This window comes from Patescibacteria group bacterium (assembly GCA_041664365.1).
Taxonomy (GTDB): domain Bacteria; phylum Patescibacteriota; class Patescibacteriia; order UM-FILTER-42-10; family UM-FILTER-42-10; genus JAHJEX01.
This window is the reverse complement of the sequence record JBAYKW010000005.1, coordinates 1-55,172: the sequence shown is the minus strand read 5'-3', so window position 1 is coordinate 55,172 and position 55,172 is coordinate 1. Positions and strand designations below refer to the sequence as shown.

The window sequence follows — 55,172 nt, the reverse complement described above, 5'->3', positions numbered from 1 at the left end:
ATGAGGTAAAACCAAGCCACACGATAGAGAATTCCGCACCTATAAAATTCCTGCCGGGGAATGTAACATTAATGAGTGGTAAAATAATGTCCGCAGTAATTCCAAGTGTTGCGGATATGGCAATTCCCACCAGGAGATATTTTAATAACCATCGATGATAGCCATCCGCTTTTCTATAGGAATCAATAATATTCCACATTCCCCAGGACCAGAAAATTAAAAAATATGCCGAAAATATGTAGATCATAAAATCAAAATCTTCTCGTATACTGCCATTTATAATTTCGATTCCTTTAACATAAGTATGCGTCAATAAAATAATAAAAATATTAATTATTGCGGGTAAGAAAAGTAAAAATGTTTTAATTGGTGAAATAATCTTTTTTACTGACGGGAAATTGTAAGTGAAAAGCAAAAAGGTTATAGCAATAAAACCGCCGCTAATGTAAGTCATTTCGATAAAAAAATGCTGGATAACATAACTGTCATTCAGTGCGGCAACAGCATTAGTCAATACCCACAAAGACACACTAAATATGAGAAGGGTGTACCAACGCACAGCTTCGCCAATTCTTTTCTTTGTTAGAAAACTGATGCCAAGTATTAGTTCTAATATCCCAATTACCATTAATATTATGCCGTGATATTTCATAATTTTAGCGTAATTATTAGAGACGGCTATACATATTGCGACGGCTTCAGTATAGCTTTTGGCTAAGGTAAAGTCAATAATAATATGTTGTGATACCAAAACTTGCAGGAATCTGGTATAATAAATTTATTGCAATTTGACCACGACAGATGAAGACAAAGAAAATATTATGGAGGGTAATAAAATTCCTAATAAGTCCATTATTCAGGAAGTGGATTGGATCAGTTAATGGCGCTGAAAATATTCCAAAATATGGTGGTCTAGTGTTGGCATCAAATCATGAAAGTTTTTTTGATTTTTTACTACTTTCGTCGGCGCTCAAAAGAGATATTAGCTTTTTAGCAGCCGAAAAGTTTTTTAAAAGTAAGGCTTGGCGTCCATTAATGATTCTATCGGGACAAATTCCAATTGATCGGTATACAAGTGTCTATCAGGGGGAAGCTATTTCGAGGGCAATAGGTTTGTTAAGAAATGGTAAAATTGTCGGAATATTCCCTGAAGGGAGCAGATCAGATAATGGAGAGCTTAGAAAAGCTTATACGGGAGTTGCTCGCTTGGCATTAACTGCAAAAGTTCCAATCATTCCAGTCGGTTTAGTTGGTACATTTGAAATATTACCAAAGGCAGGAAAATTTCCAAAGCTAAGAAAATGTCATATTAATGTTGGGGAGCCAATTTTTCTTGATCCATATTTTGGTAGAGAATATGAAAATCATATATTAAGAAAATTAACAGATCATGTGATGCATAAAATATCAGATTTATCAAAGGAAAGATATATACATGCCAGAAGAAATGTTCCTAAGTTATTAAATGAAGATCGTCCCGAAATGAAAGTAGTTTTTTTTGACGTTGATAGAACAATTGTGGATGATCAGACTCAAAAATTGTTTATAAAATATTTGAATTCTAAACATTACATTTCAAAATGGATTGTAACAAAATTATCTCTTTATTTTCTTTTGTATAAATTTCATCTTTTACCAAACGTTGATGATGTTAGAAAGAAAGCATATAAGGTTATTAGTGGGTGGAGAGTGGAAGATTTAAAAAGAATTAGCAATGAATTTTTTAATGAGGTTATTATTAAACACATTCACAAAGAAGCTTTTGAAAAAATCATTGAACATAAAAAAACTGGCGATATAATTGTTTTGTTTTCTGCATCCTGGGATTTTCTTATTGAGCCACTACGAAATTATTTAGATGTTCCATATATAATAGCGACTCGAATTAAATCAGAAGAAGGGAAATTCAGTGGTGAGCTTCTAAGTGGTGCTGTCTATGGTAAGAATAAAACAATTCTTGCACAGAGATTTCTTGAAAAATGTAATGTTAATAGGATGAATTCAATCGCATACGGTGATCATCATTCTGATTTACCTTTGCTCGAATATGTAAATTATCCTATAGTTGTTAATCCCGATATAAGATTAAAAAAAATTGCTCAAAAAAGGTCGTGGGTAATATATGATTGGAGTGAATTAAATGGTTATTAGTGCTTTTGGCATATCGAGTTTTATTACGGCATTATTAAGTCTTACTCAAGCTTTGTTTATATTTGTTAAGAATCGAGATTTATTAATAAATCGTTCATGGATTAAAGCAAATATTGCAGTTAGTGTATGGAGCTTTGGTTTATTCTTTGTTGTTTCATCGAATTCAAGGCAAGTTGCTGAATTAGCTCAAAATATTCTGGATATTTCTGCAATAGCGATCCCAGTATTCTTTTTAGAGTTTGTTGTAAGATTATCGAATAAAGAGAAAAAGAATAGACTATTAGTTCGGTTTGCATATGTAATAACAATTCTTTTATCTGTATTTAGTTTTTCGCCACTATTCAAACAGGGAGTGGAACCATTGGGGAGTTTTCAGTTTTGGATAAATCCCGGAAGTTTATATATATTATTTCCAATATATTTTGTGGTATTGAATTCAGTATCGTTATTATTTCTGTTAATCCACTACAAAAAATCATCAGGTGTAACAAGGCAACAAATCAAATATGTTATGATTGCAAGTGCTATTGGCTTTGTTGGTGGATCGACAAATTTCCTTCCGCAAATTTCTCATCTTTACCCATTTGGTAATTTTCTTGTAACACTTTATATAGTTATAATTACGTATGCAATAACTAAATATCGCCTGATGGATATCCGATTGGTAATCAGGAAAGCGGTGTTTTATATTGGTATGGGAATATTTGTTGTTAGTGCATATTACTTGGTGGCATGGTCAGATTACACCAGTTTCGGTGGTCCGTTTACCCTTGGCGCATTACTGACTGCTATTGTTTTTGCACCTTTGTTTTTAGCTGGATTCGTCTTTATGAGCAAAAAACTGAAGCAACTGAGCAATAAATACTTTTTTGCCAGCCTTTATGACTATCAGGAAACGCTGGACAAATTTTCAAAAGATGTATCTTCCACAATCAACTTGCCGGAAGTCGCAAATGTTGTGGTTGATACTGTCCAGCAAACCATGAGGATGGATAATGTCGGTCTTTTTGTAAAGAATAAGCATTATGAACCGATGAAGATAATTGGTTTCAATGAATCAAACCTAACCAGGATGGTTACAAATTCCCGTTGCAGTGATTTTATATCCGCAATCAAAAAACCGCTGGTCTATGACGAACTGGTTCGGAATGCACAGAATTATAATTATTCGGAGGAAGATATTGAATATGCTAAAGAACAGATGAAAAGCCAGGACGTTGCTGTTGTACTGCCGCTAGTTTCTAAAGGTGAATTAATCTCTTGTATTATTCTAGGCAAAAAAATATCACGTGACGCATATACCCAGGAAGATATGAGACTGCTTGAATCGCTCGCTAACCACGCGGCAATCTCAATTGAAAACGCGCGGTTGTATAATGAGATACAGGGTTTCAATGAAACACTCAAATACAAAGTTGATGACGCGACGAAACGCTTGAGGGAACTTTTGAAAATCAAGTCAGACTTTCTTACCGTTGCATCACATCAATTAAGGACGCCAACCAGCATTGTACGCGGAATGCTTTCACTTGTTATTGAAGAAAAAGATCTACCGAATGACGAGAGGGAAAGATTTATCTCGCAGGCTTATGAGGGGATCAACCGTTTGGAAAGAATTATTCATGAATTACTGAATGCCACGGAGCTGGAAGGCAAAAAAATGCGGATGGATTTCAAGAAAGTCAGAATTGAACATATTATAGAAGAAATTGTGCGCGGTTTGTTGCCGCTGGCGGACCAATTAAAAGTGAAACTAGTTTTTGATAAGCCGGTTCGGCCAATTCCGAAAACGCTTGCGGATCCAATCAAACTTAAAGAGGCGATTACAAATATTATTGACAATGCGGTTCATTACACTGCGGGAGGGAATGTAAACATATCGGCGCGCAGAAAAGAAAATCAGATCGTGATTGAAGTTACAGATAACGGAATCGGAATGAGCAAGAATGACTTAAGATCGATATTCACAAAATTCACCCGCGGAGAGGGGATATTACAAGTCCATCCAAACGGCACGGGTTTGGGATTATTTATTGCCAAGAAGATGCTGGAGGCAATGGGTGGAACAATTACCGCTGAAAGCAAGGGTAAGAACAAAGGCAGTAAATTTACTTTAACAATACCTATTAAATAGGGCTATTTGAAATCATCATCAAATTTTGGTACTATAAATACATAACTAAATTATTATGGCATCAAAGGCGGGTAAAAAAATATTATTAGTGGAAGATGAGCCAAGCTTAGTTTCGATGTATCAGGCTGCTTTTCGTAATTCCACATATGAGCTTTTAGTTGCTACTAATGCATCCGGCGGATTAAAACTTGCTCAGGAAAACGGTGTCTCGTTAGTTCTATTGGATGTTATTATCCCTGAAGCGGAGGGAAAAGTAATAGAATTCAGCAAAAGAGTAGGATTTAATTTATTGGGACGATTAAAAAAAGATCCAAAGACAAAGAATATCCCGGTCATTACCCTGACCAATCTGGACAGTCCGGAAGACAGAAAAAAAGCCAGCAGTTTAGGAGCGGTGGATTATTTGATTAAAGCAAACTTTCTGCCGAAAGAAGTGGTAGAAACAGCAAAAAAGGTTTTAAACAAAAAATAAGCCTAAGTCTTGGCCTATTTGGGGGGTAGTAAGAATCTCCGCCAGAGGCGGGTGCGCCTCCGGCGCAGAACCCATCTAATACAGCTCATAGTTTATACACTCGTTTGGTTGTTTGGAGCGGGTAGTGGGAATCGAACCCGCACTTTATCCTTGGGAAGGACATGTTCTACCACTAAACTATACCCGCTTGTCTAAACAGTAACATTATACTAGAATAGTATTTGACATGACAAGAGCCAAAAACAAGATCATATTCGGGATCGCGTTAGCAAGCCTTTTTTTTATTTCCAATGAAACGCTGGCTGCTGACACAAGTTTATACCTGGATGCTGATACAGTAGCGAAAGGATATACCGTTAATTTTGCTGATTCCCAGTTCAGTGTCGGAGTTGTTGCGGGTTTGTATGAAGGTGCCCTGACTGCCAATTTGAATGAATTGGAAAGTTTCCCGGCTTTGCCGAAGGATACAACTGCGGTAAGTAATGTTTATCAGTATTCATTCTCCGGTGTTCAAACCTCAGATCTTCAATATCCGGTCAATGTTGCTGTTAATTATGAATCGGAAAATTTAACACCAAAGCATTTATATTATTATAATGAGGAAAAAAATTCTTGGCAGAAAATAGATTCAAAATCTTCTGATACCAAAATCAAAGGACAAATCACTGCCGTGTCGGCAAAACTGATTGTTCTAGAAAAAAGAGCTTACAGAGTTCGATTGGACAGGGCAACTTTAGAAAAGGGTTATACAGTCGCAAATGATGAGGACTCAAATTTCAAAGTTGGAGTTAATTCAAATACGATTGACCAGCCGGCTACCATTGTGTTTAAAATAGACTCTCAAGAAAATGCTCAGTTTCCTGACGGTCTCGAGCAGGCAAGTGATATCTATTCTTTTGAATTAAAAACAGCCAAACCCATTGTGTTTGCCAAGCCGGTTATTTTAAACATGCGATTAACAGAACCTGATGACCATAAAAAGGAAATGTATTACTATGACGGTAATAAAGGAGCCTGGATTCCCTTACCTTCAAAAACATCCCCGGGTGGTGATGAGGTAAGAGCCTTTATCCATCTCAAATACGCAAAAGTAGTGGTGTTGAGAAATAGTAACTATATGGAAACGGGATACGCCAGCTGGTATCAAAGCAGTAAATATCCAAACGGGGCAGCGTCTAATGATTATCCATATGATACTATTTTAAGAGTTACCAATTTAGCCAATGGTAAATGGGTGGATGTTACAGTGGTATCCACAGGACCGTTTGTAGCCGGTAGAATTATTGATTTAACTAGCAAGGCTTTTGGTACAATTGCCAGTTTATATATGGATGGAGTTATTCGTGTGCGTGTTGAAGAATTATAAATAATATTATGATTAAACTCCGAGGAGTAACAAAAACATATCCGGGAACCCACGTTGCAATCAGAAACGTTAATTTGCATATCAAACCGGGCGAATTTGTCTCAATCGTCGGTCAGAGCGGAACCGGTAAAACAACACTGGCAAAACTGATTATTGCTGAGGAGAAAGCGGAAAAAGGCAAGATCATCATCGGTGGCTGGGATATTACCAATATAAAAAATTCGGAGATACCGGTTTTGAGACGGCAGATCGGGGTTGTTTTTCAGGATTTTAAACTATTGCCGAAAAAAACTGTATTTGAAAATATTGCTTTTGCGCTGGAAGTCAGCGGAGCTCCGACAAAAAAAATCAAAACAATTGTCCCGCAGGTTTTGAAAGTTGTAGGTCTGGAAGATAAAGCATTTCGATTTCCCGATCAGCTTTCGGGCGGGGAAAAGCAACGCGTGGTCATCGCCAGATCATTAGTGCATCGTCCGAAGATTTTGCTGGCGGATGAGCCGACCGGAAATCTGGATGCGATCAATGTCCGCGAAATTATTGATTTGCTTTTGAAGATTAATAAATTTGGCACGACAATAATTTTAGTCACGCATAATCCGGATATTGTAAACAGTCTTAGAAAAAGGGTGATTACACTTGATCAAGGTCAGATTATTTCTGATCAGAAATCAGGAAGATATATATTATAAATATGATATTTACAACACTTGGAAGAATATTAAAATTCGGCTTTCAAAATTTTAAACGAAATTTCTGGCTATCTTTAGTTACGGTATTTATTCTTGTTCTGACGCTTTTTTCTATCAGTTTAGTTTTTACTTTAAATGTTGTAGCAGATAATGCAATTAAATCCGTTAAAGATCAGGTGGATATGGATGTATTCTTTGATCCTACTGTTCCGGAAGATAAAGTTCTTGCTGTCCAGGCATATTTGGAATCAATTTCTGAAGTAAAAAGTGTTGAGTATGTTTCGAAGGATGAGGCTCTAGAGAATTTTAAAGAGGCACATAAGGACGATATAAAAATCCAGGAGTCATTATCGGAGATTGAGGAGAATCCACTACCTTCCGCTCTGATTGTGAAAGCTGTGCGCCTGGAGGATTATTCAACTATCGTTGTGAATTTAGATAATTCGGATTACAGCAGTTTGATTGCCAGTAGGAATTTTGAGGATAATCAGGTTGTCATTGAACGGCTTACGAAAATTACCGGTCGGATTTATCAATTCGGACTTGGCGTAAGTGCAATATTTATCCTTGTCGCTATCCTGGTTGTATTTAATACATTACGGATGAATATGTATACTCAGAGAGAAGAACTGGGGATTATGCGACTTGTCGGCGCGCAGAATATGTTTATCCGGTTGCCGTTTGTTTTGGAAAGCGTTTTGTATGGAATTCTGGCAAGTGTAATTACCATCTTGATTCTATTTCCTTTACTTTCAGCTGTCTCCCCATATATTGATACCTTGTTTGAAGGATATGATTTCAATATGTTTGCGTATTTCACAGCAAATTTTTGGGCAATGCTCGGTCTGCAAATTCTGATTTCTATTGTAATCAGTGTAATCAGCGGTATGATTGCGATCAGTAGGTATTTGAGGGTGTAGATTAGGGTGTAGGGATTAGGGAATAGATAATAAAACCGTATTGGTAGTTGTGGTTGGATATAAATAAAAACAACGTCTTAAGTAACGTTGATTCTTTTTAATAACCCTTTGGCTGGGGAGGAGGGACTCGAACCCCCGCATCACGGGACCAAAACCCGTTGCCTTACCACTTGGCTACTCCCCAATAGCAAATTTTAAGAGATCAGAATCATAATAAACAATTAAATGTATTTAGTCAATTACGCACACTAAAGCAGTCTTTATGTATCTAGAAACTACCCCGGTTTTTTTACAGAAAGTGATATAATTATGATATGAAAATATTCAATAAAAAGTACTATATTATACTGGAAATAGCAGTAGCTCTTGGAATCGGTTTTTTTATTCTCCGCGGAAGCATTATTGAGCCGACAAGAAACATTTCAAATGCACATGACAATTCAAATATTACGATAAATAGTAATCAACCAGTTGTTGACATTGAAAAGAACGAGCCGGTTGTAACGATAATGGCAGTAGGGGATATTATGCTTTCCAGAGACGTAGATACGAAGATGCAGAAATATAGTGATTTTAATTATCCTTTTCTCAAAACAGCAGAATTATTAAAAAGTGCTGATATTACTTTTGGTAATCTGGAATCTCCAATTACACTAGGGAGGAAAATCAATACGAACGAAATGGTTTTTCGCTCCGATCCGGAATCTGTCGAAGGATTACAATTTGCCGGCATTGATCTTGTTACACTCGCCAATAATCATTCTCTGAATTTTGGTAAAGAAGGATTATCCGATACCTTTAAATATTTAGATGAATCCGGAATAGGTTATATGGGGGCGGGGAAAAGTGTTAAGGATGCATTTCAGACTTATACGAAGGAGATTAATGGAATATCGTTTGCATTTCTGGCATATAGTTACGCAAGCAGTCCTGTAATGGATTATGATTCTGAAGAGCAGGAACCAACAATTGCCTTTATGGATTTTGATAAAATGAAACAGGATGTTTCTGGTGCATCCGAAACTGCCGATTTTGTAATTGTATCTATGCATGATGGTAATGAGTATGAGTTTACGCCCGATCAGCACCAAAAAGATTTTGCACATGCCGCTATTGAATCCGGAGCCGATCTGGTGATTGGTCACCATCCGCACGTCGTGCAGACAATGGAAAAATATCAGAAAGGATATATTATTTACAGCCTGGGAAATTTTGTTTTTGACCAGATGTGGTCTCAAGAAACCAGGGAAGGAATGATAGCGGAAATTACTTTTTCTAAAGAGGGAATCAGCGGGCTTGAATTCTTTCCGGTAATTATTGAAGACTATGCTCAGCCAAGATTTGCCAGTAGTGAGGAGGGGAGTGTTATTTTGGATCGGTTGAATTTTGATTATCATGCTGTCGGTATTGACAAGCAGTAAAGAACATGCTAATATCCCCGGAAGAAATCGAATAGTGATTTCATGTGAGACTATGAAAGGTGATCCCAATCTGGACGTCAAGGGAAGCCCGGAGTCAGTGACGTAACCGACACAATAGGGGGTGTTTTGGTTGCGTCGTCTCATATAGAGACGATTTTTTGTATGCACATTAAGTATGTCCCATAGTGTTCTGTGAGGACACAGTAGTGTGTCCAGCCCGAGGATTGGAAACCGTTATTGGTCGCTTAGCTCTTTAACCTAAGAGCGCGGTTTGCCATGAGGGTAATAGCGAAACCGGCACAGGAGGTAAGGTTCGATGAGCAAAGTCTTCGTTTTCGACCACAATGGCGAGACTCAGGCATTCATCGTGGAAGTCCTGGAGTGTGAAGGGCACGATGTCCGTAGCAGTTCGGATGCTACGCTTGCACTGAAGAGCGTCACGGCTTGGATCGAAGAGGACGGAAAAGGTCCCGACATCATTCTCGCGGAGTATTTTGCTCCGGAAGACAACCCGCAGTTTCGGGGTGGGGGGTGGCTTGCACACGAGCTGAAGCGTTGCGGACTCACCGTTCACACACCACTCGTGATCATGTGTCAGAATGGCAGTCAGAAGTCAGCCGCCGCGCTGAGCAAGGCTTTCCAAGAACGCTTCGGTGCGGTAGCATATCTGCCCAAGCCCTTCACTCTGATCACGGTCCGTGACGCGATCAACGGGATTTTGTGGGCACACACTTCGTCCAGTTCTTAGCGCTAAGTTGCGCAACATAGGGGTTTTTTGGAAGCTATTCCGCCCCTATTTTTTTATTCCATTTGCAGAGACTTGACATTTTTTATACAATATACTAAGCTACCAAACCAAAATAAAAACAAAAAATCACAACTGAATAAAGGAGGAATGTGGCGATGAAGAGTTGTCTGTAATTGGACGCTTGGTCCCAAACATTAATATGTGCGGTTGACAGGACAGCTTTGAGCCAGTAGCGTAACCGACATTCTAGCAAAAATAAGTTCAATTTTTTGTATTTATTTGCCGGCTACCTATTTTAGGGTAGTTTTTTTATAGGTTCGATTCTGCGGTCAGTTAGTTTGGATAATTGACCGGAGCATCGAAAGCATTCGGTGTATCCACGCATATTGACAACTTAGAAGAAGCATAAGTAACGGCGTAGTGAGCATTCTGCTTGCTACATGTTTCCACAAGGCGTTTCACGCCGGAAGGGAGAGTACCATGCGGTACTTCGTTCTCACTCTGCTGGTCGTGCTTGCGAGCATGGTCAGCGCCAGCGCACAGGATCAGCCGGTCGCCGAGGCTTACGCCTATGGCAACTACCTGGGTGTGGTCACTCTCAACGATCTGTCCACGGACGGCCAGATCATCACTCTGAAAGGAGTGCAGGTGTGGCCCGAAATCTCGGACAAGCCGAAGGACGTGGTCACTGCTACCTCTGGTCAGATCCACAAAATGGAACTGATCAATCGTGTCGTTGACAAGCAGATCGAACTGCAGGGTCTCGGAACTTCGAATGCCGAGATTACGCCTCAGCTCGTAGCGATGATGAACGCTGATCAACAGATCGCCAAAGCGTTCCAGATGTCGGACAACAACTTCGGGTACCTCTGGACTGACGAGCCGGATACCCAGGTCTACCTCGTTGTTGACACGGCGCATCGCGCGACCAAGCGCGAGATTCTGGAGTCGCAACTCAGCATCCTGAAGATGTACATCGAGAAGGGTTGTATCATCATTGTGACGTCGTCAGTCCGGCAGGCAATTCCGCCCAGTCCGATTGATCCGCAGCAGCAGAACAAGGCTCGTCTCGAGATTTCCGCTGCCCAGCAATTCAGTTGGAACGGCGGGATGTTGCACGAGGATGCTGTTCGTAGTCTCGAACGACCGATGGCCATCCCCAATCCGCGGGAGGAGTAAGTCATGAAGCGATTCTTGCTCACCATGATCTTGCTCCTCGCTGCAAGCGTGGGGTACGGATCTCCGGATACTCCGGGTACAAACACCGGGGTTCTCGCTCAATTCTACGAGGACACCTGGGGTACGGATGATGGCGTGGCCTATGTAACGGCATTGACCAGCAAGGGTTATGTTGTTACTGAAGCGGCCCATCTTAGCCCGGGAACCACGGCGCCTTCCTTCGGCATGGACGACTTCTACTACCTGCTTGACAACAGCTATGGAGTCTGGTGGATCCAGACGCACGGCCATGGTAGTGGAGTCGACGGCTGGACCTATGGTGCGATCAGCGTTGAACCGTACGACCGGAACAGCATGGCGGTTCGTGACAACAACTGGGATTTCTATCTTGCTCATGGCTGGACAAGTGCCAGTATTGAGAGAGTCACGACCGCCGAAAGCTATTGTATTGCCTTGAAAAGCACAGCAATCAGTAGCAAGTTCACTTCGAACAACACCTTCGTCTTCAACTGGGCATGTGGTTCCAGTACCTGGGAAAGCTCCTGGGGAAGCCGGAGGGTATTCTGCGGATTCGCCGCATCTAACGCCAACTACGCACAGACTTTTTGGGAATCGATGGGCAGTGGTTCAACTGTCACAAGTTCCCGAGACGGCTCAATTGTGGTAGCTGGTGAAGGTGCGACGATTTTGGCACCGGAAGTCGTAGAATCTCCTGAGTTCGGACTGATCGTGCCTGCAGAAGGACTTGATGTTGAATGGACCTTCACGGGCGCCATGACAGGAACTCCCACGGGTGATGGGCTCGTGCAAGTTTGCTCAGGTTCCTGGGCAGATGATCACACCTACCGTGCGAGACTCTGTGCTACTGGTAATGGCACCGGTTGGGTTACCGGGAACTTCACAAGTGGCAACGGAATTCCCATTGTCCATTTGACTGATATGTGGGGATTCTTCGTCGGCACCAACGGCGCTGCGGACGTCCATTTTTCGGTTGAAGGCCAGACCGCCAAGTGGCTGGTTGGATCCGAATATAGGACTGAAGCATACTACGTCGAGTCGGCGGCTACCACGGATGGTCCGTGGGAAATCGTCGGTATCGAGCAGGGGCCCGGTTTCACGGAGTACCAGCTGGATATCAGCGATGCGCTTGCCAGTGGTCACGAATGGTTCCGTCTCTGCGAACGGGAGGAGAATAACAACGGAGACGCCATTCCGCCGAACATCATCGTCCACGGCTACGCGCAACCGACAGTTCCACTGGCTCGTCCCGCAATGCAGGCACTGCCTCGCACACTCGATTACTTCGAGCAGGCGATCGCAGACCAGCAGGCGGCGCGTGACCGTGGGGAGATCGTACCGGTACTTCCGATGAACATCGGTGACGGGGAAACGCTGGTTTGCTACACAGTAGCGCCATTCGCGGCCGCTGTGGAACAATACGCAGCTTACCGTCGCCTGTTCGGCTACACTGTTCTGGTGGATGTTGTTCCCGGGTATCCGCAGACGCCGGAGGAGGAAGACGCGCAGATTGCGTACTTGCAGTCGCGCATCGCACTCCATACGGCAGAGGGAGCCCGGTACCACTTCATTTGTGCAGATGACAACGACTACCACTACTTCCTTGGTACGCGGTGGTCTGAGTACTGGACTGGGCCTTGGGCTTCGATCCGGCTGCAGATGCTGTACCGCTACCAGCCACAACTGGATCATGTGGTAATTCCTGGCTTTACCGTGCGGGATGACCTCCCTCGGGGGCGGAATCTTGCATGGTGGTGGCCTTACTACCGCACTGATCAGCCATACGAGCTGCCTGGAACGGTGGTAACGCGCCTTGCGGTTACCGAGCTGTTGCAGATTGCTGCGGCTTCGCTGGTGGCACAGGAGTCGACTGATTACTGGACTCCTTGGACTTCGTCCGGAGTCGGGTTGTTTGTCGGCGATATGGATCACATAGCTCCTGGAGACGGTGCGGTTGCCGCAGCTTCTGCGGACACTGTCCGTACCCTGCTCCAATCGCATGGGAACTGGACTTCCGAAGTGAAGGAATCCGTGTACCGGAACCCCGAACTGCGCAACTCGATCTGTGCAGATCAATGGAACGGGAACATGGGCGGACACACCAACCTCAACATCATGTTCGCAAGCCAGTCCGGCCCGCACTATCCCGGCAACATGTACTCCAAGCGCGAGCTTGGCGACTACGTGTGGAGCATGGACCTGGTTTGGCCGTTCATGAATCATCATCCGTTTTTCATCGGCGCGACCTGTGGTACTGCTGCTATCGCTCCGACGGATGACGCAGCCTACTACCACACACCAGTGGTGGAAGACATGATGTTCCATGAAGCCGGTGCGGTGGGATTCTACGGGCCGAGCTGTGGTTCGCTGCTTTCCTCGAACAAGGTTATCGGCTACCACGTCACGGCCAAGATTCTTGAGGATCCGATGCGGCCAATCTTCGAGAGCATTGCGCTCGCCGAAGAAGAGATGGCGGTACTGTACGCCAACCGGCCGTGGGTGATCAGGCAACTGAACACCATGATGAAGATCGGGGATCCGCTGACCAGACTTGGTCCGGTCATGGTTCCGGTCGGAGTTGGGGACGAAGTTCCGAACCAGACTTCACTGGCAACGAACTTCCCGAACCCGTTCAATCCACAGACCGCGATCCGCTTTGCCACGACGCGCGAAGACCATGTCTCTCTGAAGGTTTTCAACGTCCGTGGCGGACTGGTTGCAACGCTTGTCGACGGAACGGTTGTTTCCGGTCAGCACCAGATCGTCTGGAATGGCACGGACGACTCCGGGCAACGAGTTGCCTCTGGCACGTATTTCTACCGCCTGGAAGCGGAGGGGCGGTCGATTACGCGCAAGATGCTTCTTCTGAAGTAGCGGAGTTTGCTCATTGATTCCTTGAATCAGCGGCGAAGGGGGAGACTAACATTCTCCTTCGCCATTTTCTCAAGGGTTCAAATTTTGAACTCGATAATTATCTTAAACAAGAAAGGGGGTGAAAATTATGAAATATTTTTTAAGTGGCATATTATTGGCACTTATCGTGGGCGTTGGCGCGTCAGTATTGGCATTTTCCGTTGATACGGCACAAGCCTCAAACGATGATTCATCTGCTCGCAATTGCACTATGTCGGAAGTAAAGGCATGTGTTGCCGCGGGAGGTAGTCATCCTAACAGTAGATGTTGCCCGCCGAAGTACCAAATGGAAGATCCAATTGGGGCATTAGATATTGATGATAGTGTTGCAAAGGTTTGCAGTTTTAGCGATGTAAAGTTATGTTATAGCGGTCTAGCAGTTACAAATAGTAAATGTTGCCCGCCAAAGATGATGGACAATCCAATTGGGGCGCTAGATGTAGATGATAGTGTTGCAGTGAATTGCACTTTTGGTGATGTAAAGCTATGTTATAGTGGTCTGCCAGTTACCAATAGTACATGTTGTCCACCAAAATTCGCTATGGACAACCCGGTAAGCTAATTGTGATGAAAGTTGTATTAAAACATGCTTGAAAGACGGCTCGCTACTGCGGGTATGTGGGTGTGGGTCGTCTTTCAAGCTCTGATGGTATATATAAAAAAACTGTTACAATTGTGTAGCAGTTTTTTGGATTTTAAAGGCTATTTTCTAATAATTACCGCTCATGCTATGATACTCCTATGGAAGAAACAAGAATCAATAAATACCTGACTCAAGCCAACTACTGTTCGCGTCGTGAAGCAGATCGTTTGATTGAGCAGGGAAGGGTAGAGATTAATAATAGAAAGGCAAAACTCGGAGATAAAGTATTGCCGGGTGATGACGTTGTTGTTGACGGAGAGCGTGTCAAAACAGATACCGCGGAAAAGATTTATCTGGCTTTTAACAAACCGGTCGGGGTAATCTGTACCAGTGATCCGAAAGCCAAAGATAATATAATTGACGCGGTAGGGTATCCCGAAAGAGTCTATACTATCGGAAGGCTGGATGTGATCAGTTCCGGTCTGATTTTACTGACCAATGACGGAGAAGTCGTAAATAAAATATTAAGAGGCCAGAATAAAGTAGAAAAGGAATATCAGGTAGAAGTAACCAGGGATATTTCTGAGAAGTTTCTGAAAATGATGAGCACGGGAGTTTACATTAATAAATATAAAACATTGCCTGCCAAGATTAAGCAGACTGATGTCAGAAAATTTTCTATCGTAATTATTGAAGGTAAGAAAAGGCAGGTTCGGAGAATGTGTGAAAAGATGGGCTATGGTGTAACAAAATTAAAAAGAGTACGCATTGGAAAATTGGAACTGGGAAACCTGAAAGAAGGTCAGTACAAAAATATAACACTTAAGGACGTAATTTAGAAAGGTGGGGATTTATGAAAATTACCAGTCCCGTATTTCTGGATAATGAAATGATCCCGTCTAAATATACCTGCAACGGGGATAATATCAGTCCACCGCTTAGAATTAGTGAAGTTCCGCCCAGTACAAAAAGTTTAGCGTTAATCAATGATGATCCGGATGCTCCAGGCGCAACTTGGGTCCATTGGGTTGTTTGGAATATTGATAGTAATACATTTGATATTGCTGAAGATTGTGTAATGGAAGGTGCTGTCGAAGGAAAGAACACCAGAGGAGATAATAAATACGGAGGACCATGTCCGCCATCGGGCACTCATCGGTATTTTTTTAAAATTTATGCTCTGGATACATTAATTGACCTGGACAAATCGCATGGTAAGAAGGAATTAGAAAAGGCAATGAAGGGGCATATACTGGAAAAAGCGCAACTTGTTGGTTTATACACTCAAATTACATGAACGGAATATTTGCAATTTATAAAGAAAAAGGTCCGACTTCGCATGATGTTGTTTACAGGCTCAGAAAGATTACCGGAGAAAAAAGAATCGGACACGCCGGCACCCTGGACCCATTAGCGGAGGGGGTCCTGGTGGTTGGTATTGGAAGGGAAGCGACTAAAAAACTGAGTACTGAGGTACAAAAGGAAAAAGAATATATCACAACCATTATGCTAGGGGTAACAAGTACAACTGATGATGCGGAGGGAGAAAAAACATCGATAGCGGTAAAATCTATTCCGACGCATGCGGAAGTTAAGGAAGCGATAAAATTATTTGTCGGCAAGATAAAACAAATCCCGCCAATCTACAGCGCGGTTAAGGTCAACGGCAAGGAAGCATATAAATTTGCCAGAAAAGGAAAACCGGTTGAGTTAGAGGCCCGTGACGTTGAAATAAAAAAGATCGATATCGTACACTATGACTGGCCAATGCTGACTATTAAAGCTATTACTGGGCCGGGTGTTTATATCAGATCGCTCGGGAAAAATATCGGCGAAAAACTGGGAGTAGGCGGTGGCTATTTGAAATATTTGAAGCGAAGCAGAGTTGGAGAATATTCCTGCAATAATGCTTTAACATTAGATCAGTTTGAAAAATTATACGGAAAAACAAATGTATAAAAAATTCTATTTTATTGTGAACCCGGAAGCGGGGAAAGGTAAAAAGCTATCATTTATTACGGAGGTGCAGGTATTTTGCCGAAAGCACAATCTGGAATACGAGAAAGTGCTGACCAAAGAACCTAAAGAAGCAACAAAATTGGCACGGGAAGCGGCAAAGGAATATGAAGTTGTAGTGGCGGTGGGAGGTGACGGTACGATCAGTGAAGTGGCTGCTGGGATTTATGATACACCCGCGGTGCTGGGAATACTGCCGACCGGATCCGGCAATGATTTTGCCCCGATGGTGGGGATATCAAAAAATCTGCATAAAGCACTTGATACCTTGATTCGCGGCCATATCCGGAAAGTTGATTTAGGTAAGGTTAACGAGGAATATATTTTTGTTAATGGAATGGGCGTAGGGTTTGACGGTGAAGCGGCTGCACGGGTCAGAAAGTATCTGAAATACTTTCCTGGTTACCCCGGTTATTTAGCAGCAGTTCTTAGAACACTGGTGACGTATAGATTCAGAGAAGCCAGAATAGTTTTGGATAACGATATTGTTCTAGAAAAGAAAATATTATTAGTTGCTACATGTAACGGAACACAATATGGCGGTGGTTTTAGAGTGGCGCCATCGGCAGAAATTGATGATGGTTTATTCACAGTATGTCAGATTGATAAAATGGGAAGATTTTATGCTTTAAGGAATATTCCAAAAATTATGAAAGGAACACATTTAAAACTTCCTGAAGTTCACACATATACCGCAAAAAAAGTTACAATTGAATCACGACATAATCTGCAGGCGCAGTTAGACGGAGAACTGTTACCGTTAATGAAAAAATTTGAAATAGAAATGATACCGGGAAAATTATCAGTGATATCAGGATAGCTTATAATACTATGAACAAAGTAATAATTGTTTCCGGAGCAGTAATTGTTGAAAATAACAAAATACTTTTAAATCAGCATGGCGATACTGATTTCTGGAAGGTTTGTGGTGGAAAGATGCAGGTAAGTGATAAGGATCTGATAGAAACTGCCAAGAGGGAAGCAAAAGAGGAAATGGGAATTGATGTTGAAATTAACAATCCACAAGCCTTTATCACTTATGATGTCAAGGAAACTGCTGACGGGGTTTGTGATGTAAAATTGGTGCATTACCTGGCGAATAGGATCGGCGAAATTGCGCCGGGTGCAGATATTAGAGAGTGGAAATGGTTTGATATAAATGATTTGCCGAAAAATATCGCACCAAATATTATTCCGGCTTTAAAACATTTCAAATTTATAAAATAACATTTCAATATGAAAGATTTATTAAACAAAAAAGCACCGGAATTTTCACTGCCGGATCAGAGTGGAGATATCCATAAGCTTTCTGATTATAAAGGCAAATGGATTTTGATTTATTTTTATCCGAGAGATAATACTCCCGGTTGCACAATTGAAGCATGCACACTCCGCGATTCATTTCCAAAATTTTCCAGACTGAAAGCGGAAGTTTTGGGTGTCAGCAAGGACAGCATTGAAAGCCACGAAAAATTTAAAGCAAAATATAAGTTACCTTTTACCTTGCTTTCGGATGATAAAATGGAAATGCTGAAGGCGTATGGTGTCTGGCAGAAGAAAAAATTTCTGGGCAAGGAGTTTATGGGAATAGCCAGAACTTCGTTCTTAATAAATCCTCAAGGCAAAATAGTAAAAATTTACGAAAAAGTAAAACCCCCGGTGCACGCGGAAGAGGTGTTAAATGATTTAAAATCTTTGCAATAAAAAAATCCCTGCAGGGAACCATTGGTTCGGGAGGGATTAGGTAGGGCGCGGATGCCATGTGAAACGGTAGAATCTGACCCAGCCGTAAAGAGGCAGGGTGAGAAAGAACGAGAGCGGCATCAGCCAGCACCACGGTGCGGGCAACTGGTGGAAGTACGGCAGTCCGATCCAGATGTGCAGTACGAACTGCGTCGCGTAGTTGATGGTTGCCTGCGCTGCTCTTTCTATCAGAAAAAGGGAAGCGTAGATGCCGAAGCCTGGCCACGAAAAGTTGATGTTCTCCCTGAAGAGGCTAAGGAGGCTGGGTACCGCCTTCCAGTAGATCAGGGTGACTAGAGTCACCCCGCCGATGATTGTGTGCAGGATCAGCGTGATATAAAGAGGCATGATCAGACCATCCTTTCGCAGTTAGAGGGGCTTCTTTATTATCCGCTGAACTTTGCGGACGGTAAATAAGCTTAGTGAAATTAATTAATTTTGTCAATCCTGCTATAGTCAAAGACTCTAACAGGGTCAATTCTATATAATAATCAGAATAAAAAAATCCCTTACACATGCCGCGGTTGTGTAAGGGTGGAAGGAGTATGGTGTGAGGCCGACACCATGTGCCAGTTGTACTGGCTTCCTTCGTTCAAATCAGGTACGTTTGGTTTTCTCGAGCATCGGAACGGCCCGACGGTAAATAGCGAGTAGGACAACGGAGATGACGCCGATCGCCGCGCAGATCAACCAGTAGAGATAGGGCTTGTGAGTCGTCCAGAGCTGCTGATCGAACTGCGTAAGGTCCACGTTGAGCTTCTGGAGCTCGATGCCCAGCTGGGTGATGTTGAGGTCCTTGATGTCGGGCACGTTGCTTGCAAGTCTCGTTAGCTCATTACGGTACATCTCCGTCTTTCCGGCGAAGTGGCCGTACAAGCCGACGAGCTTGCCTCCTAGTAAGAATCCTCCGGCGACCGACAGGAACATGTACCCCTGGTACGTGGCCACTTTCGCGGGCGGCGCGATCTTCGCCATGAGCTCGTTGCTCTTGGGATTCACGCAAATCTCCGCCATGGAGAACACGATGATCAGAGTCATGAGCAGCCAGAGTGCCAGCGCGCCCGTGACCAATGGAGTCGTGAACGTGAGACCAGCCACCGCAAGGCAGAGGATGAGGATCGCCGTGTTCATGGTCTTCAGGATCGGGAAGGGTGAAGTCTTGTTCGTCAGCCAGACAGCTAGCAAGATGATGGTCAGCCCGTTAAGGTTGATCAAGTACTCCGGCTTGAGCTGGCCAGCCGACACCCAGGCATCCGGGATGAAGGGCAGCGACGCCAATGCACTGGTATCCACCCACTCCGTGATCCAGAGGGCCATCGTGTTGAAGAACTGTACGTAGTTCGTCCAGTACCCGACGAGGATCAGGAGCAGAATGCTCAGCTTCGGGTCGCGGAGGTCCGTGACCATCTCGCGGAGCTTTTTGCCGAGGGGATCCGTTCCCTTGCGCGCTGGCTCCTTGAAGAAGAACAGCGTGAAGAGAAACATCGCCACCATGTAGCAGGTGTTGATGTAGAACAGCGTATCCCAGTTGCCGCTGATCACATTCCCCGAGGTATCGCACCTCGGTCGGAACGTACCGGCGATGACCGGCCCGAGGAATCCGCCGACGTTGATCACGGCATAGAAGATGCCGTAGCCGACGGATCGCTTCTCGTTGCTGTCACTGGTCGTCTGACCGATCGTAGCCGAAATCATCGGCTTGAACATGCCGGCGCCCAGGGCGACGAGCATGAAGAACCAGAAGAACGTCCAGAATCCGGTCGCCAGACTGCACAGGTAGTATCCCGTGGCCAGTACCGCGAACGATGCCAGCAACATGCGCTTGTATCCGATCTTCTCGCCGATCGTGCCCATGACTAGTGGCACGAGGTAGAGGAAGAACGGCACGATACCCAGAATCGTACCTGCCTGTTCATTCGTCAGACCAAGAGCCCCTTCCTTCTTGCTGTTGGTGAGGAAGAGGATGATGATGGAGAACAGGGCATACCATCCCATCCGTTCGAGTAGTTCCATGACGTTGGCAGACCAGAAGGTCGGCCCGAACCTGTACTGGAGAAACGCAGGCTTTTTCATTGGGTCTCCTTTACCCTACTGAACATAGCCATGATGACACAGCGGTATTGGCCTCAAAACCGCCATGTCGCTAAAGTCAATGTGCGAAGAAATAGTCTCATACCTTAACAAAAACAGACTAGTTTTGTCAATAATTAGCACATAATATTCAACACCTGTGTAATAAAAAAAGTCCGCGAACGAAGTAATACTTGTTGTTGGACTTGAGGGGAGCGACTGTCGCTTCAGCGACAGAAGTTCTTGTTCCGGAATTCCCACCGGTAGTTGGCGAAGTAGAGGAGATAGGGAATCACCAGCCAGAAGCCGATGTGGATCAGGATGACCTGCGGGCGAAGCGCAGAGCTCAGAAAATCCTTGATCAGAAATGACCGGACCGCCCATGCGATCAGAGCCAGCAGAATGAGCTGGAAGACCCTGAGAACCAGGAAGTTGCGCACGTGTGTCTTCTTCACCATGAAGAAGAAGTCGAAGTTGTGTCGAGCCCACTTCAGAAGCCCGACCTGGAACAGAGTGGTGAGCGCAAGCGCGACGAGCGCGATCGAGCAGTGAGTGAGGTACAGCTGGACGGTCATAAGATTCCTCCATGAGTTGACCGTGCTCAGGGTCGCTGAACGATGGTCGCAGGGTTTAGGGAAAGAACGGGAGCAAAAATCGTACAATAGATTTAAAAAAAAGTCAATACCCTCGATGATATCATCGATTTGTAAATAAAAAAAATCCCGAGGGGTGTGAATCCAGGGGATGGGCGGAACAGGGTTCCGCTATGCTTTGAACAGCTCGGGGTGGCAGCACTCGAAAATGAACCACGCAGAGTTGGCCGTACACATACGGTAAAACTCTCCATTGGAACCCACGCCGTCCGCAACGCGCTTACGAAGCGTAGGTACGTCTACGAACTCAGCGTTGTAGATCGGCTCGTTGCGCGTGGATTTGATCGCCTCCAGCGCTTCGAGATCGACCTCGATGAAGAGCAGGTTGCTCCACGTCGCGACGAATGTCGGGTTGGGGTTGTGCCAGGGAGCGCTGGGAGCTTCGATATTCCGGATCACCTTGGCGCCGGATTCCTCGGCGGTTTCCCGCTTGGCCGCATCCTTTGCGGACTCATACTGCTCGAAGATGTCCTCGCCGAACAGCTTCCTCGTGAAGCCCATGACGATCTGGCAGAACACGACCGGATCGCAGGGTGTACCGGGTTTGAGCCACGGGTGATCCGCGTGCGGGCGGGGCTGTGTGATCACAGCGAGCTTGACGGTGCCGTCGGGATCACGTCCCCAGACCACGACGTTGACGTTCGGCGCCTCGCGGTATTCCGGACGGTCGAAGATCGGCAGGCCGTTCTCGTCCACGACGACGACGTTGCGGACGGAGCCGAACGGGGAGATACACTCCCAATCCAGATCTTCGATCAGGACCGGCGGGTTGCCGATGTAGAGTCGCCAGCGGTTCTTGTTGCCGACGAAGAAGTCGGCAGCCTTCTGGACGGAAATCCCATCGTAGACCTCGCTGGGTTTTCTGGTTGCGGACATTAATGTTCCTCTCCTTCTGTTGCACGCAGTCCTGCCTTTTTGTATGTCCGAATTGACACACAAATAAGCTCCACAGCTTATAATAAAACAGTGGATTTGTCAACCCCGTTAGAGTTTTTGACTCTAACGGGGTCAAACCCGTCTATAGGCGAGGATGCGCATCCTCGCCTATAGGTATTTACGCATCAGCCCGTGTGCCGGCAAATCTCTCTTTAACCCGAGATCTTTTAACAGGCAAGCGCGCTGAATAGTAAATTCTCCATGCTTATTATTTACGGCATCCATCGCCTGCAGGATTGCTTGTTTCTTTTTTGTGTCTGCGAAAGGAAGCGCGTATTGATTAGAATAGGAAAGCTTGGCAACACTGACCCCAATCAAGCGCACGGGATATTTGAATGAAAATGATTTTAAAATATTTCTGGCTAGCTCAAAAATCTGATACCCGTCGTCAACATTAATCTTTACCGCCTTTTGTCGGGAGATGCCTTCAAAATTGTTGTATCTGATAAACACGCTGACCACCCGACCGGATAGTTTAGCTTCTCGCATTCTGCGTCCGGTTTTCTCACAAAGCTTCAAAAGTGTGTTATTCAAATATTCCAGATCTAGGGTATTTTTCGGTAGGGTAATCTGATGCCCCATTGATTTCTCCTGGTAACTTTCATAATAAGAGGGGACATAGTCAGAACCCCTGCCCCAGCTCATATTATGTAGTTGCAAGCCCGTTTGGCCGAATTCCCTGATTAGTTTGATTAAGGGATATTGCTTTAGTTCAGCCAGATTTTTAATTCCAATTTTGTTTAAATGCTTTTCTGTCTGACGGCCCAGCCCGCACAAGTCTGTAAGTTCAATAGTTTTTAAAACAGAAAGGATATCTTTTTGTGGTACAAACATGATGCCGTCGGGCTTCCTCAATCCTGAAGCCAGTTTAGCCATCAGCTTATTCGGTGCGATACCGATCGAGCAGGTCATCCAGTCACCAACTTGCTGTTTTAATTCTGCTTTTATTTTGTTGGCGACGTGGATTGCTCCGCCGTATCTTTTGGCAATAGGAGTAACGTCCATGAATGCCTCATCAATGCTGGTTACTTCCACTTGGTCGGTAAAGGAAAGAAATATTCTGATGATAGTTTTAGTGATATGCACATATTTTTCAAAATCCCCGGGGACAAAAATGATGTCTGGACAAATGCGCCTGGCTTCAAAAATAGGCATAGCGGATTTTACACCCAGTTTCTTGGCTTCCTTGGATGCGGCGGAAATTACGGTACGCGAATCCGGATGGCCGGAAACGGCGATCGGCTTGCCACGCAAAAAAGGATTCGCTTGTTGTTCGCAGGTGGCGAAATACGAATCCATATCAATATGAAATATTATTTTTTCCATTTTTTAAAACTAACAGGCGACAATGCCTGCCCGTCATCAGCCTACGGCTTCAGACGTTGGCAGACGGGCGCATTGTCACCTACACTTATGTTAGCCCTCTATATATAATTCATCCAAATACCATTTCAAAGTTGTGCTGTTAAAGGCAAGTTTATAATAATTGGCATCATCAGAAACGGAGAAGTAGTACCATTTTTCATCTCCCACCTTACCACTGTGTGCTAGGTTAACTTTTTCGATCTTGTATATTTTATTCCGCCAGCGGAAAACAGCGGGGGCAATAGTCTGCTTGCCAAAACGAACCAGAACTTCAATTGTTTCATTGATCGTTTCGTACATAAATTATTTTTGAATAAAAACCTGGTTCAACTCCCACTCCAGACTTCTGGTATCAAAAGAAAGTTTATATAAATCCCGGTCATCCTGCACATCAAAGAAAAACATTTTCCCTTCGCCTTTTTTTGCGGCGTGCACCAGTTTGGAATTTTCAATCACATGTTGCTGTCCGTTCCATTCAAACTTTTCCGGTATTACCCTGTCCCGAAAGAAAGAGCTGGTTACTTTGATGGTTTCATTGATTGTTTTGAACATGTTTTTGTTTTTAATTATAAATTTTTAATATTTTCTGAAGATGGCTTTGACGATCCCCTGAATTACCGGGTTCTTGGAAAAGATCGGTTTCATATTGGGATTGGCCGGTTGCAGGCGGATTCTGGTTTTTTCCCGGAAATATTTTTTGAGAGTTGCGTATTCATTATTTAAAAGCGCTACAACCACGTCGCCGTTCTTCGGATAGTAGTTTCTTTCGCAGACCACGTAATCTCCGTCAAATATTCCTTCGCCGATCATGGATTCGCCTTTGACTTTCAGTACGAAGGAATTAATGCTGTCAACCAACCCGACCGGTATGGAAATTGTTTCTCTTTCTTCAATCGCTTCGATCGGTTCACCGGCGGTGATTAATCCTACTAATGGCAGTTCGAGTGCGGGCATCTCTTTCTTTTTCTCCTTGAATATTTTAATGGACCGGGCTTTTCTCTCTTCCGCTTTAATAAATCCTTTGTCCTCCAATCCTTTGATATGTTCAAAAATAGTGGCGGGGGATGACAAGCCGAAATAATCCGCCATTTCCCGATAACTGGGGGAGTAGCCGTTTACGGAAATGAATTCCGTGATATAGTCCAGGATTTCTTTTTGCTTTTTAGTGATGTTTTCGTTCATAGATTTAGGGGTTAGGATTAAGGGATTAGGGTATAGGGTTTAGATAAATATGGGATTGGATAGGAGAGAGAGTTATCCACAGGTAGTTGTACTAGTATAAACAGTATACCCGAACAAAAACCGAACGTCAAGACATATTAAGAAAAGTGCTTATTTCAGCTTTGTTTGATATAATAATATTAAATAAATAATACAAATATATGGGCTGGGAAGTAATAATTTTTCTAGGGATTGCAATACTGTTTTTTACGGTAGGTTTGGTTGGAATTGTTTTTCCGCTGCTTCCCGGCATTCCTTTAATCTGGCTGGGCGCATTAATCTACGCTTTCCTTACCGATTTCCGGGAAGTCGGCTGGCTGGTAATGACCATATTTACCTTATTGATGATTTTTTCTTTCGTTATTGACTATCTGGCGAATATTTACGGAGCAAAGAAATTCGGAGCGGGAAGGTGGGGTATCGCCGGATCAATCTTTGGGATGATGATCGGAATCATTACCGGCGGACTGGTCGGCTTGATTATTGGTCCGATGATCGGAGCAACAATCGGCGAACTGATCAGCGGAAAAGATCACCGCAAAGCGCTGAAGGCGGGTTTGGGAACATTTATTGGCTTTCTAAGCGGAACTTTGATCAAATTCATTATCGGACTGTTAATGATCGGATTATTTTTTTGGCAATTATTTTAAAGACTATGAAAAACAAAAATTACAAAGGCTTAACCATAATAGCAACAGGAATATTATTTCTGTCATTTTCACACCCAGCCGATGCGGTAGAGACATTAAACCGGGCACGCTATCTGAATCAAGACACTATGGCAAAAGGATACACTGTTCCGAGCAAGCATTATGACTTTATGGTCGGAATCCGCGGAGGAATATTCACAGAGGGTGCCTGGGTGAAAATAAAAGAATCTGACTATTTAAACTACGAAATCCCGTCAACCAAAGAATTGATCAGTCCGGTATATGTCTATGATATCCGTGTTCAAAATCCGACTGTACTTGATAAGCCGGTATTTATCTCCCTAAAATTTGAATCAGAGAATGTTTATAAAAAGAGAATTCATTTTTGGGACAGAATTACGAATGAATGGCGGCCGATACCAACCACGATTGATTACGCAAACAACATTGCTAAAGCGGCGATTCATTTTCCCTGGTCGATTGTCGCCGTATTTGAAACCACCGGCGTTCTGGACGGACCGGTAAAAATTACCGGAGCAGGCAATCCAAGTATCCAGGCGGAAACGGCGATTGCTATTGATGAACGCACCGGCGCAGTGCTATATGAATTAAATTCGGATAAACAATGGTGGATTGCCAGTCTGACAAAAATGATGACCGCTTTGGTATTTTTGGAAACAAATCCGGATTTTAATAAAGTAATGGCATATTCTTCGTCTGATAATGAAATTGGCGGAAAATTATATGTGGTTGACGGCGAGACTATGAAAATTCGTGATTACTTCTACTCAATGTTGGTCGGCTCGGCAAATAACGCGGCCAATGCGATCGCAAGATCAACCGGCATGACACGGGCGGAGTTTGTCTCAGCGATGAATAAAAAGGCGCGCGATTTAGGATTAACCGATACAGTATTTGGCGATCCATCCGGGTTGGGGTTGGAAAACCGATCTACTGTTTCTGATTATGCAAAATTTATGCAAACGGTATCCGACCGGTTTGAAATATTGCAGGCAACGACTGTTCCGGTATATTCTTTTAAAACAATCAATATCGGCAGTATCCATAATATAAAAAATACCAACAAACTTTTGAACTCCGGGTATAAATTCATAGCCTGCAAAACCGGCTACCTGGATGAGGCAAAATATAATTTTACAACTCGAATAAAAAATGACGACGGTGATGAGATAATTACGGTTGTATTGGGTACGGATTCTGATTCTGCCCGCTGGCGGGAAACGTCGGAACTGATTGATTGGGTTTTTGCCAATTACCGCTGGTAGTTTGTATTACATAATTTAATATGGAAATATTAATAGAAAATATATGACCAACGAACAAACAAAAGGCATTAAATCTATCCTAAGCGGTATTGCAGTAATTATCATTATTATCGGGGCGGTAACGGAGGTTTATGATGTGATGGTCGGCGTGATTATCGCACTGGCGATCTGGCTGATCGGTTTTCCGCTTTTAAAGGTGATGGGACTCGATTCAAAGGATGAAAAGATTGTGGAACCGGTTGAAACTAAATCGATAACAAAAAAGAATATTCCGTCATTATGGCTCATGGCGGTAACCGCCATCGGCGTTTTGGTGGTTGCCTTATTGGTATCCGGTTATGTATGGGGCAGGGGTTCCGGCAAACTGGTTAAAGAATCACGCGCGGTTTCCGATTTCAACCAGGTGGTAATCAGCGGGACCGGGGTCTTGAATATTGTTCAGTCCGGCGAAGAAAAGCTGGAAGTGGAGGCTGAAGACAATATTATGAAGCATTTGGAAACGTTTGTAGAAAATAATACACTGAAGCTGAAAGTAAAAAACCCGTGGTTTTTCTGGACCATCTGGCCGACAAAAAAAATCACTTACAATCTTTCCGTAGATGATCTGAGCCGGATCGGCATTTCCGGTTCCGGAGAGATCATAACGGATGGTACGTTAAAGGCAGATGAACTTACTATCCAAATCAGCGGTTCCGGTAAAGCGGATATGGTACTGGATGTAAAAAACCTGGCAGTAAACATTTCCGGTTCCGGGGAATTCCTAATGGCCGGTACTGCAACTGATCAGAATATTAAAATCAGCGGGTCGGGGGATTATAATGCAAAAAATATGGTATCGAAAAATGCCGTAATCAGTATTTCCGGCTCCGGTGACGGGATATTGAATGCAACGGATGAGCTGGATGTAACAATCAGCGGCAGTGGTGATATTCAGTATGTCGGCTCACCTAGCTTAACTCAAAGTATTTCCGGATCAGGTAAAATAAGGCAATATGCCGGAACAGTAGATTTGCCCGAAACAAACAGCAATACCAATTCAAGTACCGGCGAGATACCGAGTGAGGATGAATATTACTGTGTAGCCGGAGCTAATTGCTTTCCGATGATTGGAGGAGACGCGGACTGGACCTGTGCCCCGAAATATATCGAATGGGCAACGGCAAATTGCCCGGATTTTCATGTCACATATTAAATATTAAAGAAGGCAGGTGATAAAATGAATATCAAAAGAATAATAATAGGCGTAGTTTTTATACCGATTTCCATTTGGATTTTATTGGTAATGGAAGATCCGGCAGTAAAGTATTTCGGCGGTTTTGTTTTATTACTTATCGGTTTAATTATGCTTATTACCGGAGCCAGAAAAGACTCACATATAGCACCGGCACCGCCTACTCCGATGGAGCCGGACGAACATACGCCGGGATATAAACCGGAACGAGCAGATAATAATGTGCACAAACCTGATGTTAATGAGCAAATTTAGATATATACTTTTCTGCTAATGCAAAATATAGAGAGTAATAAGTCTAGTAGGTTCAGCATAAGCTCTGCATCAGCAAAGTCTTTAATTGTTGCCAATATAATGCCGATGATCGGAGTAATATTTTTTCAGTGGGATTTATTTTCCATTATGTTTTTGTACTGGCTCGAAAATATTGTAATCGGGTTGTTTAATGTTTTAAAAATGTCCGTAGTCAAAAATGTGTATCAAATTAGTATTGCAAATAACCTGCCGGATTCCTCAAATATTGTCATAAAATTTTTCCAAACATTTGGAAAATTTTTGAAATGGGCATATATAATGTTTTTTGTTTTTCATTATGGAATTTTTACTTTTGTTCATGGAATGTTTATTTTTGCAGTATTTTATGATCATTCTAGTAACATATCAAATATGGGATACAATTGGTCAACTTTTATCTCTGACTCAGGAATATTTAACGGGATTATTCTCTCCTTTCTAATGTTAATTGTAAGTCACGGAATTTCTTTTCGTACAAATTTCATAGGGAAGGAAGAATACAAAAAAATTCAATTTCAAAAATTAATAATGGAACCATATAATCGAGTTATCGTGACGCATCTTACAATAATCATCGGAGCTTTTATTATTACCGGTATCGGACGCTCAGTATTAACATCAATCATTTTGATTATCGTTAAGATTTTAATCGACCTATTTACTCATAACAAAGAACATATTAGAATTATGAATAGGGATATATAGACTTATAATAATTAATTTAGAGATTAAATATATGGATGAGCAAAACATTGATCAAGAACAAAAAGAAAAATCTGAAGTACGGGAAAACCCGATTGATTCCGTGATGCCTGATGAAAAGCCGGATAAGATTGACCAGCCGAAAAAAAAGCATCGATTAAGAACAGCATTAATTGTTTTGATAATTTTACTGGTTATTTTAGGCGTGGGAGTGGCAATAACCGGGCTTTATGAAATTCCGGTTATTTCTTCAGTACTGGGTACGAATAAAGCGAAAGATCTGGGTATTAAAACCAGCCCGGAAGCGGTAGTCAGTATTTCGAAAAAAATACCTATGAAAATTTCCGGTGAATATATCAGTTATACGGCTGATCCGTCAGAAATATTTACGGGAGAGATCGCGGTTGATGCGGAGTTTTCTTCGGAAGAAACCACTTCCTGGCTGCAGAGATTTGAAGGAAAAGACCCGCTGTTTAAAAACGTCCAAGTGAAGAAAGGCGATGGTGTTATAGAAATCTCCGCCAATGTACAAAAATACATCAAGGCGCCGATCTATGTAAAGGTTGCTGTCGAACAGATCGGTGTCAATCAGGTGGCGCTCGATGTAACGGAAGCAAAATTAGGCATGTTTAATGTTCCGGAAAAATACTTGCAGCAGGGCGAGGATTTTTTTGAGACCAGAGTAAATGAGTTGATGAATACTATCCCCGGATTTAAAATGGAATCATACGATATCAGGGGAGGTAACTCTTACCTGAAAGGTACTTATCCGGCTAACGCCCGCCCGACCAATGAAGGTTGGAACGGGTTGTTTAATCTTTAAACAAATGATATTTCGCGAAGAAGAATTCAAAGAATTTGTACGACCACATTTGGAAAAATGCCGTGCCGGTGACTGGGAGCATTGTCAGCGCGTTGTTTTTTGGGTTAAAGAGTTGGGGGCTGGACGGCCTGATCTGGAACTTTTGATTGTAGCGGGATATCTGCACGATGTCGGATGGTGGGATATTTTACCCGATCAAAAAATATATTTTCAGCAATTATTAAATAATGAAAAACAGGCAGCGGAAAACACAAAACCGTACATCACTGAAATAATGGGTGCTCACGGTTATACGCAGTCAGATGTGGAAAAAGTAGTCCGGCTTGCGAAAGCAGCAGATGCGCATGAAGCAAATGCGGAAGATGAGGCTATCCTGGTGGATGCGGACAGTTTAAGCAAATTGAGCATCGACCATTTGAAACAGAAATACATTGAATCAGACTGGGTAACGATATTTGAAGGGCACTATATGAATGATATTGTGAACCGGTTAAAAACAGAGAAGGCAAAACAAATTTGTCCCGGATTGATTGAACAGCTAAAAAAAGATCTCTATAACAGTCCGGCATGAAGAAAATAATTACTGTAATCTTACTCTTCTTAGTAATCGGATTTGCGAATCAAGTCTTGGCTTGTGATTGTGCCGGACCGCCTGATGTAGCCACGGAATATTTTAATGCGGATATTGTTTTTTCCGGAATCGCAACATCTTTCCGAGAACGATTGGGTAGTGACCCTGCATATAAAGATGCTGAATTTGTCGTTTATGATTCCTGGAAAGGGAATGCGGATGATGCAAGAATATTAACAATCAGCACTGATGCTTTTGGTCCGGCCTGCGGATTTGAATTTGAAGAAGGGAAAGAGTATTTAGTTTATGCCACGATCGCCCGGGATGGAAAAATGTATACGGGTAGTTGTGGCAGAACGAAACTTTTAACATCTGCCGTAAATGAAGTGGATGCTCTAAACCAGGTCCGGTATGAAGCCGAAAATACTTTAGTTGAACCATCTGGGGAATTTCCAACTACCGGGGGAGTGGCTATCTATCCGACGGAACTGCCTGTGGAGCAAACCGTGGATCCGATTGATAACACAATGCTGATCATAGTAATCTCAATCGTCGGACTGATTACAGTTGGGTTAATTGTTGGAACGATATTTTATTTCACCAGAAGGACTAAAAAATAAAACGTTTATTATAAATATGGTGTGATATTGGAATCACACTTTTTTATGTTGATTGCACTTAAGGGTTGACAAATAGACACTAAAACAATAGAATCAATAACTATGTGTAAATGCACATAGCTCGCCAAGGCAATGCATATTGGAGGTGTTGATATGGGAGAACTCAAGAGAGCCCATCTTCGCAATGAAAGTGAAGATGGTTCTCGTCCTGACCACCCTCGTTCAATCCACGAGATGACCTGTTTCGATAGGCATGCCAAGTTGGCGGCTGATGGTCATCGCAAGTGTCTCGAATGCGGCGAAGATCTGCGTCCGCTGATGGATGGCAAGAAGAAGCGGTAGTTGCATCAGAAACAGCAGGGAGGACTCTGATGATAAAACTATTCATCTTTCTCATCCGGCTGATTCTCGCAATCTGCCTGCTCGTTCTCAACTGCGCGGTGCAAGTCGTCCTTTTCATCATCTTGTGGTGGTTCCCGGTCATGATCCGCCTGACACGGACCAACAGTCCCGTCAACTCCACGACGTAGTCCCAGGAAGGATGCTATGGCAAAGAAACCGCATACCATTTGTACGGTGTCGTTTGACCAGGTCCAGTCAAAGATGCCGCACACCGGGCGAGCGCTCCTTCTGCAGGAGGATGTGGTTGTCTCATTGAATGACCATTTTCTTCCCGTCGGAGGAACTACCGAGTTCACTCCGAACTCGAATCACTGCTCCGGCCATTTTCCGGATAAGCCGATCTGTCCGGCTCATATCCTGGTTGAACTGGCCGCTCAACTGCTCGGCGTTGTCGCCTACGGCTCGACTCTCTGGCTCAGACCGACTGAAGAAGGGGGACCGACTGTCCCGTTTTTCCGAGGGCTCGGCGGAGCTACTTTCCGGCTGACCGCCACGCCTGAAGACACGCTCAATCTGACTGCGGAGATCACCAGTATGCGATCCGCGATGGTCGTCGGTAACGTCACGATCGAATGTGCCGGCAGAAAGATCGCGGATATCAACGGAATCCGCATTGCTCCCAAGTAACCTCTCCTTCAACGGCGAGGTTTTTTTATTTTGTTAGGGGTAAGGGTTTAGAGGTAAGGGATTAGGGCCTTGGGAATAGGATTTGGGTAGCAAAAAAACCTGCCATTTTTATCGGCAGGCTTTATATTGATTTATGCTGTTTTGTTCAGTCTGATGGCGTTTTTGAAATTTTCCAGTTCATTATCCGGAACATCTAGTTTTGAATCTTCAACTTCCTTGATCAATACCGCCAGTTTATCCTGGAGTGGTCCCATTTTATCTAGAATCGCCTGCTTTTTAACCGGATCGGTTTCTCCTGCGACATCGAATCTGATTTGACGTAGGTCTGCGGATATCTCCCCGCATTCTATACGGACTGATCTTGATCTTGTGGCATCTGCCATATTTTTTATTTTATTTATTATTTAATTACAAATATCTTTTTCATTATACACTATTTTTAAGATAAAATCAAGCCCAAAGGAATATGGGGCGTTGACAAAGATACAAAGCTTTGTTAATTTGATTGAACTTCCAGGAGGAAGTTTATCACCACGATGGAACCGAAAGGTACCGTCATGCGAATGCCGCAGTGGGTTGAAGAAGCCGAGGCGAGAATCACCGACCAGGATCGGGAATTGGAGAATCTTCCCTTCAAGGAGGGGGACGAAGATCTGGGAGCGGTCCCGGAAGATCTCAGGGAGCTGTATTTCGTTCGCAATGTCCTTCTGCGGGAGGCAGGAGAGTTCTTCCGCGCACATCGAGAAGTGTGCCACGATGTGGACTGCACCTGTGAAGAGCTGAATATTGGTATGATTCGCCACAAGAAGCAGTTCGACTGCATTGACACCTTCTTCTGGGTCTCGCTGGACACGCTGTATGATGCTTATGATTTCTGCATTGATATCCGCAACGGGTGGAGAGTGGTCATGTGTCTTGAAGAAGACACCGAAGATGCGGACGAGCTGGACGAGGCGCTGACCGATGTGATCAGCAGAGGAATGGTGGTCGCCAATCTGGCCAATCTCGACATGGACCAGAGTCGGCCCAACTAGCACTTTTCCATTTTGTGACATATCCAATCACTCTCATCTACTATTCGTAGCTCTGGGAGTTTTTTATTTTGGTTAGGGGTTGGGGTATAGGGTAAAGGGTTTAGGGTATAAGATTTTGGTTGTATGATATAATAAATATATGAAAAAAAATACAATCATACTTTTGCTAATCTTAGTAATTGCTAATCTTAGTACCCCGGTAAATGCAGCCAGTGTGGCAGAGAATACTAAAGGATATATTTTGCTGGACGTGGAACATGACGGAGAGGCCTGGTATGTCTGGCCGGAAAATCTGAAGCGCTATTACCTCGGCCGACCGGATGATGCTTTCAGCATTATGAGGTATTTGTCACTTGGAATTTCGGATGCTAATCTGGCAAAAATTCCGACCGAAGGAAACGAGGGCGGGGATCAGGCTCTGCGCGATCGGCTGGCTGGCAGGATATTACTCCAGGTGGAACAAAACGGTGAAGCCTGGTATGTGCATCCAAAAACTAAACAGCGTACTTATCTCGGACGTCCCGCGGACGCTTTCAGTATTATGACTCGGTTTGGCTTGGGGATTACGGTCGCAAATTTGGTTACAATCGAAAACGGTGGAACGCCGGACGCACCGACACAAAATCTGGCGACCAGACAAAGTTATACAATTACTTTGAGCCGGGGTTCTTTTGCAATTGATGTGGTAAAGCTAAGTCGTAGTGATTTTGATCTGATTTCGGATACCGGTAATGCCAGCGACTGCGGAAATAATTGTCCGGCACAAAGCTTGCTTGCGTATGCTAATGAGAACGGCGCAAGTTTTGGTATCCACGGTACTTATTTCTGCCCGCCGGATTACGCATCCTGCGCGGGGAAAACATACAGTTACCATCAGCCGTTTTTTAACAGTGAATTAAATATTATGCTGAATGCTGAAAAATTGCCGTATCACTCCGGTCCGATGATTGTGCAGAACACCGATGGAACCCTCAACTTTTTCCACCGGACAATCAGTTTTGGTTATTCGGTGGCGGAATACGAATCACGTTATGGTAAAAATGTGAAAGCGGCGATTTCCAACTATCCTTCACTTGTTGAAGGCGGATCGGTAGTCGTGGAAAGCGAGCCGATTGAAGCTTCAATGAATAATAAATCCACCCGCGGGGGTATCGGTTACGACGGCAATAATTTCTATCTGGTGATCGCGCGTTCGGCGACGGTAAAAGATCTGGCTTATATTTTTGACTCACTGGGCGCGGACTATGCGATGAACCTCGATGGCGGGGGATCAACGGCGCTTTTGTATAACAGTAGCTACGTTACCGGACCGGGACGTCTTCTCCCGAACGCAATACTCTTTGTGAGAAAATAGGATTAAATATATAGAACCCTGATGGATAAATTTCAGCCGGGTTTTTGGTTTTGATTAGGAGTTAGGTTTTAGGTGTTAGGGAATAGGTGTAAGGGTAATTACTACTTGAAAAAAAATGATTATGTGCTAGGGTAGAAACAGCGTCCGAGCGGTCATCTTCCCCGAACCGGAAGGTACGGAAATGCCCACGAAGCATGACCATCTGATCATCCACCCCCACACCAATCTCCCCGAAACTCACACTGCACCGGTGAAGCGCTCGGCCAAGATCATCGCGATGGGGTTTCTCCTCGCACTCGCTCTTTTGGCCATTTACGCCGGATTCATCTACATCAGCTACTTGATGTCGCCGCGCGGGGAATATTCATTCCCTCTGTAACCCGCAGATCTCCCGCGGGTTTTTTTATTTACTAGGGGTTAGGATGTAGGGATTAGGGGAGTTGACCCCGTTATAGTTATAAATATTTATTGATAGGAGTTAAAACTCTATTGGGGTTGACAAAGTAAGTTAATTCAACTAAAGTGGCTGTTTTGGAGGTTTCATGGTAGGGTATAAATAGAAAGGGCTGGTTTGAGGATATCGATACTTCAGAGCGGCTAAACGCTAGAAAATTAATTATTCACAAAAATTTATGTCAGAAGAGCACTCATCGAATTTTTACGGGCTGGGTTTAGCCCCGAAGTTACTGCAATTACTGGATCAGAACAAGTTTACAGTTCCAACCCCGATTCAGGCAAAAACAATCCCGCTAGCTATTGAAGGGAAGGATTTGATTGGAATCGCGCAAACTGGCACCGGCAAGACGTTGGCCTTTGGTTTGCCGATGCTACAGAACATTGCCCGTCTGAAAACCCGCGGGCTGATTTTAGTCCCGACCCGCGAACTGGCCGCCCAGGTGGACGAAGTGCTGATGCGTTTCGGAAGGCCACTGGGGCTTAGAACTGCTGTAGTGATCGGCGGAGCATCCATGCAGCCACAGATAAAGGCGCTCAGGAATAACCCGCATATTATTGTTGCTACACCGGGCAGGTTGATTGACCATCTTTCGCACAATTTTAATCTTTTAAATGGCGTAGGCATCTTAACTCTGGATGAAGCGGATAGAATGCTCGACATGGGTTTCGCTCCACAGATTGAAAAGATACTGATGCGCATGAACAAGACCAGACAGACACTGCTTTTTTCCGCGACCATGCCTCAGTCGATTGTAGCAATAGCTAATAGCCATATGCACCTGCCGCTGCGTGTCGAAATCGCCCAGCCGGGAACCACAGTAAAAGAGATTGACCAGGAAGTAATTATTATTCCGGCTGATAAAAAGATTGTCATGCTGAAAACTACTTTGGAAAAATACACCGGCTCCATTCTGATTTTCTCCCGCACCAAATGGGGAGCGAAAAAACTGGCCGTGGATATCCGCCGGATGAATTATACTGCTTCGGAAATCCATTCAAACAGAACACTGGCCCAGAGAAAAGCCGCGATCAACGGATTCAAAAACGGCACATTCCGTATCTTAGTTGCCACAGACATTGCCGCCCGCGGAATTGATGTGAACAATATTGAGCTCGTGATCAACTATGATCTGCCGGGTTCACCGGAAGATTATGTTCACCGAATCGGCAGAACCGCCAGAGCAGGTAAAAAAGGTAAGGCAATTTCTTTTGCCACCCCTGACCAGCAAAGAGATATTCGTGATATTGAAAAGTTAATCCGAACCCAACTTACTTTGGGAGAAGGTAGTGCCTTCCCGAAAGCACCGGCCAAAAGTCCTTATCGACAAAGACGCAATTTTTCCAGAAGCAGGCCGCGTTCATCCAGTAGAGGGCAGGGGAGAAGGAGATAATTAGGGGCTAGGGTATAGGGATAAGGGTAAAGGGTAAAATATTTATTATGATTAAAGATCCGTCCGCTATTGCGGAGGGATTTTTGTTTAATCAATACCCCATTGTTTAAAAATGCAATAGTAGTAAAATTATGTTATTAGGATTAATGACGAATTTATGAAAAAACCATTGGTTGTTTCTGCGATACTGGGTTTGATTGTCATCATTGTTTTAGTTGTAATATATAATTATGGCGGTAATAATGTAATAAATAAACCTGGGGATGAAGCAATCAAAGATTTTACTGATAGTTGTACTAGCATTCGTGGATGTGTTTTTGCATTTGGTCCTAGCACGGAAGAGGGCAGAGTATACTACGGTTATGGATGCGAATTAAGGGCAGAAGATGAAGGAAAAACATGTACCGATGGTGATGAATGTATAAGTAATTATTGTGCAGCAGAAAGCTTAGATGATACAGAAGGGTTCTGTGGAGGATCGTATATGAAAGGTTTAGATTGCAAATTTGAACCTAAGCAATTTGAGAATGGAAAGGCAAATCAATTATGGGTTGATCCGGGGGCAATGAGCTTGAGTGTAGAACAGCAGAAAATAGCTAAATGTGAAAAAACTATTGATCCATACAGAGGCAATGATGCAATTAGGTGCTGGTTGCCATAAACTAAGATTGGTGATAATAAAAATAATTAGTCTGATGCCAATAATTATATGAACGGACAAACACGAGAAAGCATATCGAAAGGTCTGCGCGTAGCGGTAGTCAAAAAAGAGGATCAAAGAACGGGAAAATTAACCGAAGGTGTTGTTCAGGATATTCTGACTAGCTCCGCTAGCCACCCGCATGGAATAAAAGTACGCCTGGAATCCGGCGAGGTGGGAAGAGTGCAGGATATTTTGTCATGAAACTTTACCTTTCTTCATTCAAGCTGGGTAATGAGGTGGAGAAATTTAGAAACCTCATTCCCAAAGGAAATTTGCGGCTGGCATATATCAGTAATGCTCTGGATTCTGTTTCTGACAAGACAAAAAGAGAGCAGAGTGAACAACGCGAGATTGAATTATTAGAAGGTCACGGTTTAAAAGTAGAGAAACTGGATTTAAGGGAATATTTTAACCAGCCGGAAAAACTGGAGCATAAAATTTCTGAATACGGAGTAATTTGGGTTAGAGGGGGTAACGTTTTTGTACTGCGACAGGCGATGTATTTAAGTGGTTTTGATAAGCTGTTTCATAAACTGATGAAACGTGATGATCTATTATATGCCGCTTACAGCGCGGGTGTCTGTGTGCTCAGTCCCAGCCTGCGTGGTTATGAACTGGTTGATGATCCTGAAGCGAAACCATACGGCGATCTGCCGACAATCTGGGAGGGACTGTCTATATTGGATTATACTTTTGTTCCGCACTGGCAGTCCGACCATCCGGAATCCGCGGATATTGATAAGGAGATTGAATACTTGAAAGAAAATAATATTACTTACAAAGCCCTGCATGATGGAGAGGTGATTATTGTTTAGGGATTAGGGGATAGGGGTGTAGGTGGCGAGCCGTCGGCGTGAGCTTCAGTCGAACGCTTGCTCGCCTCGATGAATTCCTTGATCATTTTTAAAGACAAAGAAAAATATGAATATGAATAGAATCGAGCAGACAGCTAATGGAAAAACTGAGCAGATTAAAATTCTTGGTTTGACCAAGGAACGACGGATTGAAACTGTTGCCACTAATATTGATTTAATCCTTCGACGATGCCAACGTAAGGGTATCCAACCACGGGATATGCTCATGAAAACATTTGATAAAGGACAGGAAGCGAACGGCCAACTTACCGGATTTATCGAGGAACTGATTAATGCTATCAATGCTCTGCCGGATTATGATCTGAATGAAAAAGAAAACTATGATCAGGCATTTATCGATGTGGAGCAAATATATGCCAAAGTTATTGATTTCGAGTTTTCCGGAGCACCCGAATATAATGATATGCTGATTCATGAACAAGAAGCACGGCAACGCTGGCAGGATGCCGGGTTTTTCAATTACGAACTGGGTGAACAGCATGAACTAATTTTGCATGTCCCGCCGATGGCCGAAGCGCCAAATCTCAGCCAAATAAAATCATCATTTCAAAATCTTGTAAGAGTGATTGAAGATGACGAAGCAATTCAGGAAGTACGTGGAAGTTCGCTTCTATTGGAACATCCATTATTCAGTCGAATGGGGTTTAAAATAGATGGTGAAAATGACGATGATTTTTATCCGAATTTCCGAATGTCACGTGAAGAATTTTTAAGGCGGTTTAAAAAGTAATATTCTGAATGTAATTCTGCGTAGACGTCCGAGAATAACAATGAAAAATTATAAAATCAAAAAATCCCCGGTGATTAGAGCAGGGGATTTTTATTTAACTATTTTATACACTTGCTGTCACAAACAGATTGCCAGTTTTCAGCGGTACATCTGTATCCAGCGTCACCCATCCAATATTGCAAATATTCTTTTTCAATTGCAGTTTCACAGCCATTATTACCAAACGTATTAATCTGGCAGGTTCCTTTTATACCAAGGTCACTGAGTTTGTGTGTAACGCAATCACCTTCACATTGATCGGAACTGGTACATTCTTTTCCTGCGTCAGCATAAGGTAATGCACACACTACTTCACCCTCAGCACTTCCATAAATCTTTCCGCCTTTTGCATCACATGCATCAACATCTCTTTGTTGTTCCGCGGTTAAATATGGATTTTTATTGGCATTTGTTTTTGAATTATTATACCAAATTAATGCACCAAGAATGGCAACCACGCATATTATTATAATAATCAATAATCTTTTTTTATTCATATATATCGTATGAATGATTATACGTTCAGTATATCACAGATGGTTAAAAAAGTTTCCGGTGATGATTTATAAATGGTACTGATTCATACTTTGTTGATATAGTTATAGTCGCTCTAGGTGTAATACTGGTTGCGGAATAACCGTGTAAAGATAACCATATATTTCAACACAAAGAAAAAACCGCCGCACTCTTGAATCAAGAGGGACGGTTGTCTAGCCGTAGTTGATCTGCCGCGGGTTCGGGCCGATCTGCTCGGCGAAGAGCTTGACCACTTCCGGTGAGTACGGGAACGGTTCCCAGCTCATTACCTGGATCGGACCGCTGGTACCGATCGTCACACTGCCGTCGCTACCTTTGTAAACCGCTCCGCAGAAATGGGGGATGTAGTTGAATTCCAGGAGGGAGAGCTCGAATTCCCCTGGCTCGAATCGGCCATAGGTCTGGCTGGTCTGCAGGTCGAAGAAGGCGAACTTGTTCGGCTCCATACCTTCTGCCCGGCAGATTGCCATGATGATGTTCTCGGCCGCGTTGACCGTGGACGTTGTGTTCGGGGTCAGTCCTGAGAAAACGACGCACCGTGCCATGATGGCATAGGCCACATAGGCTTCCGGTCCCAGGTGCGGAATCGTTTTCGGGTATGCAATCTTCTTCAACGAAACTTCCGTAGACAACTTTTCCACCTCCATTTGGAGACAAAATGAACAGTCTGCCCAGCCGCGAATTCGGTGGACCACATAGGTTATCATTGAAATGGGTTTTTGTCAATGGGCGGATTTGGGACTAGGGTAAAAAATAGCAACCATTGTGAGCTCCGCTGAGCGTGGCGTGGCAATCCCGTTCACATACCTCCCCCTGAAAATCATTTCTCAATCTAAGGACCCGGCATGTCCTTCCCCTCCTTATCAAGGAGGGGAGCAGAAGATTATTACTATTTAAAATCATGTTCCGGAGGGGAGGTAAGGAGCGCTATTGACACCAATACCAAGGCATGCTATCATATAATCTCAAGTATTTAATGGTTTATAAGTTGCACTTCAGAAAGTAATACAGACACACAATAAATTGCGTGTTGTTGCGAAGATCAGGCAAACAGAAACCAAACAGTATCAGTTTTTCTCGGAATGAGTTAATAGCGTTGATACGTCCAACCCAAGTAATACAGCGGTTATCAGGATAGAAAACGCCACTCGTCGGAAGTTAATTGGGACCCTTTAAATGAGGGTTTTTTGATTTATTAGGGATAAGGGTTTAGGAGATAGGGATTAGGGTGCAGATTTATTATTCACTCAATGCTATAATATCCGCACGAAGATAAATATTTGAGAATTGTAATGAAGCAATCGGAAGCGCTGGATATATTGAAAATGGGACACAATGTGTTTCTAACGGGATTTGCCGGGAGCGGCAAAACTTTTTTATTAAACAAATATATTGAATACCTGGAGCGGAATGACGTGGCGGTGGGAGTGACCGCGTCCACGGGCATTGCGGCGACCCATATGGAAGGGCGGACGATTCATTCCTGGGCGGGGATGGGTATTAATTTGACGATGACCAAGTCAGAAATCCGGAAGATTCTGAAGAAGCCTCATCTGAAGAAAAGGATCGCGGGGGCCAGAGTTCTAATCATAGATGAAATATCCATGCTGGGGCACCGTCAGCTGGACCTTGTCGATGCGATATGTAGGATCGGGAAAAAACAGGATGTGCCGTTTGGCGGGATGCAGGTGATCTTGTCCGGGGATTTCTTTCAACTACCTCCGATTAACCGAAGTTCAGATGAAGAGAAAAGTGAATTTGCCACTGAGTCTTCCGTCTGGACGGAGATGGAAATGAAGATCTGTTATCTGGACGAGCAGTTCCGTCAGTCCGACCAGGTGTTTACCAAAGTTTTGAATGATATCCGTGATGACCGCGTAACCGCGGAGACGATCAGTACGCTGATGTCCCGCCTGAATATTGAAATCGACCGGGGGGTGATCCCGACAAAACTGAATACGCACAACGCGGATGTGGATGCGATCAATAATCGCGAGCTTGCCAAGATTCAGGGAAAATCCGTGGAGTTTGAGATGGATTATAACGGTGCTACAGAACTTGTGAAAACATTGAAGAAGGGGTGTCTGGCGCCGGAAACGATTACGCTGAAGCGTGGAGCGATCGTGATGTTTGTGAAAAATAATTTCAACAAAGGATATGTCAACGGATCGCTCGGTACGGTATTGGATTTTAATTCGGAACATGGCTGGCCTGTAGTAGAACTGCGTTCTGGTAAGCGGATTGTGGCTGAGCCGGAAAGCTGGGCGATTGAGGAAGATGGAAAAGTAATCGCAGAGGTGGATCAGGTGCCACTTCGTTTAGCGTGGGCGATCAGCGTGCACAAAAGTCAGGGGATGAGTTTAGAGGCGGCTGAGATTGACTTAAGCCGGGCTTTTGAATGTGGGATGGGATATGTGGCCCTGTCCCGCGTGCGGACTTTGGACGGTATTAAACTGACGGGAATTAATAACAAAGCGCTGGAAGTGAACAAAGCGGTGGTTGGTTTGAACCGGGAATTAATTATCCGTTCGCAGATGGATTCTGACCGGCTGAAGGAATTAGGGAAGAATATGGTGCATAAAATGCAGAAGGATTTTATTAATGAGGCGAGGGGGTAGGCAACCACAGGTGATACGTCTGTCACTTCGACCGCAGTGGAGAAGTCTATAGATTTCTCGGCTCCGCTCGAAATGACAAATTAAAAGCCAGATTCTTTCTTCAATGGTGCTGTTTTTTATTTATCCTCTCAATGGTATAATAATATTATGCATAAAATAAACAAACCGATTATTCGCAGTGAACGTTTAAACTATTGGTTAACCGCAGTTTTTGTGGTTGTCTTTTCAACAATATCTTTTGGACCGCGGCAGATTGGAAATGGAGAATTTTTGGGTTTTGGCCGTGCATTTCTCTTTGGTATTATCTTGGTGGCTGCATATACGGCAAAGATGAAAATCGATAGTAAAACCCCCAGCCTTTTCATACATATTCTCACGACGTATTTTTTGACATTATTTTTATTTATTATAGTAATCGTTACAACGGTCAGTAGTAACAATATATTAACAATTTTAATCGGAGCGGCTATATTTGCCGTCGTTCCGACAGCGGCTGTTATGTTGATACCTATTTTGATAAGATACATCAATTCTATCCGAAGAAGATAAATATTGCCTTCCGATGGTATAATGATGTTATATAATTTATCCAAATATTAATATTAAATAGCAATGAATAGAAGAGAATCAGCCAGGATTTATGATGCCAACGAAGAAGAAGGAGGATTAATGGATAAGGGTAAAAAAATGCCTATTCTTCCGGTAGGAGAAACAGGAAATGATTCCAAACCTGCAGCCGCAAATGTAATATCTATGGAAGAATTCGAAATGCTGGAGGATCTCAAGCAAAAAGTAGAGGAAGAAAGTGATCGGGAGAAGGCAAAATGGCAAGCTTTAATGGATAGATTCGCTGGTGAGATTGACGGATATCAATCTGATGAAAATACAAATGTCAAAGATAAACAGGAAATGAGTAGTGGGCAAGAAATACTAGCAATCATTAAAGAAAGTGGTCTTGATAGTAAGACAGTCTATGATCTAGAAACAACGATGTTTAATTTGATTTTCGAAGTTACTTCGGAAGAAATAGATCAGGAAAAAACAGACAAAATAATTGAATTAATTAATGCTACTGAATTAGATGATATCAGAAAAGAAGGATTAATCCTGGATCTGAATGGTCTGATTTCAACAATGTCTTTGCATAAGGATGACGAAGCGGCGTAATATGATCTATTAGAGACTAATGACATAATGATGTTATGCAGGATACACAAAATCAAAATATAATTGAGCGGGCAAAAGAAACCGCAATTAAACTGCACCAAGGACAGACCAGGAAAGACGGAAGCACGCCGTATTATATTCATCCCGAAGGCGTTGTTCAAATCTTAGAAAAATATACGGATGATGAATCTATTATTTGTGCCGGGTGGCTTCATGATACTTTGGAAGATGTTTCAGGATATAGCTATGAACAGCTGGAAAAAGATTTTGGTAAAACTGTTGCCGGTATTGTCAGGGAAGTTTCTGAGGATAAAAGCCCCGACGACAGCCGTGAAAAAAGTATAGCAACCTGGCAGGCGAGAAAGACTGCGTATATTAATAATCTGGAAAACGACAGCTATGGCGCCTTAATGGTGAGTTCTGCGGATAAAATTCACAATATGCGGTCAATGATGGAATTATACGAACGGGCGGGTAGCAGAATGTGGGAGGCATTTAATGCACCTGAACCCAAGATTGAGAGTATAATATGGTATTATTCAGAAGTTATATCAGTGCTGGAAAATAAACTGAAAAGTGGTATTGTTACTGAGTATCGGGATGTTTTTGAAAATATGAAAAAATTATTTAAATAAGCTAGATTATAATTCAAATATTAATATTAAATAACAATGAAAAGATCAGAAAAACCTGAAGCAGCCAAAGTGTATGATGCAAGTAAAAACGAAAGACGCCAAGGAGAAAAACAGCCTATTTTTCCGGTGAAAGGACCATTAAAACCGCCCGCTGCCGAGTTGACGACCATGGCAGAATTTGAACTTGAAGAACAAAGGCTACTTGCCCAGGAGAAAAGCGAAAGGGAACTGGCGGAACTGCGCTCTAGAATGGAAAAATTCATCAATGATTCCGGTACGACCGTAATTAATTTTGAAAAACCGGGATCCATACCGGAAGAAAGATTTGAAGACAATGAGAAAATGGGGCGGATCGATGAAATATTCGGATTGATCGAAGAAAGCGATCTCGATAAAGCAATAGTTGATCAGCTGTTCGAAGCGCTGGAGAATCTAATCACAGCCATCAGCCGTTCAGATATCGACGAGCAGCAGATTGACCAGATTATCGGGGTTATTAAGGCAAGTAAATTAGAAGACGCGCACAAAAAGGAGCTGATTGGAGAGTTGAGTATCCTTTACGATGCGACAATAATGGAAATTGACGGTAGTGGGAAGTCATAATTATACATAAAAATAATGCGTAAAATCTTATTAGCTTCCCGTGGCACTTATGTAACGGACGGAAAGTATGATCTTTTCGACAAACCCCGCAACGAAATAAAATGGGCGTATATTACAACAGCCAGAAAAAGCGTACCGAATGTTGAATATATTAAAAAACATGAACAGCGGATGCGCGAGCTCGGTTGGGATTTTGAAATACTGGACATAAACGGTAAAACCCCAGACCAGTTGAGACAGGCTTTGGCTGATAAAGAAGCAATCAACATGCTGGGTGGTAATACCTTTTTTCTGATCAAATGCATCAGAGAAAGCGGGTTTCGTGATGTATTGGAGGAGTTTTTGGCAAGAGGCGGTGTGTACTGCGGTTCCAGTGCCGGATCATATGTAGCGTGTCCCAGTATAGAAATGGCTACTTGGAAAGATGATAAAGCATTTGACGGACATGGTGTTACTGATTTTACTGGGATGAATATGGTACCATTTTTAATTGTCGCACACTGCACACTGGAAATTATTACAATAGTCAAACCGCATATTGAACAATCAAAGTATGATGTGAAATTATTGAACGACCAGCAAGCAATCCAAATTAAAGACAATCAGATAGAATATCTGGAGGATCTGAATATTCAATCCAAAGATTTCGGAGGATAAGAATAGTAGCCAATGCAACCCAGACATTTACGAAGTAAATACATCGTGGAAATAATCTCTAAATTACACCATAAGGTTAAATGAAAGAAAAACATATTGAAATAGAATTGAGGGCGATAATTGTTTTCAATAATAAGCTTTTAGTATGTGTTTTAAATGATCAGCCACCGGTACATTTTTTGCCCGGCGGGCATTTGGAATTCGGGGAAACAATAGAAGATGGTTTGAAAAGGGAAATAAATGAAGAAATGGGAGTTGAAGTTAAATCAATCAAATTCCTGAAAGCATTTGAAAATTTTTATAGCACTAACAATATAAAACACCACGAAATAAATTTGGTGCATGAAGTTTCCTTGAATATTGATAGCCCGGAAGCAATTAAAGCACAGGAGGATCATATTTCATTTACCTGGATTGAAATTGAAAAGATAAAGGATGTCAAAATGTTGCCGCCGGTAATTCACCGGTACCTGGTAGAATACTTTGCCGATAAATCCCCAAAATGAAAAAGCAGATTTCCATTAATAATCAATTACTGACCTACACCGTCCGAAAAAGCCTGCGTGCGAGGAGAATGCGGCTAGCTGTGCACAGCGACGGCACGGTGGTAGTAACTATGCCGTTCCGGTTTACTGCCCGCCTTGCCGATAAATTTGTGCATGAAAAACATGACTGGATTGTTCAGAAGATTGAATATTTCAGACAGAACAGACAGCCAAGAACACGCGTTTATACCAGGAAGGATTATTTGAAATACCGTGAAGCGGCAAGAAAATTTGCATATGAACGTGTCGAACATTTTAACCAAACATATAATTTTAAATATCAAAAAATTTCCATTCGCAATCAGAAAACAAGATGGGGGAGTTGTTCAGGAAAGGGAAATCTAAATTTCAATTATAAAATCATTCATCTACCAATGAATATCGCCGACTATATTATTGTACATGAATTATGTCATCTGAAGGAGATGAATCACTCCAAAAAATTCTGGGATCTAGTCAGCTTATCTTTTCCAGATCACAAAGGAATTAGAAAAGAACTGAAAAGGTTGAGTATAGATTTGAGTTAGAAATCTATGGTATAATCTATTTATAAATATAATCAAATTATATGAAAAAATACATTATAATTGCATTAGTTGCTATATTAGTAATCGGAGTAGGTGTAGCAGTTTATTTATTTATTTTCAATGATAAAAAATCAGATAACGATTTAGTATTAAACAATACTAATAATACTGAGGAAACTAATACAAATTCTGTATCACATAACGAAAATTTAGAAAGTTTAGATTTTAATTTATCAGATCCAGGAGATTTATATTTTGTTTCTATTTGCTATCTAAATGAAAATCCAGATGATGTTATTTACTTTAACGAAGGATTGCGTGAGGAGTTTGCCAGGATTCCTGATAAAACATCCAATGAGGAAATTGATTTAATCGCGAGTATCTGCGAAAGTTATGATCAGAAAGATTCTGATTATTTCAGAAAATTGATTGAAACGGATAATGATAAAGATGGTATAAATTCATACTTGGAAATTATATTTACAACAGATGATAACAATCCTGATACAGATAGTGATGGTTATGATGATTTAAAAGAAGTAATTAATGGTTTTAACCCAAATGATTTGTTGGAAGATAAACAAAATGCTATAGATGAAAAATTAGGGATCCTCTTAAAAGAGAACCCAATAGATCAAGATGCAGTTATTTTAGCTTGTGAAGAATTAGACTATCGAGTTGGTTCATTGATATCTGAAAAAGACAGTTGTTTAGAGCAAGCAAGTAGAAAAATGACTGATCTGAAGTTTTGTGATAAAGCTAAATTTAAAGAATCTTCTTGGTATGATAAATGCATTATTAGTATTAAATTAAATAGTGCTATAACAACAGCAGATTGCTTAAATATTGATGATGATTGGAGTAAAAGTTATTGTCTTAAGGAAAGAGCAATAGAATCTAAGAGTTTAGAACCATGTTCTTTACTAACTGGTGAATTTGATGAATTTATAGTTTGTGCTAATGGTACATATCCTTACTTAGAAAATAAAACAGATTGTGATACATATAGGGAAAGGATGGATGATGATGATTATAGTTCCTGTTTATGGAATGTAGCTTATAATACTAAGGATTATAGGATTTGTGAATTCAAACCATCAGGAGAGATACTTGCATGTGTAAATGAACTTGCCTATAAATTAAAAGATCCAGAAATTTGTGAATATTATAATTTCTTCCCGGATGATTTTGAAAAGAAGAAATGTTTGGCACAAATTCCAAACTAAATGTATACATAATTTCAAATATAAAATCATTCATCTACCAATGAATATCGCCGACTATATTATTGTACATGAATTATGTCATCTGAAGGAGATGGACCGCTCCAAAAAATTCTGGGATCTGGTTGGACTGTTTTTTCCTGAACATAAAGCAATCAGAAAAAAGCTAAAGAGGTTGATTATTGTGTTGAATTAGTTTCATCATATTGATATAATTAATACATAATTATTATTTTAAACACAATGGCTAAAGGGGAAATTAGATATCCACATGCGGCTGAAGAAGGGGTAACTCCGGACGTGGAGGAGGCTCGTATATTGAAGCTTTTAACGCCTATGGAGGAAGAATTAAGCTTTTTGGAAATGAAAGCGACAATCGATCTCATAAAAAATGATGTGCCAGAAGATACGAGTCCTTCGCAGACCGGTGATATATTATCACAAAAAGATAATAGTGAGGTACAAGACCCTCATCAAAGATTAAACCTTGAATCAAAGTATGCTATTGATAAAGGGCTAGTGGAAGCAAGAAGGCTGCGTGAAATTAATGTAGCGATGGCAAAAGAGATTACCGATATGCTCCTGGGTTATGATATTGAACTGTTTCGCACTCCAAATCAAATACAGTTAAATGCCATACGCGAAGCGCTCATCAGTGCCTACCAGAAAGATCCTGAAATTGACGATAGAATGAAGGCTAAAGAACGTATCAATGAGATTATTGATCTGGAAAAAAAATTAACTGAATATCTTACTATTTTTGGACAAGAAGTACGGGATATTATTAATGGTCAATAAATAGTTTAGGGGTATTATTACACCTCCTTCTCCTTATGAAGGAGGAGGATGTGATACATAAAAAATACCGTTCAAACATCTGTCTGAACGGCTTTTCAAAATTGCCCGTAAAGGGCGAATGAACTAGTATTCCTGTTCGTCGAGCGGAATGTAATCGGCATAGACCGTGTGCAGGAAGTTGAGGATTCCCGCCACGTATTCATCATCCGTCTCGGCGAACTGCTCTACAGTGTACAAGTTGGCACTCAAGACCAGGTCGGTCCGGAAGAACCCGAAGTCGAGTTGGTTTTCCAGCGGAACACAGTTGTGAATCCGCGTCGAGTCTTCCGGCAAAAGCCCGAAGGTATAGTCGTACGGCGCAAGGCCATTGTCCATGCAGGACTGCTGGCGCTGAAGCGCGCTTTCTTCGACCACCTCCAGCCATTGGTTGTCAGTGATCTCGTTGATCACAGCGAAGACGGAGTCGTAGGCGTGATATTCGCCCACAAGCCAGTTGCTGGAAAGAGGTGCCGAATCCGGCTCTTCTTCCACGGTGCAATTCCGAGCGTGGGCGATCCCATGCGCCAGGTTGAGTCCCCGGACGAGCTGGCCGAAGCCCATGGAACTGACCATCAAAAGGCGCGACTCGCAGTAGAACTGCGCGTAGATCGTGTTCTCGTCATCCGAGATCACGATCGGATTGGGGTTGGCCACGACGTAGAAGTCGTGCGGGCTTTCCGTCTCCTCCAGAACCTCGAACATGTTACTGTCCATGAACTTTGCACGCACAGCATGCGCATCGTAGAACTCGAGGAGTTCCCTTGCGGTCGCGGACTGCTCAGCGAGCACTGCGAGGTCTTCCCGCGCGGTGTCGAGGATCAGATTCTCCTCCGGCGTCAGAGTGGGCTTCTCCAGGATGAGGTAGGTGCCGTGGTCCTCAGCGGACTGGGCGGGAACAAAGTAGGCGAACACACAGAGAGCAAGAACGATGAGCGCAAAGAGAACGGTCTTGCGGGTGCGCATGTGAGGTTCCATCCTTTCGGTCTTCCTCTGGTAGTTGCAGCCAAACGGCCGCCGGGGTGAGTAGAGAGTGCCAAAGAGCCCTACAATCTAACAGGCCAGAATTCACGGCAATGCGCGAAATCTGACTATCATATATAACATGATATTTATATTTTGTCCAGTCCAACGAAAAAAATTGTAGTGGGATTGCTACGTCACGGTGTTTTTTGATGCCGCTTCTCGCAATGGTTACTGTTATCTTAGCGGAATTTTGGCAAAAATTTCCAGTCTTTGCGTTTTTATGTTATGTTAAAACTCCTATGCGAAAAACACTAATCATTCCGATTGTGGGAGCCCTTGGTCTCCTTATTTTTATTTTCTATCAATATTATCAAACGCTCCCCGCAAACACGCCTATACATGGACAAGAATCGAATTTGAATTCGAAAGTTTCAGAAATAAATACAAATACTGTGGCTGAAGCGAATGATGAAAGTCGCCAAGCAGTTAAAAACGAAAACCATTCCCAGTCCCTTATGAAACTTATGAATACGGAGCTTGATGGCAGTAAATTTGAAGTGGGAGTAGTACAATCTGACAATTTCAGTTATACGCGTTATACCATTACATATCAAAGCGATGGACGGACTGTCTCCGGAATTATGAATGTGCCGAAAGGAGATGGTCCGTTTCCAGTACTATTTCTGAATCATGGCTATATTGACCCGGCGGTCTATACCAACGGCCGGGGCTTAAAGCGCGAGCAGGATTATCTGGCGCGCAACGGATATGTAGTTGTTCATTCCGACTACCGCGGTCACGCTTTGGGTGACCCGTTTGATGATTCCGTGTATTCGGTGCAGGGTTTGGGTTATTATAATTACAGTCTAGATGTTTTGAACGCGATTAAGGCTGTTGCCGATTCCGAGCTGTCGTATATTGACGCAGATCGCGTTGGTCTTTTAGGTCATTCTATGGGAGGAGGCGTGTCGCAGAATATAATGGTGGCAAATCCGGAAATGGTTGACGCAGTGGTCTTGTTCGCACCGGTCAGCACAAACTATCTGGATAATTTCAATAAGTGGCGCAGACCGGACAATAATCAGGAACAACTTCAGATATTGACGCAGGAATTAGGAGATTTGAGCGATCATGAAACTTTTGCTGCCTTTTCATCACGCACTTACTTTGACCTTGTCGATGATCCAGTATTAATTCATCACGGCACGGCTGACGAGAGTGTACCGATAGAATGGTCGCGCGAGACAAGAGATCTGCTTTTGGTCGCTGGTAAGGATGTAGTATTAGACGAGTACAAAGGCGAATACCACGAGTTCGGACCGGACTGGGGTTTGGTTATGGAACGCACTCTGGCATTTTTTAATGAACATTTGTAAAAAAATATAGAAAGGAAAATTCAATATGGAAAAAACTAAAGCGCAATCTGTTTGGGGAATACTACGCATAACTTTAGGCCTTATTCTGCTTTGGAGTTTTTTCGACAAACTGTTCGGTCTCGGGTTTGACACGGTTACGGATAAATCATGGCTGGCCGGTAATTCTCCGACTGTGGGATTTTTGAAGTTCGGCACTGACGGACCACTCGCTTCTTTTTACCAGAACATTGCCGGCAATGCTTTGGTCGACTGGCTATTTATGTTGGGACTGCTTTTGGTGGGGATGGCGCTCATTCTAGGAATAGGGATGCGAATTGCCGGGTTTTCCGGTTCTTTAATGATGTTGCTCCTTTGGTCGGCTGTTTTACCAAAAGTTCATAATCCTATCCTGGACGAACACATTATTTATATTCTGGTTTTGTTGGGGTTGACGTATTCTGATGCAGGAAGGTTCATAGGACTTGGCAACTGGTGGCAAAACACCCAGCTGGTCAAAAAGTATCCTTTCCTCAAATAAAACGGAGCTCTGGTTAATCAGTCTGTAATAAATAGTTTGCAAAAAAATACAATTGTGCTAAGGTAGCGCTGACCGGGTCTTAGTCTGTCACAAACAGAGGACGGTTAGGGATGCCCCGAAAAACACCCGCCAAGCTCAATGAGATTCTGACCGCGGCCAACGCGTCGCGGAGACCCGAGGCGGTCGATGCTACGACCAAGTTGCGGGCCTTCATGGAACGCAGAGATCTGATCGGGTCCGACGATACCGAACGGCGTGTGTACGTGCCAAAGGATCTGGTCGAGATCGTCGAGTACCCCTGGCGGGAGTTGCCTTCCGCAAAAGCCTAGTACCTTGGCGCCCACATGGACGCTACCACTCTTTCCAATCCGGAAAGAGATTTTTTATTTTTGAATCTGATGCTATACTAAATATATGCAACTAGCTGTTTTATTCTGGTTTTATCAAGAAGCCGCAATCTGCGAAAACAGATTGAAGCTGATCAAAAAGCATAATCCGAGTATTAAGATATTCGGACTTTATGGTGGAAGAAAAAAAGATGCTACAATGTATAAAAAGAAATTGGGAAAATATTTGGACAATTTTTATACTTCAGCTTATTCTGATAAACAAAAAACCTGGAAATGGATTCATGGTGATCTGATGATATTGGATTGGTATACGAAGCGGGGGAGTAAACTGAATTGGGACAGCATAGTGGTAGTTCAGTGGGATATGCTTGTATTAGGAAATATTGCAAAGCAGTTCCCGGGGATAAAAAAGAATGAACTGTTTCTATCTGGTTACAGAACAATGGATGTGTCTATTGAAAAAAAATGGAACTGGACCAGAGTAGAAAACAAGCTGAGCCGAAAAATTTATCTAAATTTTAAAAACTACATCGAAGAAAAATATAATTACAATAAAAAGCTAAAATGCTGTTTGTTTATTCTGGAAGTTTTTCCGAGAGATTTCTTTAGTAAATGGCAACTACTGCCAAGTAAAGAGCTGGGAATGTTAGAATATAGTATTCCAACTTACGCTAAAATTCTACGGCAACCAATCTATCAGAGAAACTTGGGAGTATGGTGGTTTGATAATAAGGCTAATAATGGGCTGACCCCGCTCAATGCACGCGGAATTGAGATTAAAAAGAATTTTATTGAATCCGAACTGAAAAAGAAAAATGGGTATAGAATATTTCACCCTTATAACAGATTATGGTACGATTAGTGTATGAATTTAGATGAGAAATTAGAGCTGTATTTCTTTGATCCTTTGAGCGGTGAGGAGGAGTATTTCAAAAGGTTTAAAGAATGCACTGACATCCATATTTCTTATGCACCGCTGTATTTATTGCGTCGGCAGATTTTACTTTTGACGGGTAAACTGATTACTTTTCCTAAGCCGCCCATTTATCAGATCCCGTATTTTTCCGCAATACTCCTTGCACACATTGCGGTGAAAAAGATGACCATGCTCGCAAGTGGACTGGATTATGTAAGGTATTCCGATTACATTACCTTCTACGATAAATACATGGGCATGAAAGCGCTGGATTATGTAGCAGCCCGGCTCCTGCGCAACGGAATTGAGCATAATAATTTCCAGTTATACATGAGGCTGAAGGCGGACAGCGCGCCAATGTTCCGGGAGTTCGCTAGGTATTTTATTAATAATAAAATAATGACCCGCGAGCGGCTGAAATCTGTCCGTAATTTTAATGTTACATTTGCCATGATTGAAACCGGGCACACCGGTGCGATCGTCTCTCCGCCGGAAATACTGAAGTTTGACGCGGAGCAGGGAATTGCCAGAATACAGTTTTATATTCAACCCTATTTGTTTTTGGAAGCATTTGAAAAGGGAGTACAAAAAGTGGAACAGGATATTCGTTCATCAGAAATATTGAAAAAGAATTTTGACCGAGCTGTTATTGAAGCGAACTGGATGGATGTGCATTCGTAATTTGTAATTGGTAATCAGTAACTGGTAATTTGTAAATTGTAGTTTGTAATTATTATAGTCTGCTAAAAATGCGGATGCTTTTGTTTTGGAAAATAAAAAAACCGAGGAAGAGAGAACATTGCTTGCGCAACGTTTCTCTCACCTCGGGGTGACCCCCGAAGGAGTCGAAGAACTAGACTAGTTTGCGGGGCGGAACTGGCTTTCCACCCGTACCACCGGAAGCTCCCGGAGACTTTCGGGTACCTCGTAGCACCCGTGGATCTCCAGGAGGTAATCCCAATTGGTGCACTTGCCAGGGTCACCAAGCCAGATCAGACGCACCTCCTGGACGTCTTCGATCAACGCCTCACCGCCATCGAACAGGATCGTCTTTGGCCGCGGAGCGTAAATGTCTTGGAACGGCCATTCGCGTACTGATCCGTCGGCGTACCAGAATTGCACCAAGACTGGCATACGCTGAAGTGTGTCGAACTTCATCAGGAACCAGACCCGCTGCCAGTGCGGGTGTCCGGTTGTGACGAACGCGCAGTCCGTCACGTCGTTCGGACCAACCTTCAGGTCGGTCTCCACTTCCCAGCACACGGTCTCCGGATCCGAAGCGGACCGGACGCGGATGATGATTTCTCTCTGCAGAATCTCGCCGGTGACGTTGTCCGTCACCTCGACGAAGAATAGGTGACTACCCGCGTGCAGATCCCGATATTCGCAGACCGGCGTGGTCGCGAATGGGAACTGCTCGAGGTATCCCCATTTCACCGAGTTGTCGCCGGATCCGCCCTGGATGATCACCTGGAGACTCGCGGTAACGAGTTCCACTTCATCCTGCGGGCTACCGAAAACCTGAATGGTCATCGGCTGGTACTGCAGTGCCTTTACGCGGATGGCGACGTCTCCGTGCTTCACAAGTCCAGTGATATTGTCGGTCACCTGGACATGGAAGTTGTGAGTGCCGGCCATCAGCCCCATCACTTCAACTGACGGGGTGGTGCCGACGACGTTATTGTCGTTGGTCCACTCGTAGCTGAAGTCGCCAGATCCTTGAGTGACAACCACCCAAGATTGGCCGGTAACCGGCTCCATCTGGTCTTGGGGTCCGCCGTTGGGGAAGATCGTCATCGGAATGATGGGATCGTTCTCCCGCGGCAGGGCAGTGACGGTAACCGTCACCTGACGCACATGCCCGAGCGCGTCGGTGACCTTCGCTACGAAGCATCGGGTACCGGGTTGGATCACGCTGACCCTGACGCTGCGGGTGGTCGCGAAAACGTTGCCGTTCTCGCTCCACTCGTGTGCGAAGGGGTAGTCCCCTCCAAACTCGTGCATGGACAGTGTGGTGTCGAACGGGAACGCAATACCGCTCACAGACGCCGTTGCGTCCAGGTCGAGCGGAATCGGATCGTCGGTGTCTACATACACCGTCACGTCCTGGAAAGTGGAACCGTTGCCGGTACCGTCTTCCAGATACACCGTGAAGGTGTGGGTTCCGTCCGGGAGGTTCGGATAGGTCGCGAAGCGGTTCTCCGAGAAAGTATTGCCTTCGTAGACCCAGCGGTAACCGTAGTTGCCGTCGCCACCGACACCATGGCCTTCAAGAATGGCCATGTCGCCGATCGCGAACCCGAATGCATCCAGCGTCAGAGCGGGGAATCCACCAGGAGCGCCGGCGCAAATGTTACGGTCGAAAGTGACTTCGTTGCCGTCGGCGTCGGTGATCGTTCCAACCACCGCATAGTTTCCCGGCTGTTCGGCCAGGAATTCGATGGTCGGCTCGGTGTATACCGTGCCGTTCACGATGATGTCGAACGAATAGGGCAGTTTCCCACCCCAGCCGACCAGCGAGATCGACGCCTGGAAAGGCGCCGTCAAACCGTTCGGTGTGACGATCATCATACCCTGAAGTGGGCTATCCGGTTCGACTTCAAGGGTGCTGGCCGTGATGGTCAGCTCCCTGGTAATGGTGGTGTCCGGATAGACGACCACCAGTTCGAAGTCCCAAGCACCGGGTTCGGGCGCCGTGAATACGGTGTCCGTGCCGGTCGCGTAGAACTCGCCGTCCTTGAAGATCGTGACACGGTCGGGCTCGTCGAGCACGGTTCCCCAGAGGGTAGCCGTATCGACGTAGGGCAGGAACAGGGAAAGTGGCGAGCCGTTGAACGTCGCGCCGAACTCCGGAATCGGAGTCGGTTCGGGTTCCGGGACGACCAGGTCGCTGGAACACCCGCCGAAGACGGCGAGCAGAGCCAGGAACAGCAGAATCAGCAGGTTGTGCTTTTTCATGTTACTTCAACCTCCACGTACCGCCGGCGATGATCGCGAACCGGATGCCGGTTTGCGTATCGAGACGATCGTTCGAGAAATTCCATTCGTGCCCGTAGGTACCGGAGAGGACGCACGCGTAGTGGGGACGCCGAAGTTCGATCGAGAGATCGGCTCCGGTATACCACCAGGGTCGTTTTCCGGCGTAAGGCGCCTTGGTCAGTTTGTTTTCCTCGATGAAGGCACCGCCTAGAACCCAGAGGCTCTTGTACGCCTTGGTGCCCTCGCGTATAACAGCACCCCAATCCAGGGTCTCGGTGTCGGGTTCGAAAGTGTCGCGCTCGTTCCGGAGGAAAACCGAATGCATTCCCCAGCCCT

66 protein-coding genes, 2 tRNA genes and 1 riboswitch (1 of these 69 running past the window's edge) are annotated in these 55,172 nt (G+C 43.5%); of the genes, 50 read left to right on the top strand and 18 right to left on the bottom strand.

The window, feature by feature from the left end:
- Positions 1–652 carry the 5' portion of a histidine kinase N-terminal 7TM domain-containing protein gene (locus WCW66_04165; protein ID MFA6391915.1) on the bottom strand. It extends 23 nt beyond the left edge of the window, so the window shows 652 of its 675 coding nt (coding positions 1–652); its start codon is at positions 650–652; the stop codon falls past the left edge of the window.
- A gap of 149 nt (positions 653–801) precedes the next feature.
- On the opposite strand from WCW66_04165, the gene WCW66_04160 reads away from it, so the two are divergent.
- The 3 genes from WCW66_04160 to WCW66_04150 are packed head-to-tail and all read left to right on the top strand — an operon-like array spanning position 802 to position 4,757.
- The gene (locus tag WCW66_04160; GenBank protein ID MFA6391914.1) at positions 802–2,151 is read left to right on the top strand and encodes an HAD-IB family hydrolase; all 1,350 of its coding nucleotides are present in this window, start codon (positions 802–804) and stop codon (positions 2,149–2,151) included.
- Positions 2,141–4,285, top strand: a complete 2,145-nt coding sequence (locus WCW66_04155; protein MFA6391913.1) for an ATP-binding protein — start codon at positions 2,141–2,143, stop codon at positions 4,283–4,285. The genes WCW66_04160 and WCW66_04155 overlap by 11 nt, the downstream gene beginning before the upstream one ends.
- A 55-nt stretch (positions 4,286–4,340) precedes the next feature.
- Positions 4,341–4,757 (top strand): response regulator, encoded by a 417-nt coding sequence (locus tag WCW66_04150; GenBank protein ID MFA6391912.1) that lies wholly within the window; start codon positions 4,341–4,343, stop codon positions 4,755–4,757.
- Positions 4,758–4,870: 113 nt separating this feature from the next.
- Here the strand turns inward: WCW66_04150 and WCW66_04145 are convergent.
- Positions 4,871–4,944, bottom strand: a tRNA-Gly gene (locus tag WCW66_04145).
- 39 nt (positions 4,945–4,983) lie between these two features.
- Here WCW66_04145 and WCW66_04140 point away from each other — a divergent pair.
- From WCW66_04140 to WCW66_04130, 3 genes are read left to right on the top strand one after another with little or no spacing between them, the layout of a single operon-like run.
- Positions 4,984–6,123 carry a septal ring lytic transglycosylase RlpA family protein gene (locus WCW66_04140; protein MFA6391911.1) on the top strand — a complete coding sequence of 380 codons (1,140 nt, stop codon included), beginning with the start codon at positions 4,984–4,986 and terminating at the stop codon, positions 6,121–6,123.
- 8 nt (positions 6,124–6,131) lie between these two features.
- Positions 6,132–6,812 (top strand): cell division ATP-binding protein FtsE, encoded by a 681-nt coding sequence (ftsE, locus tag WCW66_04135; protein MFA6391910.1) that lies wholly within the window; start codon positions 6,132–6,134, stop codon positions 6,810–6,812.
- 2 nt (positions 6,813–6,814) lie between these two features.
- Positions 6,815–7,732: a permease-like cell division protein FtsX gene (locus tag WCW66_04130; protein MFA6391909.1), complete on the top strand. Its 918-nt coding sequence runs from the start codon at positions 6,815–6,817 to the stop codon at positions 7,730–7,732.
- Between the two features lie 109 nt (positions 7,733–7,841).
- Here WCW66_04130 and WCW66_04125 read toward each other — a convergent pair.
- Positions 7,842–7,916, bottom strand: a tRNA-Gln gene (locus tag WCW66_04125).
- 130 nt (positions 7,917–8,046) lie between these two features.
- Between WCW66_04125 and WCW66_04120 the strand changes: the two genes are divergently transcribed.
- The 11 genes from WCW66_04120 to bcp all read left to right on the top strand — a co-directional run bounded on the left by WCW66_04120 (position 8,047) and on the right by bcp (position 18,314).
- A complete protein-coding gene (locus WCW66_04120) occupies positions 8,047–9,153 on the top strand; it encodes a CapA family protein (protein ID MFA6391908.1) in 1,107 nt (368 codons plus the stop codon).
- A 316-nt stretch (positions 9,154–9,469) separates the two neighbouring features.
- Positions 9,470–9,901: a response regulator gene (locus WCW66_04115; protein MFA6391907.1), complete on the top strand. Its 432-nt coding sequence runs from the start codon at positions 9,470–9,472 to the stop codon at positions 9,899–9,901.
- 139 nt (positions 9,902–10,040) lie between these two features.
- Positions 10,041–10,154: riboswitch (cyclic di-GMP riboswitch) on the top strand.
- Positions 10,155–10,381: 227 nt separating this feature from the next.
- On the top strand, positions 10,382–11,080 hold the full coding sequence (locus WCW66_04110; protein ID MFA6391906.1) for a hypothetical protein: 699 nt from the start codon (positions 10,382–10,384) through the stop codon (positions 11,078–11,080).
- Between the two features lie 3 nt (positions 11,081–11,083).
- Positions 11,084–13,972, top strand: coding sequence for a FlgD immunoglobulin-like domain containing protein (locus WCW66_04105; protein ID MFA6391905.1), 2,889 nt, complete (start codon positions 11,084–11,086; stop codon positions 13,970–13,972).
- 250 nt (positions 13,973–14,222) lie between these two features.
- On the top strand, positions 14,223–14,573 hold the full coding sequence (locus tag WCW66_04100; GenBank protein MFA6391904.1) for a hypothetical protein: 351 nt from the start codon (positions 14,223–14,225) through the stop codon (positions 14,571–14,573).
- 179 nt (positions 14,574–14,752) lie between these two features.
- The gene (locus WCW66_04095) at positions 14,753–15,433 is read left to right on the top strand and encodes a pseudouridine synthase (protein MFA6391903.1); all 681 of its coding nucleotides are present in this window, start codon (positions 14,753–14,755) and stop codon (positions 15,431–15,433) included.
- Positions 15,434–15,447: 14 nt separating this feature from the next.
- On the top strand, positions 15,448–15,891 hold the full coding sequence (locus WCW66_04090; protein ID MFA6391902.1) for a YbhB/YbcL family Raf kinase inhibitor-like protein: 444 nt from the start codon (positions 15,448–15,450) through the stop codon (positions 15,889–15,891).
- Positions 15,888–16,553: a tRNA pseudouridine(55) synthase TruB gene (truB, locus tag WCW66_04085; protein ID MFA6391901.1), complete on the top strand. Its 666-nt coding sequence runs from the start codon at positions 15,888–15,890 to the stop codon at positions 16,551–16,553. Before WCW66_04090 ends, truB begins: the two co-directional genes overlap by 4 nt.
- A complete protein-coding gene (locus WCW66_04080; protein MFA6391900.1) occupies positions 16,546–17,430 on the top strand; it encodes a diacylglycerol kinase family protein in 885 nt (294 codons plus the stop codon). The genes truB and WCW66_04080 overlap by 8 nt, the downstream gene beginning before the upstream one ends.
- A gap of 11 nt (positions 17,431–17,441) precedes the next feature.
- A complete protein-coding gene (locus WCW66_04075) occupies positions 17,442–17,837 on the top strand; it encodes an NUDIX domain-containing protein (GenBank protein ID MFA6391899.1) in 396 nt (131 codons plus the stop codon).
- Positions 17,838–17,846: 9 nt separating this feature from the next.
- Positions 17,847–18,314 carry a thioredoxin-dependent thiol peroxidase gene (gene bcp, locus WCW66_04070; protein ID MFA6391898.1) on the top strand — a complete coding sequence of 156 codons (468 nt, stop codon included), beginning with the start codon at positions 17,847–17,849 and terminating at the stop codon, positions 18,312–18,314.
- Positions 18,315–18,350: 36 nt separating this feature from the next.
- Here bcp and WCW66_04065 read toward each other — a convergent pair whose 3' ends face one another.
- From WCW66_04065 to lexA, 8 genes are all read right to left on the bottom strand, one after another.
- On the bottom strand, positions 18,351–18,701 hold the full coding sequence (locus WCW66_04065) for a hypothetical protein (protein ID MFA6391897.1): 351 nt from the start codon (positions 18,699–18,701) through the stop codon (positions 18,351–18,353).
- A 249-nt stretch (positions 18,702–18,950) separates the two neighbouring features.
- On the bottom strand, positions 18,951–20,426 hold the full coding sequence (locus tag WCW66_04060) for an MFS transporter (GenBank protein ID MFA6391896.1): 1,476 nt from the start codon (positions 20,424–20,426) through the stop codon (positions 18,951–18,953).
- Between the two features lie 224 nt (positions 20,427–20,650).
- Positions 20,651–20,998, bottom strand: a complete 348-nt coding sequence (locus tag WCW66_04055; GenBank protein ID MFA6391895.1) for a hypothetical protein — start codon at positions 20,996–20,998, stop codon at positions 20,651–20,653.
- A gap of 189 nt (positions 20,999–21,187) precedes the next feature.
- Entirely contained in the window at positions 21,188–21,952 is a 765-nt protein-coding gene (locus WCW66_04050) for a hypothetical protein (GenBank protein ID MFA6391894.1), read from the bottom strand.
- Between the two features lie 168 nt (positions 21,953–22,120).
- Positions 22,121–23,338: a DNA polymerase IV gene (dinB, locus tag WCW66_04045; GenBank protein MFA6391893.1), complete on the bottom strand. Its 1,218-nt coding sequence runs from the start codon at positions 23,336–23,338 to the stop codon at positions 22,121–22,123.
- Positions 23,339–23,428: 90 nt separating this feature from the next.
- Positions 23,429–23,677, bottom strand: coding sequence for a hypothetical protein (locus WCW66_04040; GenBank protein MFA6391892.1), 249 nt, complete (start codon positions 23,675–23,677; stop codon positions 23,429–23,431).
- Positions 23,678–23,680: 3 nt separating this feature from the next.
- Positions 23,681–23,929 (bottom strand): hypothetical protein, encoded by a 249-nt coding sequence (locus WCW66_04035; protein ID MFA6391891.1) that lies wholly within the window; start codon positions 23,927–23,929, stop codon positions 23,681–23,683.
- Between the two features lie 24 nt (positions 23,930–23,953).
- Positions 23,954–24,559: a transcriptional repressor LexA gene (lexA, locus tag WCW66_04030; GenBank protein MFA6391890.1), complete on the bottom strand. Its 606-nt coding sequence runs from the start codon at positions 24,557–24,559 to the stop codon at positions 23,954–23,956.
- 200 nt (positions 24,560–24,759) lie between these two features.
- Here lexA and WCW66_04025 point away from each other — a divergent pair, with 200 nt between their 5' ends.
- Genes WCW66_04025 through WCW66_03990 form a run of 8 tightly spaced genes read left to right on the top strand, consistent with a single transcriptional unit; the run spans position 24,760 to position 30,775 of the window.
- Complete coding sequence (locus WCW66_04025) at positions 24,760–25,248, top strand: DUF456 domain-containing protein (GenBank protein MFA6391889.1); 489 nt, start codon at positions 24,760–24,762, stop codon at positions 25,246–25,248.
- A gap of 5 nt (positions 25,249–25,253) precedes the next feature.
- Positions 25,254–26,534: a serine hydrolase gene (locus tag WCW66_04020; GenBank protein ID MFA6391888.1), complete on the top strand. Its 1,281-nt coding sequence runs from the start codon at positions 25,254–25,256 to the stop codon at positions 26,532–26,534.
- A 43-nt stretch (positions 26,535–26,577) separates the two neighbouring features.
- Positions 26,578–27,726, top strand: coding sequence for a head GIN domain-containing protein (locus WCW66_04015; GenBank protein MFA6391887.1), 1,149 nt, complete (start codon positions 26,578–26,580; stop codon positions 27,724–27,726).
- Positions 27,727–27,750: 24 nt separating this feature from the next.
- Positions 27,751–28,020: a hypothetical protein gene (locus tag WCW66_04010; GenBank protein ID MFA6391886.1), complete on the top strand. Its 270-nt coding sequence runs from the start codon at positions 27,751–27,753 to the stop codon at positions 28,018–28,020.
- Positions 28,021–28,038: 18 nt separating this feature from the next.
- Positions 28,039–28,764, top strand: coding sequence for a DUF6498-containing protein (locus WCW66_04005; GenBank protein MFA6391885.1), 726 nt, complete (start codon positions 28,039–28,041; stop codon positions 28,762–28,764).
- A gap of 31 nt (positions 28,765–28,795) precedes the next feature.
- Positions 28,796–29,584, top strand: coding sequence for a hypothetical protein (locus WCW66_04000; protein MFA6391884.1), 789 nt, complete (start codon positions 28,796–28,798; stop codon positions 29,582–29,584).
- A gap of 4 nt (positions 29,585–29,588) precedes the next feature.
- Entirely contained in the window at positions 29,589–30,155 is a 567-nt protein-coding gene (locus WCW66_03995) for an HD domain-containing protein (GenBank protein ID MFA6391883.1), read from the top strand.
- The gene (locus WCW66_03990) at positions 30,152–30,775 is read left to right on the top strand and encodes a hypothetical protein (GenBank protein MFA6391882.1); all 624 of its coding nucleotides are present in this window, start codon (positions 30,152–30,154) and stop codon (positions 30,773–30,775) included. Before WCW66_03995 ends, WCW66_03990 begins: the two co-directional genes overlap by 4 nt.
- A 380-nt stretch (positions 30,776–31,155) precedes the next feature.
- On the opposite strand, the gene WCW66_03985 is transcribed toward WCW66_03990, so the two are convergent.
- Positions 31,156–31,344 carry a hypothetical protein gene (locus WCW66_03985; GenBank protein ID MFA6391881.1) on the bottom strand — a complete coding sequence of 63 codons (189 nt, stop codon included), beginning with the start codon at positions 31,342–31,344 and terminating at the stop codon, positions 31,156–31,158.
- Between WCW66_03985 and WCW66_03980 the strand changes: the two genes are divergently transcribed.
- Positions 31,322–31,804 carry a hypothetical protein gene (locus tag WCW66_03980; protein MFA6391880.1) on the top strand — a complete coding sequence of 161 codons (483 nt, stop codon included), beginning with the start codon at positions 31,322–31,324 and terminating at the stop codon, positions 31,802–31,804. The genes WCW66_03985 and WCW66_03980 overlap by 23 nt on opposite strands.
- 131 nt (positions 31,805–31,935) lie before the next feature.
- Here the strand turns inward: WCW66_03980 and WCW66_03975 are convergent, their stop codons facing one another.
- Positions 31,936–32,187 (bottom strand): hypothetical protein, encoded by a 252-nt coding sequence (locus WCW66_03975; GenBank protein ID MFA6391879.1) that lies wholly within the window; start codon positions 32,185–32,187, stop codon positions 31,936–31,938.
- 153 nt (positions 32,188–32,340) lie between these two features.
- On the opposite strand from WCW66_03975, the gene WCW66_03970 reads away from it, so the two are divergent.
- The 8 genes from WCW66_03970 (at position 32,341) to WCW66_03935 (ending at position 38,347) form a co-directional block, all read left to right on the top strand.
- A complete protein-coding gene (locus WCW66_03970) occupies positions 32,341–32,838 on the top strand; it encodes a hypothetical protein (GenBank protein ID MFA6391878.1) in 498 nt (165 codons plus the stop codon).
- Positions 32,839–32,977: 139 nt separating this feature from the next.
- On the top strand, positions 32,978–34,192 hold the full coding sequence (locus WCW66_03965; protein MFA6391877.1) for a phosphodiester glycosidase family protein: 1,215 nt from the start codon (positions 32,978–32,980) through the stop codon (positions 34,190–34,192).
- A gap of 181 nt (positions 34,193–34,373) precedes the next feature.
- Positions 34,374–34,571: a hypothetical protein gene (locus WCW66_03960; protein ID MFA6391876.1), complete on the top strand. Its 198-nt coding sequence runs from the start codon at positions 34,374–34,376 to the stop codon at positions 34,569–34,571.
- 253 nt (positions 34,572–34,824) lie between these two features.
- A complete protein-coding gene (locus WCW66_03955) occupies positions 34,825–36,039 on the top strand; it encodes a DEAD/DEAH box helicase (GenBank protein MFA6391875.1) in 1,215 nt (404 codons plus the stop codon).
- A gap of 157 nt (positions 36,040–36,196) precedes the next feature.
- Positions 36,197–36,700: a hypothetical protein gene (locus WCW66_03950; protein MFA6391874.1), complete on the top strand. Its 504-nt coding sequence runs from the start codon at positions 36,197–36,199 to the stop codon at positions 36,698–36,700.
- 48 nt (positions 36,701–36,748) lie between these two features.
- A complete protein-coding gene (locus WCW66_03945; GenBank protein MFA6391873.1) occupies positions 36,749–36,943 on the top strand; it encodes a YwbE family protein in 195 nt (64 codons plus the stop codon).
- A complete protein-coding gene (locus WCW66_03940) occupies positions 36,940–37,557 on the top strand; it encodes a Type 1 glutamine amidotransferase-like domain-containing protein (GenBank protein ID MFA6391872.1) in 618 nt (205 codons plus the stop codon). Before WCW66_03945 ends, WCW66_03940 begins: the two co-directional genes overlap by 4 nt.
- A 106-nt stretch (positions 37,558–37,663) precedes the next feature.
- Complete coding sequence (locus WCW66_03935) at positions 37,664–38,347, top strand: hypothetical protein (protein MFA6391871.1); 684 nt, start codon at positions 37,664–37,666, stop codon at positions 38,345–38,347.
- Between the two features lie 98 nt (positions 38,348–38,445).
- Here the strand turns inward: WCW66_03935 and WCW66_03930 are convergent, their stop codons facing one another.
- Both WCW66_03930 and WCW66_03925 read right to left on the bottom strand, forming a co-directional pair.
- Positions 38,446–38,883 (bottom strand): hypothetical protein, encoded by a 438-nt coding sequence (locus tag WCW66_03930; GenBank protein MFA6391870.1) that lies wholly within the window; start codon positions 38,881–38,883, stop codon positions 38,446–38,448.
- 213 nt (positions 38,884–39,096) lie between these two features.
- Positions 39,097–39,570, bottom strand: coding sequence for a hypothetical protein (locus tag WCW66_03925; GenBank protein MFA6391869.1), 474 nt, complete (start codon positions 39,568–39,570; stop codon positions 39,097–39,099).
- Positions 39,571–40,215: 645 nt separating this feature from the next.
- Between WCW66_03925 and WCW66_03920 the strand changes: the two genes are divergently transcribed.
- From WCW66_03920 to WCW66_03870, 11 genes are all read left to right on the top strand, one after another.
- Positions 40,216–41,541, top strand: coding sequence for a PIF1 family DEAD/DEAH box helicase (locus WCW66_03920; GenBank protein MFA6391868.1), 1,326 nt, complete (start codon positions 40,216–40,218; stop codon positions 41,539–41,541).
- 147 nt (positions 41,542–41,688) lie between these two features.
- Entirely contained in the window at positions 41,689–42,090 is a 402-nt protein-coding gene (locus WCW66_03915) for a hypothetical protein (GenBank protein ID MFA6391867.1), read from the top strand.
- Positions 42,091–42,153: 63 nt separating this feature from the next.
- The gene (locus tag WCW66_03910) at positions 42,154–42,708 is read left to right on the top strand and encodes a hypothetical protein (protein ID MFA6391866.1); all 555 of its coding nucleotides are present in this window, start codon (positions 42,154–42,156) and stop codon (positions 42,706–42,708) included.
- Positions 42,709–42,743: 35 nt separating this feature from the next.
- On the top strand, positions 42,744–43,343 hold the full coding sequence (locus WCW66_03905) for an HD domain-containing protein (GenBank protein ID MFA6391865.1): 600 nt from the start codon (positions 42,744–42,746) through the stop codon (positions 43,341–43,343).
- Positions 43,344–43,379: 36 nt separating this feature from the next.
- Positions 43,380–43,946 carry a hypothetical protein gene (locus WCW66_03900; protein MFA6391864.1) on the top strand — a complete coding sequence of 189 codons (567 nt, stop codon included), beginning with the start codon at positions 43,380–43,382 and terminating at the stop codon, positions 43,944–43,946.
- Positions 43,947–43,961: 15 nt separating this feature from the next.
- Positions 43,962–44,603 (top strand): Type 1 glutamine amidotransferase-like domain-containing protein, encoded by a 642-nt coding sequence (locus WCW66_03895; GenBank protein MFA6391863.1) that lies wholly within the window; start codon positions 43,962–43,964, stop codon positions 44,601–44,603.
- A gap of 80 nt (positions 44,604–44,683) precedes the next feature.
- Positions 44,684–45,109, top strand: a complete 426-nt coding sequence (locus WCW66_03890; protein MFA6391862.1) for an NUDIX domain-containing protein — start codon at positions 44,684–44,686, stop codon at positions 45,107–45,109.
- Positions 45,106–45,675: a SprT family zinc-dependent metalloprotease gene (locus tag WCW66_03885; GenBank protein ID MFA6391861.1), complete on the top strand. Its 570-nt coding sequence runs from the start codon at positions 45,106–45,108 to the stop codon at positions 45,673–45,675. Before WCW66_03890 ends, WCW66_03885 begins: the two co-directional genes overlap by 4 nt.
- Positions 45,676–45,716: 41 nt before the next feature.
- Complete coding sequence (locus WCW66_03880; protein MFA6391860.1) at positions 45,717–46,901, top strand: hypothetical protein; 1,185 nt, start codon at positions 45,717–45,719, stop codon at positions 46,899–46,901.
- Positions 46,858–47,094 (top strand): M48 family metallopeptidase, encoded by a 237-nt coding sequence (locus WCW66_03875; GenBank protein ID MFA6391859.1) that lies wholly within the window; start codon positions 46,858–46,860, stop codon positions 47,092–47,094. The genes WCW66_03880 and WCW66_03875 overlap by 44 nt, the downstream gene beginning before the upstream one ends.
- 47 nt (positions 47,095–47,141) lie before the next feature.
- Entirely contained in the window at positions 47,142–47,696 is a 555-nt protein-coding gene (locus WCW66_03870) for a hypothetical protein (protein ID MFA6391858.1), read from the top strand.
- 123 nt (positions 47,697–47,819) lie between these two features.
- On the opposite strand, the gene WCW66_03865 is transcribed toward WCW66_03870, so the two are convergent.
- A complete protein-coding gene (locus WCW66_03865; protein MFA6391857.1) occupies positions 47,820–48,698 on the bottom strand; it encodes a hypothetical protein in 879 nt (292 codons plus the stop codon).
- Positions 48,699–49,114: 416 nt separating this feature from the next.
- Here WCW66_03865 and WCW66_03860 point away from each other — a divergent pair, with 416 nt between their 5' ends.
- The 5 genes from WCW66_03860 to WCW66_03840 all read left to right on the top strand — a co-directional run bounded on the left by WCW66_03860 (position 49,115) and on the right by WCW66_03840 (position 52,538).
- Complete coding sequence (locus WCW66_03860) at positions 49,115–50,074, top strand: alpha/beta fold hydrolase (GenBank protein MFA6391856.1); 960 nt, start codon at positions 49,115–49,117, stop codon at positions 50,072–50,074.
- Positions 50,075–50,099: 25 nt separating this feature from the next.
- Positions 50,100–50,591: a hypothetical protein gene (locus WCW66_03855; GenBank protein ID MFA6391855.1), complete on the top strand. Its 492-nt coding sequence runs from the start codon at positions 50,100–50,102 to the stop codon at positions 50,589–50,591.
- A gap of 110 nt (positions 50,592–50,701) precedes the next feature.
- Positions 50,702–50,920 carry a hypothetical protein gene (locus WCW66_03850; GenBank protein ID MFA6391854.1) on the top strand — a complete coding sequence of 73 codons (219 nt, stop codon included), beginning with the start codon at positions 50,702–50,704 and terminating at the stop codon, positions 50,918–50,920.
- 85 nt (positions 50,921–51,005) lie between these two features.
- Positions 51,006–51,803, top strand: a complete 798-nt coding sequence (locus tag WCW66_03845; GenBank protein MFA6391853.1) for a hypothetical protein — start codon at positions 51,006–51,008, stop codon at positions 51,801–51,803.
- Positions 51,804–51,806: 3 nt separating this feature from the next.
- Complete coding sequence (locus tag WCW66_03840; GenBank protein MFA6391852.1) at positions 51,807–52,538, top strand: hypothetical protein; 732 nt, start codon at positions 51,807–51,809, stop codon at positions 52,536–52,538.
- Between the two features lie 177 nt (positions 52,539–52,715).
- On the opposite strand, the gene WCW66_03835 is transcribed toward WCW66_03840, so the two are convergent.
- Both WCW66_03835 and WCW66_03830 read right to left on the bottom strand, forming a co-directional pair.
- On the bottom strand, positions 52,716–54,815 hold the full coding sequence (locus WCW66_03835; GenBank protein MFA6391851.1) for a hypothetical protein: 2,100 nt from the start codon (positions 54,813–54,815) through the stop codon (positions 52,716–52,718).
- Position 54,816: 1 nt separating this feature from the next.
- Positions 54,817–55,172: hypothetical protein (locus WCW66_03830; protein MFA6391850.1), on the bottom strand; the 356-nt coding region annotated here is incomplete at its 5' end.

What these genes read in the sequence shown, in the direction of transcription:
- WCW66_04160 (MFA6391914.1), top strand. Translation starts at nt 802, where the DNA reads ATGAAGACAAAGAAAATATTATGGAGGGTAATAAAATTCCTAATAAGT.
- WCW66_04155 (MFA6391913.1), top strand. Translation starts at nt 2,141, where the DNA reads ATGGTTATTAGTGCTTTTGGCATATCGAGTTTTATTACGGCATTATTA.
- WCW66_04150 (MFA6391912.1), top strand. Translation starts at nt 4,341, where the DNA reads ATGGCATCAAAGGCGGGTAAAAAAATATTATTAGTGGAAGATGAGCCA.
- WCW66_04140 (MFA6391911.1), top strand. Translation starts at nt 4,984, where the DNA reads ATGACAAGAGCCAAAAACAAGATCATATTCGGGATCGCGTTAGCAAGC.
- ftsE (MFA6391910.1), top strand. Translation starts at nt 6,132, where the DNA reads ATGATTAAACTCCGAGGAGTAACAAAAACATATCCGGGAACCCACGTT.
- WCW66_04130 (MFA6391909.1), top strand. Translation starts at nt 6,815, where the DNA reads ATGATATTTACAACACTTGGAAGAATATTAAAATTCGGCTTTCAAAAT.
- WCW66_04120 (MFA6391908.1), top strand. Translation starts at nt 8,047, where the DNA reads ATGAAAATATTCAATAAAAAGTACTATATTATACTGGAAATAGCAGTA.
- WCW66_04115 (MFA6391907.1), top strand. Translation starts at nt 9,470, where the DNA reads ATGAGCAAAGTCTTCGTTTTCGACCACAATGGCGAGACTCAGGCATTC.
- WCW66_04110 (MFA6391906.1), top strand. Translation starts at nt 10,382, where the DNA reads ATGCGGTACTTCGTTCTCACTCTGCTGGTCGTGCTTGCGAGCATGGTC.
- WCW66_04105 (MFA6391905.1), top strand. Translation starts at nt 11,084, where the DNA reads ATGAAGCGATTCTTGCTCACCATGATCTTGCTCCTCGCTGCAAGCGTG.
- WCW66_04100 (MFA6391904.1), top strand. Translation starts at nt 14,223, where the DNA reads ATGTCGGAAGTAAAGGCATGTGTTGCCGCGGGAGGTAGTCATCCTAAC.
- WCW66_04095 (MFA6391903.1), top strand. Translation starts at nt 14,753, where the DNA reads ATGGAAGAAACAAGAATCAATAAATACCTGACTCAAGCCAACTACTGT.
- WCW66_04090 (MFA6391902.1), top strand. Translation starts at nt 15,448, where the DNA reads ATGAAAATTACCAGTCCCGTATTTCTGGATAATGAAATGATCCCGTCT.
- truB (MFA6391901.1), top strand. Translation starts at nt 15,888, where the DNA reads ATGAACGGAATATTTGCAATTTATAAAGAAAAAGGTCCGACTTCGCAT.
- WCW66_04080 (MFA6391900.1), top strand. Translation starts at nt 16,546, where the DNA reads ATGTATAAAAAATTCTATTTTATTGTGAACCCGGAAGCGGGGAAAGGT.
- WCW66_04075 (MFA6391899.1), top strand. Translation starts at nt 17,442, where the DNA reads ATGAACAAAGTAATAATTGTTTCCGGAGCAGTAATTGTTGAAAATAAC.
- bcp (MFA6391898.1), top strand. Translation starts at nt 17,847, where the DNA reads ATGAAAGATTTATTAAACAAAAAAGCACCGGAATTTTCACTGCCGGAT.
- WCW66_04065 (MFA6391897.1), bottom strand. Translation starts at nt 18,701, where the DNA reads ATGCCTCTTTATATCACGCTGATCCTGCACACAATCATCGGCGGGGTG.
- WCW66_04060 (MFA6391896.1), bottom strand. Translation starts at nt 20,426, where the DNA reads ATGAAAAAGCCTGCGTTTCTCCAGTACAGGTTCGGGCCGACCTTCTGG.
- WCW66_04055 (MFA6391895.1), bottom strand. Translation starts at nt 20,998, where the DNA reads ATGACCGTCCAGCTGTACCTCACTCACTGCTCGATCGCGCTCGTCGCG.
- WCW66_04050 (MFA6391894.1), bottom strand. Translation starts at nt 21,952, where the DNA reads ATGTCCGCAACCAGAAAACCCAGCGAGGTCTACGATGGGATTTCCGTC.
- dinB (MFA6391893.1), bottom strand. Translation starts at nt 23,338, where the DNA reads ATGGAAAAAATAATATTTCATATTGATATGGATTCGTATTTCGCCACC.
- WCW66_04040 (MFA6391892.1), bottom strand. Translation starts at nt 23,677, where the DNA reads ATGTACGAAACGATCAATGAAACAATTGAAGTTCTGGTTCGTTTTGGC.
- WCW66_04035 (MFA6391891.1), bottom strand. Translation starts at nt 23,929, where the DNA reads ATGTTCAAAACAATCAATGAAACCATCAAAGTAACCAGCTCTTTCTTT.
- lexA (MFA6391890.1), bottom strand. Translation starts at nt 24,559, where the DNA reads ATGAACGAAAACATCACTAAAAAGCAAAAAGAAATCCTGGACTATATC.
- WCW66_04025 (MFA6391889.1), top strand. Translation starts at nt 24,760, where the DNA reads ATGGGCTGGGAAGTAATAATTTTTCTAGGGATTGCAATACTGTTTTTT.
- WCW66_04020 (MFA6391888.1), top strand. Translation starts at nt 25,254, where the DNA reads ATGAAAAACAAAAATTACAAAGGCTTAACCATAATAGCAACAGGAATA.
- WCW66_04015 (MFA6391887.1), top strand. Translation starts at nt 26,578, where the DNA reads ATGACCAACGAACAAACAAAAGGCATTAAATCTATCCTAAGCGGTATT.
- WCW66_04010 (MFA6391886.1), top strand. Translation starts at nt 27,751, where the DNA reads ATGAATATCAAAAGAATAATAATAGGCGTAGTTTTTATACCGATTTCC.
- WCW66_04005 (MFA6391885.1), top strand. Translation starts at nt 28,039, where the DNA reads ATGCAAAATATAGAGAGTAATAAGTCTAGTAGGTTCAGCATAAGCTCT.
- WCW66_04000 (MFA6391884.1), top strand. Translation starts at nt 28,796, where the DNA reads ATGGATGAGCAAAACATTGATCAAGAACAAAAAGAAAAATCTGAAGTA.
- WCW66_03995 (MFA6391883.1), top strand. Translation starts at nt 29,589, where the DNA reads ATGATATTTCGCGAAGAAGAATTCAAAGAATTTGTACGACCACATTTG.
- WCW66_03990 (MFA6391882.1), top strand. Translation starts at nt 30,152, where the DNA reads ATGAAGAAAATAATTACTGTAATCTTACTCTTCTTAGTAATCGGATTT.
- WCW66_03980 (MFA6391880.1), top strand. Translation starts at nt 31,322, where the DNA reads ATGGCAAAGAAACCGCATACCATTTGTACGGTGTCGTTTGACCAGGTC.
- WCW66_03985 (MFA6391881.1), bottom strand. Translation starts at nt 31,344, where the DNA reads ATGGTATGCGGTTTCTTTGCCATAGCATCCTTCCTGGGACTACGTCGT.
- WCW66_03975 (MFA6391879.1), bottom strand. Translation starts at nt 32,187, where the DNA reads ATGGCAGATGCCACAAGATCAAGATCAGTCCGTATAGAATGCGGGGAG.
- WCW66_03970 (MFA6391878.1), top strand. Translation starts at nt 32,341, where the DNA reads ATGGAACCGAAAGGTACCGTCATGCGAATGCCGCAGTGGGTTGAAGAA.
- WCW66_03965 (MFA6391877.1), top strand. Translation starts at nt 32,978, where the DNA reads ATGAAAAAAAATACAATCATACTTTTGCTAATCTTAGTAATTGCTAAT.
- WCW66_03960 (MFA6391876.1), top strand. Translation starts at nt 34,374, where the DNA reads ATGCCCACGAAGCATGACCATCTGATCATCCACCCCCACACCAATCTC.
- WCW66_03955 (MFA6391875.1), top strand. Translation starts at nt 34,825, where the DNA reads ATGTCAGAAGAGCACTCATCGAATTTTTACGGGCTGGGTTTAGCCCCG.
- WCW66_03950 (MFA6391874.1), top strand. Translation starts at nt 36,197, where the DNA reads ATGAAAAAACCATTGGTTGTTTCTGCGATACTGGGTTTGATTGTCATC.
- WCW66_03945 (MFA6391873.1), top strand. Translation starts at nt 36,749, where the DNA reads ATGAACGGACAAACACGAGAAAGCATATCGAAAGGTCTGCGCGTAGCG.
- WCW66_03940 (MFA6391872.1), top strand. Translation starts at nt 36,940, where the DNA reads ATGAAACTTTACCTTTCTTCATTCAAGCTGGGTAATGAGGTGGAGAAA.
- WCW66_03935 (MFA6391871.1), top strand. Translation starts at nt 37,664, where the DNA reads ATGAATATGAATAGAATCGAGCAGACAGCTAATGGAAAAACTGAGCAG.
- WCW66_03930 (MFA6391870.1), bottom strand. Translation starts at nt 38,883, where the DNA reads ATGAATAAAAAAAGATTATTGATTATTATAATAATATGCGTGGTTGCC.
- WCW66_03925 (MFA6391869.1), bottom strand. Translation starts at nt 39,570, where the DNA reads ATGGAGGTGGAAAAGTTGTCTACGGAAGTTTCGTTGAAGAAGATTGCA.
- WCW66_03920 (MFA6391868.1), top strand. Translation starts at nt 40,216, where the DNA reads ATGAAGCAATCGGAAGCGCTGGATATATTGAAAATGGGACACAATGTG.
- WCW66_03915 (MFA6391867.1), top strand. Translation starts at nt 41,689, where the DNA reads ATGCATAAAATAAACAAACCGATTATTCGCAGTGAACGTTTAAACTAT.
- WCW66_03910 (MFA6391866.1), top strand. Translation starts at nt 42,154, where the DNA reads ATGAATAGAAGAGAATCAGCCAGGATTTATGATGCCAACGAAGAAGAA.
- WCW66_03905 (MFA6391865.1), top strand. Translation starts at nt 42,744, where the DNA reads ATGCAGGATACACAAAATCAAAATATAATTGAGCGGGCAAAAGAAACC.
- WCW66_03900 (MFA6391864.1), top strand. Translation starts at nt 43,380, where the DNA reads ATGAAAAGATCAGAAAAACCTGAAGCAGCCAAAGTGTATGATGCAAGT.
- WCW66_03895 (MFA6391863.1), top strand. Translation starts at nt 43,962, where the DNA reads ATGCGTAAAATCTTATTAGCTTCCCGTGGCACTTATGTAACGGACGGA.
- WCW66_03890 (MFA6391862.1), top strand. Translation starts at nt 44,684, where the DNA reads ATGAAAGAAAAACATATTGAAATAGAATTGAGGGCGATAATTGTTTTC.
- WCW66_03885 (MFA6391861.1), top strand. Translation starts at nt 45,106, where the DNA reads ATGAAAAAGCAGATTTCCATTAATAATCAATTACTGACCTACACCGTC.
- WCW66_03880 (MFA6391860.1), top strand. Translation starts at nt 45,717, where the DNA reads ATGAAAAAATACATTATAATTGCATTAGTTGCTATATTAGTAATCGGA.
- WCW66_03875 (MFA6391859.1), top strand. Translation starts at nt 46,858, where the DNA reads ATGATTTTGAAAAGAAGAAATGTTTGGCACAAATTCCAAACTAAATGT.
- WCW66_03870 (MFA6391858.1), top strand. Translation starts at nt 47,142, where the DNA reads ATGGCTAAAGGGGAAATTAGATATCCACATGCGGCTGAAGAAGGGGTA.
- WCW66_03865 (MFA6391857.1), bottom strand. Translation starts at nt 48,698, where the DNA reads ATGCGCACCCGCAAGACCGTTCTCTTTGCGCTCATCGTTCTTGCTCTC.
- WCW66_03855 (MFA6391855.1), top strand. Translation starts at nt 50,100, where the DNA reads ATGGAAAAAACTAAAGCGCAATCTGTTTGGGGAATACTACGCATAACT.
- WCW66_03850 (MFA6391854.1), top strand. Translation starts at nt 50,702, where the DNA reads ATGCCCCGAAAAACACCCGCCAAGCTCAATGAGATTCTGACCGCGGCC.
- WCW66_03845 (MFA6391853.1), top strand. Translation starts at nt 51,006, where the DNA reads ATGCAACTAGCTGTTTTATTCTGGTTTTATCAAGAAGCCGCAATCTGC.
- WCW66_03840 (MFA6391852.1), top strand. Translation starts at nt 51,807, where the DNA reads ATGAATTTAGATGAGAAATTAGAGCTGTATTTCTTTGATCCTTTGAGC.
- WCW66_03835 (MFA6391851.1), bottom strand. Translation starts at nt 54,815, where the DNA reads ATGAAAAAGCACAACCTGCTGATTCTGCTGTTCCTGGCTCTGCTCGCC.